Raw genomic sequence first — 57671 nt, forward strand, 5'->3', positions numbered from 1 at the left:
CAGTCCTTTGACGGAACTACCGTGATAAAAAATCACAACTTACCCACTCCTTTACACAAAGGGAGGCAACTTCCATACGAAGCGCCTCCCTTTGAAGCGTTCTTTTTTTGTGTGTTTAAAGATCATCCGCATCCTGTACCGGGATCTCACTGCGGCGCTGACATACACCTGTATAGCTTCCAAACGGATCGGTATTGCTTTTTTCCTGTCCGGCTTTCACAATGCGCATTGCCTTTTTCTGCGGACGCTTCATCTTTTGCTCTTTCAAAAGGGACACACTCCTTTCCCTTTTCAGCATGTGCATTCACTGCACCGCTATGCAAGGAAAAGAAAGGTCAGACCTCAACGCTCATCGTATCATATGAAACAAGCATGCCGTATTGTTTTGCATCCTGCTCGATCTCCTCGTGTGTCAGATAATTGCAGTTATGCGAAAAATGATTGACAACAAACACGGTCGATGCCGTTGCATGTCCTTCCCGAATCAGACGTTCTTTGATTTCTGCATCGGTTTGAAGTCCCATATGATTGCGCCGTGCCGGCTCTTTGCCATGTGTGCAGTCAAGGGAAACCAGATCAAACACAAATCCCTTTTCGGTGATAAAATCCCAGACACTGTCCACGAGATACCCTGTATCATGCGCATACAGCAGCGTTTTTCCGGTATCGTTTTCTTTGATCACATAAATCAGGCATTTCTCCGCCTGATTATGGTCGGCAAGCATCGGATACACCGTATACCGTCCGATGATGTATTCTTCATACGGCTGTACCTCCGTCATCGAAACCACATCCGGAAGTGCTGTATTATACTCAATCGACGCAACACGGTCATATGCCGCACAAACCGCGTCATTTCCGTACGCTTCTAACACATGTGGTGCACGCGGCGACGCATACGGCTCCTGACGATTTGCCAAATCCTCGGGATAAAAATGGTCCTCATGCGCATGTGTCACAAGCAGGTAACGCACTGCATCCAGATTGAGTCCGCCGTGCAGCATATGGTCGTACGTATCTGCCGGAAAATCAATGAGCAGATCATCGTTTACAAGTGACTGACTGCGTGTGCGGATATTTTTTCCGCCGAGTTTGCGCGCAGCTGCACATGCTTCGCAGCGGCAAAACAGCGCCGGCCATCCTTCGGCAGCCGCTGTTCCGAAATACGTAAGTTTCATAATCGATCAACCTCTTTTTCTTTATGGTACCTGATGCGTTTTGACATATTGGAGAATCACTTCATATCCGCTCTGACTGAAATGCAAACCATCTCCACTGTCATATTCTTTCTTCAGTGTGCCGTCTTCATCGAGCATCACCACATCGGTTGCCAAATAATAGCATCCCAGTTCTTCCGCCAGATCATAAAGCTTTTGATTCATATTGGTGATTGTCTGATTGCGGACATTTGTCTGCGATTCATACCAAGAAGAAACCGGGAGAATCGCCTCGATCACAAAAATCGTATCCGGCGAACATTCTCTGAGCGTTTCCATCATTTCCCGATAATCTTCTAAAAAGCTGTCTTCATCCATGTAACCGATGCCGTTGACGCCAAAATTCACAATCGCAATTTTGGGCGCCGTAATCCGTACCGCATCCGGAATGGTCACCATTGTTTTATCTTCCATCACAACGGTCCGCTTATCGAGTGCATGATCATGCGAAAGTCCCACTTCTGCAAACAGATGATCTTCATCGACACCGACGGTCGAAAGCGCGACAGTCCGCGAATCTCCGATAAAATAAACATTTTCCATGTATGCGTCGCTTGCCTCTGCCGTTTCGGCAAGCTGTGTCGATAAAACGCCGTCCGGTTTTTCATACTTCGAATCGTCTACCGATTCAACCTGCTGTGGTGTTTTCAAACAGCTTCCAAAGCAAAGCCTGTTTCCGCATGCACCGCACACCGGCATAAAAATCCACAAAACAAGTGTCAAAACAATACAAAACGAAATTGTGCTGGTCAGTGCAATCAGTTTCGCGCGTTTAGTCAAACCTCATTCACCCTTTATGCTGTTTTTTCTATCATTATATCATAAAAAGCGACGATGTAAACGCATGAATGCAACTGTTTTTTTCTGCCATCATTTTATTTTAAAGCATCATGCGTTCATACTGCTCTGCCGGTGCATCATTTTCTTCCATACACCGTTTCATCAGACAGCACATCCGCGCTTCTGTCTCCGGATCGGAAATCGGATGCGTCTGCTGCGGATCATTTTTCAAATCAAACAGTTCAGTCGGATACCGGTGCTGTCCGTTTGCGCAATGGCTCACCGTGCGCATGACCGGCAGTCCTTTTGTAAACGACAGCGGCGGATGCTTTTCCATGGTGACAAGCTCTTCCGGGTCGAAAAACGACCGCCGTCCGCCGTGACGCGTTGGCATGAGCGTGTATTGATACAACGGCGTATTATCCGGTTTCGGTGCGCGCAGATATACATATCTGCCGTCTGTACATCCGATCTGTCCACCGTGAATACCAAACAACGCCGCTTCTCTGACCGGTGTGTCGTCTTTCATCACACCGTCAAGCGGTTTTCCCTGCATATCAGGAGGCAACGGCAATCCAAAAAAGGAAAGCAGTGTTGCCGGAAAATCGATCGTCTGTACAAGGCTTGACCGTCTGACGCCTTTTTCACGAAGCCGCGGGTCCCAGATGAACAGCGGCGTGTTTGCCACTTCGTTGTAAAACGGAAAATAGCATTTTGCCCAGTGATCGTGTTCGCCGAGCATAAAGCCATGATCGGTACAGACGATGAGCATTGTATCATCCCACATCTTATACCGCTCCATCATGTCGAGTACTTTGCCCATTGATTCATCGCACATGGACAAAAGCGCCGCATATTCCATCCGCAGATGATGTATCGTTTCGTCGTCCTCGGTCACTTTTTGATACGGCGGCCAATCGAACAGCGCGCCGTGGTATTCGTGCGGATACAGATCTTTAAACCGCTGCTGCGAATAAAACGGCTCGTGCGGATCGAATGTTTCAATCTGCAAAAACCAGTTATCCTTGTCGTGATTCGTTTCCATAAACGAAAGACCTGCCGAAAACGTCAGCGACTGCGGCTGTTTTTCCTCTGTATCCTGATAGGAACGGTTCACCTGATCCTGCTCATTCCAATATTCCGCACCGCCCATTCGTCCGTTACGGTTTTCGGGCCATTCACTGCCGACGACACCTTTCCATGCATCGCCCTCCTGCCCGCGGAAATTCTCATAAGAACGATAGCGTGTGTGATATGTAGCACCGCCGTCTTCAAAATAGTGATAATGGTCGGTCACCAGATGAGAGTGAATGCCGTGATTTCTTAATATCTCCGGCATGGAATCGTCAAACGGCTCAAGCGGTCCCCAGCTTCTGTGCAGGAAATTATACCGTCCCGTGTGCAGTTCGCGTCTTGCCGGCATGCACGGCATACTGCCGACATAGCAGTTGTCAAACTGCACCGTATGCTCAGCGAGACGCGAAAAATTCGGTGTTTTCGTCCAGTCGCATCCATACGGATTGAGCATTCGTTTATTGAGTGAATCAAACATCACCATAATCGCACGCATTCAAAAATCCCCTTTGCATTTCATTTTGTTTTACCTTAGCACAGCTGTTTTGCAAAGTCAATAGAATGATAGCTTGTATCCATTCAAATTTCATGCTACACTGATAAAAAAGGAGAGGATATTATGCCAAAACTCGATCTCTATTCGTTCCACTGCGGAATTATCGACTGTTTTTGCGAAATGGTGGCTGCCGGATTAAAGCCGCTTGCATTGAGCGAACCGCTGCCAAGCAAAGAAGACTGTGAAGAATATCTTCCGTTTGTCGAAGAATGCGCCAAAAAGCACCGTATTTCTTTTTATTTGGAGCTGGACAGTCTGGTGACCGATTTATTCCCGTTTGAAAAGAACAAGAACAAATCGCATTTTCTGTTTTATCGTGATCCACAGGTCCTTGCACGCTACAAAGAAATCCGACAGGAAAAAGAACGTTACCTCACCGCAAACACCTATGACAAAGATGCGCGCTTTGCGATTGCTTCGGCATTCGGCGCACTGCTTGGCTACCCATCAGACGGAATCAACCGCCTGATTGCACAAAACGAACGACCGGAACCATAAACGGTTCCGGTCGTTTTATGTTTCGATATTCTCCACGAAATGAACATCCGACTGCTCCCAGTATTTTTGATAGACTTGCGCATCGTTTCCATCGAAATTGAGCTGATACATTCGAAAAATCACTGGGAAGTCTTTCGGCTGCCACTGCTCTTCATACGAATAACAGTATTTCATGTCAATCGCCTGCATCACAGCGCCGCTTCGAGGATTCTTTTGGTCATGCGTTGCCGTAATATACGGATATCCTGCCGCTTTGATCCGAGAAACGACCGCCTGTGCCGCCTCCCGGACAATTCCTTTATGCCAAAACGGCGCGCGGAGTCCATAGCCAAAATCATAGCTGTCTGCTTCGCCAAGGCCCATATATCCAATGGGACAGTCATCCTCTTTCAAACAAATCGCATAGCGGTATGCACTCGGCCGCCCATACCAGGAAAGATACCGCTCATAAAGCATTGTTTCGGCTTCCGCTATTGTCTGCGGACAAAACCACGGCAAAAACGTGTTAGTCTCTTTATCCCGCATGATCTCAAAAAAAGCCGGCAGATCTTCAGGCGTAAACCGGCGCAGAATCAAACGCTCAGTCAAAAGCGTCGGCGTATTCTCAAGAATGTGCATCATTCTTTCCTTCTTTCAGTCTTGCCTCCATCTGCTGTGCATGACGACGGATCGCAGCAAAGCTTTCCGCACTGATGACGTGCTCCATGCGGCATGCATCCTCCGAAGCTGTTTTTTCGTCCACGCCAAGTGCACACAGCCACGCCGACAGTAATCGGTGCTTTTCATAAACCGACTGCGCAATCTCCATTCCCTTTTCTGTGAGCGTTAAGTATCCGGCGCCGTCCATGTTGACATATCCGTTCTGCCGCAGGTTTTTCATTGCCACACTGACACTCGGCTTTGAAAACGAGAGTTCATTGACAATATCAATCGACCGCACCATTCCAAGCCGCCGCTGCAGCACGAGAATCGTCTCCAAATAATTTTCTGCCGATTCCTGGATTTTCATATTGAATCCCTCCCTTTTCCGTTTATTTTCTACTTATTATAACAGAAAGTCTGCCGTCAGGCAAATCCTCCCGATGATCGATCGTTTTACAGTAAAAACGCTGCCAGATAATATCCTGCCAGTGTTTCTTCCGGAAACAGAAGCGAAAATGCAAACAGATTGATCGTTTGTTTTTCCTGTGCACCGCGGTGCAGCAGATCCGCAATCACGCACACACGTACTTTTTTATCAAACAGCTTCATCGAATTTTGCAGCGCTGCCGCATCCATTCGTGCAAATACCGGCCGCTCCACTTTTTTCTGCGCATCTGCCAGCCGCTCGTTAAACCGATAAAACGAATAGATTTTCTCATCACAAAGCCCGAACACCTCGCCTGCACATTCTGCACAAGCCCGCAAAAAGTCAACATGCCGTACACTGGCTTCGCGGCGGTATTTTTTCGTCAAAAACGTCTGAATACGCACCCAGAACGCCTCTTCCCGTTTGGACGGATGCGGCGAAAAGGAAAGTCCGGCAGCGTGTTCCACTTTTTGAATCTGTGCCGTGCGCCGCCGCCACTGACGGGCAAACGTACCTTTTAAAAAGGTAAACGCAATCCCTTCGTACACACCGCAAACCTTCATCGTGTCCAGATATCCAAGCCGGATATTCCGTGCAGTTGTATCCGGATCAAATACAAGCATCGACCCAAGATCCCGGTACGGATGAATCCGGATCACCTGTTTTGCCTGCTTGACTGTCGGTTTTAATTCAAATGTGTTCCCAAGCTCCACCAGAATGAACCGATCGGCACCGCCGCGTTTTGCAAGCCCAACGGGCAGATTGTCGCTGTAACCGCCGTCAATCATCCATCGGCCATCGATCTCGTGCATTTTTACCGCGGGAAACACCGCAGAACTCGCCAGCAGGTAGTCAATGAGCTTCCCTTCCTCCATTTCGTCACAGAAAAGCTCCACCGATTTCACTGCAAACACATCATGACAGACGATTCCGCATCGAATTTGGCTGTTTCGCACCGCTTCCTCACTGCAATACTTCCGAATCAGCGCACAAAGCGGCGAAGCGCCCATCGCACCTTTCTGCGGATAATCCCGCAGTACACGGCGCACCATCTCCGCCTGCTGCTGTTTGGGCGTTTTTGACGTATCCATTTTAATATCAAACACCATATCGGTGCGCAGTGTGCGCCACAGATCCGCCACATCCGAAAAGCCGCCTGACGCAATCACAGCGGCATTGAGCGCACCGACAGACGTTCCCGTGACAATATCCACCGGTATATCAAGCTCACAAAGCGCCTGCCAGGCGCCAACCTGATAGGCGCCGCGGGCACCGCCGCCGCCTAATACAAGTGCTGTTTTTCCCAAATCGGATCACTCCTCTCTGCCTTACTGTTAGTGTATCATACCCGGATGCCACAAACAAGTATTTGACATTTTTCTTTTGATATGATACAGTAAAAATCACAAAATTATATTTTTAAGAAAAAAGCCGTAAAACCGCAACGAAACAGTTGACAACGGCTTATTTCTTATGTATAATAGTTAGGCATAGCGATTGAGGTGAAAGAATGGTTCTGGATTTAAAACAGATATTTGATATTACCGGTGAAAAGAAGTCATTTGACTATTCACTCGATCTTTCAGATTATCCGTTCTATGGTACAAAGCCGTTTGTCACCCCTGTACACATTGCAGGCGATGTGCAAAACCGTGCCGGTGTTGTGAATCTCTCCTACACCGTACAGTTTACACTGAAGCTTGCCTGCGACAGATGTCTTTGTGAATTCTTCCGCGACTACGAAAAATCGTTTTCGGCCGTTGTCGTCCGCGACGAAAACACCGATCATGATGAATACGCAGTTGCACCCGACAGTATGCTTGATATGGACGCGCTTGCCGTCTCAGACATTGTTCTGGATCTACCATCCAAGCAGCTTTGCAGTGAAGACTGCAAAGGTCTGTGTCCTGTATGCGGAAAGGACTTGAATCACGAAATCTGCCAGTGTCAACAACATGAAATCGATCCAAGACTTAAAGTTCTTGGCGATCTGCTCAAATAGTAGTGCATTGAAGGAGGTGCCAAAATGGCTGTTCCAAAGAGAAAGGTATCCAAAGCAAGACGCGACAAAAGACGTTCCAACGTATGGAAACTCGACGTTCCGGCATTTTCAAAATGTCCGCAGTGCGGCGAGCTGAAAGCACCGCACAAAGTTTGCACAAACTGCGGTTATTACAAAGGCGTTCAGGTGCTGAAAAAAGAAGCGTAATCGCTTCCCGCTTTTTGGCGGCCGGTTGGCCGTTTTATTGCTTTAATGTTTATTGAAAACTGCCGTCCGCGCAATGTGTGACGGCAGTTTTTCTTTCCACGGATTTTTCTATTAAAGGAGGCGTATGTCTGTGAGTGTTACGGTACATGCTGTCAGCGAAAAAAGCATTGCCGCAAAAAAGAAAATCGGATGCGGCGACATTCTGCACACCATCAACGGCAATCCCATCCGCGACGTACTCGACTATGATTTCTATGCGGCAGACAGCCGGGTTGTGCTCTGCATGACAACCAAAGCAGGAAAAGAGCGAACCATCAAAATCAAAAAAGACGAATACGAAGATCTCGGACTTTCGTTTGAAACCTATCTGATTGACCGCCAGCACACCTGCCGCAATGACTGCATTTTCTGCTTTGTCAATCAGATGCCGCCGGGAATGCGCGATTCATTATATGTAAAAGACGACGACGACCGGCTTTCGTTCTTGTTCGGCAACTATATCACGCTGACCAATCTCCCGGAAGAGGAAATTGACCGAATCATCAAAATGCACATCAGCCCGATCAACGTTTCGGTGCACACAACAAACCGCGAACTGCGGTGCAGCATGATGAAAAACCGGTTTGCGGGCACAAGCCTCGACTATCTTGATAAACTTGCCGCCGCAGGCATTACGATCAACGCACAGCTTGTGCTCTGCCCCGGCATCAACGACGGTGACGAACTCTCCCGCACACTCTCCGATCTCTCCAAACTGTATCCCGCGGTACAGACGATTGCCTGCGTACCGGTTGGCCTTACCAAATACCGCGACGGCCTGCCGCACATTGATCCGTACAACGAACAGACTGCCGGCGAAACGATCGACCGCATTGAATCGTTCGCCGCAGCATTTTTCGAAGAACACGGCACACGACTCGCCTTCCCTGCCGACGAATTTTTCATTCTGGCAAACCGTCCGATCCCGGAAGCTTCTTATTACGAAAACTTCGATCAGCTCGACAACGGTGTTGGTACGATTGCATTGCAGCGGGAGGAATTTTTCGCTGCACTCGAAACATCGCCGGAAACCATCCCGGATACAAATGTAACGATTGCCACAGGTGTAGCTGCACAGCCTTTTTTGCAGCAGCTTGTTGACGAAGCGAAAAAGAAATGGCATAATTTAGAGTGTAAGGTTGTCGCCATTCAAAACGACTTTTTTGGGCATACCATTACCGTGGCAGGACTTGTCACCGGCAGGGATTTGCTCTCTCAGCTTGAAAACGTTCCGCTCGGCGACCGGCTTTTGCTGCCAAACTGTATGCTCCGGCATGAACAGGATCGTTTTCTGGACGACGTGCTGCTTTCGGATGTCAAAGCGCGTGTCGGCGTGCCGGTACAGCTTGTGTCAAACGACGGCGAAGAACTATTATCCGCACTCATTCATCCATATACAGAAGAATAAAAGGAGAACATTATGGCAAAACCGATTGTTGCAGTCGTCGGCCGTCCGAATGTGGGCAAATCGACACTGTTTAATAAATTGATCGGCCAGCGCCTTTCGATTGTCGAAGATACACCGGGTGTCACGCGCGACCGCATCTTCGCCGACTGCGAATGGCTCGGCCACACATTTCTGCTCGTCGATACCGGCGGTATTGAGCCGAAATCCGACGATGTAATTTTGGCGCAGATGCGCCGTCAGGCGGAGCTCGCAATCCAGAGCGCAGACGTCATCATTCTGGTTGTCGATGTGCGCGAAGGCATGACCGCCACCGACAAAGACGTCGCTTCTATGCTCCGAAAAAGCGGCAAACCGATTGTGGTTGCTGTTAACAAATGTGACAGCATCGGTGAACCGCCGGCTGAATTTTATGAGTTTTACAACTTAGGTCTTGGCGATCTCTACCCGCTCTCTGCTGCACACGGTCACGGCACCGGTGACATTCTGGATGCGGTGCTTGAGCATCTGCCGGAGAACGAAGATCCGGATTACAGCGAGGAATACACAAAAGTTGCTGTCATCGGCAAGCCGAACGCCGGAAAATCGTCACTGATTAACCGCCTGGCAGGCGAAGAGCGCGTCATCGTATCCGATATTGCAGGCACTACGCGCGATGCGATTGATACGATTGTCGAAAACGAATTCGGCAAATATGTATTCATTGACACCGCCGGTATTCGCAGAAAATCGAAAGTGCTCGAAAAAATCGAACACTACAGCGTGCTGCGTGCTTACATGGCAGTCGACCGTGCCGATGTGTGCGTCATTATGATCGACGCACTCGAAGGCTTTACCGAACAGGACTCGAAGATTGCAGGTTATGCACACGAAGCCGGAAAGGCATGCGTCATCGCCGTCAACAAATGGGATGCCGTCGAAAAAGACGACAAGACGATGATGGAAATGCGCAAAAAGCTCGAAAAAGACTTCAGTTTCATGTCGTATGCACCGATCGTGTTCATCTCGGCACTCACCGGCCAGCGGTTAAACCGGATGTTTGAAACGATTAACGAAGTCAAACAGAGCAACGAAATGCGCATCACAACCGGCCGATTAAATGATTTGCTCGGCTATTGCACCGCGCGTGTACAGCCGCCGTCTGATAAAGGAAAACGTTTAAAAATTTACTATATGACACAGGCGTCCAACAAACCGCCGGTGTTTGTCTGCTTTGTAAACCAGGCAGAGCTGTTTCACTTCTCATACCAGCGTTATATTGAAAATCAGATCCGCGAAACATTCGGCCTGACCGGTACGCCGATTAAATTTATCATCAAAGAACGCGATACAAAAGATACAAAAGCATAAGGAGAAAAACGAATGGAATGGACAATCACAAGCACGCTCGTATTAGCAGCCGGAATGGTTGCTGCATATCTGCTCGGAAGCATCAACTTTGCAATCATCGTCACACGGTTGTTTAAAAAAGGTGATATCCGCGACTATGGCAGTGGAAACGCCGGCATGACAAACGTCCTGCGCACCGTTGGAAAAACAGCGGCGCTTCTTACGCTGCTCGGTGATTTTTCAAAAGGCATTTTGTCGGTGCTGTTTGTGCGTCTGCTTGTTCTGTTGTTCCATGTTCCCGGCGACATCGTCATTTTTGATTATCTGGTCGCATTTGCGGCATTGCTCGGTCACCTGTTCCCTGTTTTTTACGGATTTAAAGGCGGCAAAGGCATTCTTGTTTCCGCAGGTGCTATGCTCATTTTAAGTCCGTGGGCGCTTTTGTGCTGCTTTGTCGCATTTATGCTGTTTGCCGTCACAACGCGTTATATCTCGCTTGGCTCGATTGTTGCAGGTGTGATGTATCCGTTGGCAAACCTGTTTTTGACATGGCTTCAATACGGTTCTGTTCACTGGACGGAAGTGATTTTATCTGCACTGATCGGCGCGCTGGCAATCTTCATGCACCGTGCCAATATCAAGCGGCTGCTTTCGGGCACAGAGAGCAAGGTTTCGTTTAAAAAGAAATCTGCCGAGAAAGCAAAACAATGAAAATTGCAGTCATCGGCTACAGCGGCAGCGGAAAATCAACCCTTGCCGCCACACTCGGTAAACAGCTTTCCATCCCAGTGCTGCATCTTGATGCGATAAACTTTGAAGCGGGATGGGTCGAACGCAATCGAGAAGAAGCCAAAGCACTCGTTGCGGATTTTTTACAGCACGAAAGCTGGATTATCGACGGCAACTACGGCGAACTCTATTTCAACGAACGGCTCACAGATGCTGACCGGATCATTCTGTTCCAGTTTTCACGTGTGCGGTGCCTTATCCGCGTACTGCGACGGTATCAGATGTACAAAGGTCAAACGCGTCCTGATCTGGCAGAAAACTGCCCGGAAAAGATCGACGCGGAATTTCTTTTCTGGGTACTGTTCAAAGGACGCAGCAGGCGTCGCCGCAATCATTTTAAGCAGATCACACAGCAATATACAGATAAAATTGTCGTGCTCAAATCACCATGGGCAGTCAAGCAGTTTCTTTCACAAGATAAATTTTAAAATCGGTTGGAGGTTTTTGATATGGCACGTATTATGGTTCTCGGAAGCGGCGGCTTCGGTATTTCTCTTTCCGTCATGCTCCACAAATACGGACATGACGTCACCATGTGGTCCAAATTCCCACAGGAGATTGAATCCATTCGGAAGTTCGGTGAAAATAAAAAGCTGCTTCCCGGCGTAGCAATCGATGCTTCCATCAATCTGACAACAGATATCGCCGAAGCCGAAACGGCAGAGCTTGTCATTCTGGCAGTGCCTTCATTCGCAGTACGCGAAACAGCAAAGGCAGTCGCTTCACATCTTGCGCCCAATGCGATTGTTGCCAATGTCGCAAAAGGATTTGAGGAATCAACGCATCTGCGTTTAAGTGAGGTCATCGCACAGGAAATTCCTACGCACGATGTTGTTGTGCTGTCGGGTCCTTCCCACGCAGAAGAAATCGCACGCAATGTACCTACTACAATCGTAGCAGCATGCAAACACCGCGAAAGCGCTGAGTTTGTGCAGGATATTTTGATGAACACCAATCTGCGTGTTTATGTCAATGATGATATGACCGGTGTGGAACTCGGCGGTGCGCTCAAAAATATTATTGCCGTCTGTGCAGGCATTGCCGACGGCATGGAGCTTGGCGACAACACAAAAGCTGCGCTTATGACACGCGGCCTCGCTGAAATCGCACGTTTAGGACTCGCAATGGGTGCAGAATCGGAGACCTTCACAGGTCTTACCGGCATGGGTGATTTAATTGTGACTTGTACCAGTATGCACTCAAGAAATCGCCGCTGCGGCATTTTGATCGGCCAGGGGATTCCTGCCGATGAAGCGGTCAAGCGCGTCGGCATGACCGTCGAGGGATGCTCTGCCGCACGGGCTGCACTGGCATTAAGCCGCGAATATCAGGTGGAAATGCCCATCACTGAACAGCTTTGCGCAGTGCTCGACGGCAAACCGGTGGGAACTGCTTTGGCGGAACTGATGGGACGCCCCCGCCGCCACGAAAACGAAGAAATTTGGATGAAAGAACAGACCAAATAAATAGACAAATAAGCCGCCGGAGTTCCGGCGGCTTTGACTGCTTTGTGCAGAAAAACCAAGGAGGATTTTTCATGTTTGACGGATTTTTAAAAGTCGCCTGTGCCACACCGCAAATCTCTGTGGCAGACTGCGCACACAACTGCGACGAAATTCTTTCTTTGATGGAGCAGGCCGCAAAAGAAAACGTAAAACTGCTCGTTTTACCGGAACTTTGCATCACCGGTTACACCTGCGGCGACCTGTTTTTCCAAAAAACACTGCTGTCGGGTGCCGAATGTGCACTCATGGAGCTGATTGACGCAAGCGAATCACTCGATCTTGTCTGCGTAGTCGGACTGCCTGCCGCAGTAGAGGGAAAAATCTATAACTGTGCTGCTGTAATTTCACGCGGACGGCTGCTCGGTCTTGTCCCGAAAACCCATCTGCCAAACTATAACGAATTTTACGAACTGCGTCAGTTTACACCGGCACCGAGCGGTACTTCGATCGTATCATTCGCAGGCAGTGATGTTCCATTCGGCACAAAGCTTTTATTCTCCTGCATGGAACTGCCCGAATTTACGTTTGCAGCGGAAATCTGCGAAGATCTTTGGGCGCCGCTTCCGCCGTCCGTATTCCATACCGCAGCCGGTGCATCGGTTATCGTCAATCTGTCTGCCAGCGATGAGCTGGTCGGCAAAGCAGAATACAGACGCCAGCTTGTTTCAGGACAGTCTGCGCGGCTTGTCTGCGGCTATCTCTATGCCGATGCCGGTGAAGGAGAATCCACCACTGATCTGACGTTTGCTGCCCACAATCTGATTGCTGAAAACGGCATACTGCTGGCGGAAAACCGCTATCAGACCGGAACACTCACCATCACAGAGCTCGATGTTGACCGTATTGCGGCAGAACGCCGTAAAATGACCACCTATCCGGCCGTTTCCTCGGACGATTATTTAACCGTATCGTTCTCTCTGCAGAACGAATTGACTACCCTCACCCGTCCGATCGATACACTCCCGTTTATTCCGCAGGGTGCAAATGCAGACGAAACGTTTGAAGAAATTCTCACCATTCAGATGCAGGGACTCAAAAAACGCATCACCCACGCGCATGCACAAACGGCCGTTGTCGGTATTTCAGGCGGACTTGATTCTGCACTGGCGCTGCTTGTCGCCGTTCGTGCAATGGATGCACTCGACCGTCCGCGCAGTGACGTTCATGCAATTACAATGCCTTGCTTCGGTACAACCACACGCACCAAATCGAACGCCTCGGCACTGTGTGAAGCACTCGGTGTACCGGTGCAGACCATCGACATCAAACACGCAGTTGATGTTCATTTTGCAGATATCGGCCACGATCCTGATATTCACGACGTGACATTTGAAAACAGCCAGGCACGGGAACGCACCCAGATTCTCATGGACTATGCCAACCGGCAAAACGGCTTGGTGATCGGTACAGGCGATCTTTCGGAACTGGCACTCGGATGGGCAACTTACAACGGCGACCACATGTCGATGTATGGCGTGAATGCGTCCGTACCGAAAACATTGGTGCGTCATCTGGCAGCTTATGAAGCACGTCGTCTCTCGGGAACAGCAGGATCAATCCTGCTTGACATTCTCGACACACCGGTCAGCCCGGAATTATTGCCGCCAAGCGACGAAACCATCGCACAAAAAACAGAAGATCTGGTCGGTCCTTATGAACTGCACGACTTCTTTTTGTACTACATCATCCGGTTCGGGTTCTCTCCGAAAAAGATTTACCGGCTGTGCACCTATGCATTTGGCGACACATATGATAAACGCACCATCTTAAAATGGCTCAAAACATTCTATCGCCGCTTCTTTGTCCAGCAGTTCAAACGCTCTTGTCTGCCGGACGGTCCCAAAGTCGGTTCCGTTGCGCTTTCTCCGCGCGGTGACTGGCGGATGCCGAGTGATGCAAGCGCAGCACTTTGGCAAAATGAATTAGAACTGATTGAAGAAACACTTTAAAAAAGCAAGGCACCGAAACGAAATCGCTTCGGTGCCTTATTTATCGGGTACACCAGTCATTTCTTCATATAAAAAGGTCATATTCAAGGCAGAATACGCATTGAATATGACCTTTTTTCTTTCAGCTGAAAATCATTCTCTCTGTGCTGAATCGAATCTTACGCATGCTCAAACTGACTGTTATACAGATTTGCATAGAAACCGTTTTTCTCCATCAGCATTGCATGATTGCCCTGTTCCACAATATCGCCATCTTTCATGCAGAGAATCCAATCGGCATCTTTGATTGTCGAAAGACGATGCGCAATGATAAATGACGTACGGTTCTTCATCAAATTGTCCATTGCACGCTGAATGAGCACTTCTGTACGCGTATCAACTGAACTGGTTGCCTCGTCCAAAATCAGAATTTTCGGATCGGACAAAATCGCACGTGCAATCGTCAAGAGCTGTTTTTGTCCCTGCGAAACGTTGCTTGCCTCTTCGTTGAGCATCATCTGATAGCCGTCTGGCAATGTGCGCACAAAGTGATCCACCTGCGCCGCCTTTGCCGCTGCATAGACCTCTTCGTCGGTTGCATCCGGACGGCCGTATCGAATATTCTCCATAATGGTTCCGTTATACAGCCAGGTATCCTGCAGCACCATTCCGAACAATCCGCGCAGCTCGGTACGGGAGAAGTTTTTGATATCATAGCCGTCAATCAGGATTGCGCCTTCGTTGACATCGTAAAAGCGCATCAGCAATTTAACCATTGTCGTTTTTCCGGCACCGGTCGGACCAACGATCGCGATTTTCTGTCCCGCTTTGATGGATACCGAGAAATCATTGATGATGATTTTCTCCGGATTGTATCCAAAGTGAACGTGTGCAAACTGTACGTCACCTGTGATATGCACGCTTGTATCGGTATCCGGCTCATCCGTATCGTTGACCGTGATGATCTGTGTTTCCGGCGTTTCCTCTTCCTCACCTAAAAATTCAAACACGCGCTCGCTGGCTGCAGCCGCCTGCTGCAAGACGTTCAAAATGTTTGCAAGCTGTGTGATCGGCTGTGTAAACTGACGCACATACTGAATGAATGCCTGAATATCACCCACGCTGATCAGGCTCTGTGTTGCCAGGAAGCCGCCGAGCAGACAGATAACCACATAGCCGAGGTTTGCCACGAAATTCATAACAGGCATCATCATGCCCGAGAAAAACTGGCTCTTCCAAGCCGAACGGTACAGCTCGTCGTTGTATTCTTTAAACTGTGCAATCGAACGTTCCTCGCCGCAGAATGCTTTCATGACAACGTGACCGCCGTACATCTCTTCGACATGACCGTTTACATGACCTAAATACTCCTGCTGTGCGGCAAAGTATTTTTGCGACCGTTTCACGATCAATACCACAAAGATGAGCGACACCGGCACGATGCACAGCGCCACCAGCGTGAGCTGCCAGCTGATTGTGAGCATCATAATCAGAATGCCGACAATGCTCGTCACCGAAGTGATAATCTGCGTGACACTCTGGTTTAACGTCTGCGAAAGCGTATCGATATCGTTTGTCACACGGGAAAGCACCTCACCGTGATTGGTGGTGTCAAAATACCCAAGCGGCATACGATTGATTTTTTTGATGATATCGTTGCGCAGTCCGTATGTCACACGCATCGACACACCGGTCATAATAAATCCCTGTAAATACGAGAACAGAGCGCTTACAAGATACAATCCGAGCAGCCAAAGCATGATCTGTGCGATATAAGTAAAATCGATGCCCTGTTCACTGCCGGAAATTTTTCGCATAATGCCGTTAAACAGCTCTGTCGTCACATTACCGAGAATTTTCGGTCCGAGAATCATAAAAATCGTCGACGCCACTGCAAACAGCAGCACCACAAAAATCCGGAATTTATATTTGCCCAAATAGAGGAGCAGTTTTTTCATACTGCCTTTAAAATCTTTTGCTTTTTCGCCGCCCATACCGCCATGACCCATACCGGGTCCGCCCATACGCGGTCCATTCATTCTGCCCTGCGCACCGGAGGGCCGTTTCACATTCTGATTCATGCCAACTCCTCCTCTGAAAGCTGCGACTGTGCAATCTCCAAATAGGTTTTGCATGTGCGCAGCAATTCTTTGTGCGTACCTTTTCCGACGATTTTACCTTCATCCAGCACGATAATCTGCTCTGCATTCATAATCGTACTCACGCGCTGTGCAACGATCAGCACTGCCGATTCTTTTGTATATGCAGACAATGCACGGCGAAGTGCTGCATCGGTTTTAAAGTCAAGTGCGGAAAAGCTGTCGTCAAACACATACACCGGCGCCTTCGTTGCAAGTGCACGTGCAATCGAAAGGCGCTGTTTCTGTCCGCCGGACACGTTTGTGCCGCCCTGTGCAATCGATGTTGCCATCTGATCGGGGAATGCATCAATAAACTCCTTCGCCTGTGCAATCTGTGCAGCTTCTGCGAGTTCCTCGTCTGTTGCGCTCTCCCGTCCATAGCGGATATTGGATGCAATATCACCGGAGAACAGCAGTCCTTTCTGCGGAACAAAGCCGATCTGACGGCGCAGATCATGCTGACGCAGTGTACGGATATCAATGCCGTCCAATAAAATTTCGCCTTCTGTTACATCGTAAAACCGCGGAATCAGCTGTACAAGCGTCGATTTGCCGGAACCGGTACTGCCGATGAATGCAGTTGTTTCGCCTGGTTTTGCCGTAAACGAAATATGTTCAAGTGCATTTTCCTCTGCATTCGGATAGCGGAAGCTGACGTCACGAAATGTGAGTTCACCATGTACTGATGCCGGAAGCGAAACGGGAGATTCCGGATCGCGGATGACCGGTTTTGTAGCAAGAACTTCAGCGATACGTTCTGCTGCAACCGATGCGCGCGGTACCATAATAAACATGACTGCAATCATCAGAAAGGACATGATGATCTGCATTGCATACTGCATAAACGCCATCATATCGCCCACCTGCATTGCAGATGCTTCAATCTGTTTGCCGCCGACCCAAACGATCAGCAACGTGACACCGTTCATCAGCAGCATCATAAACGGCATCATAAATACCATCACGCGGTTGATAAACAGGTTATTCTGTGTTAAATCGCGGTTTGCCTTTTCAAAGCGTGCTTCCTCGCGTTTCTGATTGCCGAATGCACGTACAACCATCATACCGCTCAAGCTTTCGCGCGTGACCAGATTGAGCCGGTCAATGAGCGACTGAACAATCTTGAATTTCGGCATTGCAACCGAAAAAATCACAAAAATCAAGCCAAGCAGCACAATCACTGCAACCGCAATAATCCACGAAAGCGAAACGCTTTTGTTGAGCGCCATGATGACACCGCCGATACCCATAATCGGCGCATAACAAATCATACGCACACCCATGATAATGAGCATCTGCACCTGTGTTGCGTCGTTGGTTGTTCTGGTAATGAGCGAAGCCGTCGAGAATTTGTCAAACTCACTTGCCGAAAAGCTCTCAACACGGGCAAAGACATCGTGACGGAGTGCTCTTGTAATACCCGCTGCGGTGCGCGATGCAAAAAAGCCCACCAAAATCGCACATGCCGCACTGACCAATGTAATAAGGAGCATCAAAAGACCTGTACGGAAAATGTATGCGTTTTGCATGGCGTCCGTATCGGCGCCTAATTCCTCATAAAAGCCTTTTGTCATGACCGTGCCGATCTGCCCACTCAGCGAAGGGTCCATCTGTGCGCCTTTTTCCACAGCATCTTCGATCACCTGCGGCGGCATTTTTGAAAGTGCAGGCAGCATCCCGTAAATCGCTTCAAAATCCATCTCGGACGAAGCGTTCGATTCGGAAAGATCGAGCTCGCTTCCCTGCTCTTTTGCCGCAGTCTGGAAGAACTGCAGAATCGCACCCGCCGCGTGACTGTATACCTCCGCTGCATCTTCATGCAGCTGTTTGTCTTCTGTCAAAACAAAGACGGTTTGATCACCCGCTTGTTTGAATGTTTGTTCGATTGAATCGGGTAAATCTGCACCCGGTTGTTTTTCTTCATATGCTTTCTCAAGAACCGATTGATCTTGCTCTGAGACAAAGGATGTCAAAAGCATCATTCCGTTTTCGCTGATCACACGAGGCACTTCATCTTCGATGCCGCTTTGCTGCAGTCCGACATTGACAATATCAGACATCAGATTCGGCAAGCTTAACTCACACATCGCCTGACCGAACAGCAGCGCAAGACATACAAGCAGCACCAAAAGATATGGCTTTGCATAACGCGCCAGCTTTCTCATACGCATTCCTTCCCCCTGCTCACATACAGGAATTCATTTATTTCCGGTTTTGGCCGAATGAGGCTATTATAACGCGATATTATAACGAATTCATGAACAAACCGCAACGAAAATAAAACGTACGCTTCCGTACGTTTTACTCAATTCCTTCATAATAGCACACAATTTTTTCCATAATATCGGGCGGCAGATCGAAATATTCCGCAAGCTGCCAAATTTCCACATTGCCCTGCATAACCGCGTGATGAAGCGCATCCTCTGACACCAGATGCTCATACGCCCACACATTTGCACGCCGTTCATGCCGGCTTTTTAAATCAAACGGACTGTACCGGTTATAAAACGCGCCGCGCATACAGTGCCCAAGCTCATGAGCAAGACAAACCCGCTCCTGCTGCACAGACTCCATATGCGTATCGAGTGCAATAAAGCAGTCGCCATCCTCATCCATCAGCGAAATCGCCTTTGTATTCGGCAGTGGAATCTGATCCACCATAATCTGCTCATCCTGCGCCAGTTTATACAGTGCCTTTAAATCCATTCTGTTTGCGTTCCTTTACAAATTGGGCATACGCCTTTACTTCTTCAAACATCTCGTCTGTAATATTTTCCGACTCGCCGAACAGCGCAAATTTAATTTCATCATCGCTTGCCGTATGACTTTGCTTATCACTGCTTTCTCCTAGCAAATATGCAACCGAAACATGAAAATATCCGGCAATCTTGCTTGTTGTCGTTGCGGAAAGTGTCTGTGTCCGCCCCTGTTTTAATTCTGTCAGTGTGCTCCGTCCAATATCCAGATCCCGGCACATTGCCGTCACGTTTGTGTGATGTGCACGACACAATGATTCAATAATTTCATACATACCCGCCATCGTTCATAACTCCTCTTGCTCATGATAAAAAAACGTCTTGACAAATACTGTTTTCTGTAATACCATAATATAAAAATACAGAATTCAGCTATATCTATATTTCCTGCTATAATAGTAACCTGTTTTTTCTCTTCTGTCAACAATTTTCTACAAATCCCGTTATAAAGGCGACGAAAATGACGAATTTAATTGTTTATTACTATAATAGCAGGAGGGAACACGAACTTTCTCATCGAAAATACTACAATATTCTGTATACAGAATATTACTGAAAGGACGCTTACTATGACAAAAGAATCATTAAGCCAGCTTCTCTGGCTCAAAAAAGAAATTGCGCTCGAGCAGCGCCGAATGCATGAGCTGGACGCACTGATTGCAGGAAGCGCATCCGGTGCTGCGGGATTCCCATCGCTCGACGAAGAAGAACGCGCCTATTTCGCAAACGAACTGCAAACATGCCGGAATCAGGTACGTGCAAAATTGTTAACCGCCATGCACGAATATCAGCGTCTGAATGAATACATCGCATCGATTGATGACAGCCTGATCCGACAGATTTTATCACTGCGCTATATCAATGGTTTTTCCTGGCAGCAGATTGCATTTTGCATCGGTGAACACGATGAACAATATCCGCGCCGAAAACATCAGTCATTCCTTGCACACTCCAATCAATCAGCGGCAGGTGTACCCGTCCATGCGCATTACACCAGAAGCTGACCGCCGTTTTATCGACGCACTGTTTGCGCAGTACCAGCGAATAAAAGTGAAGCACGCGGAACACATACCGTTTTCTCCTGATATGCGCTGGCTCGATCAGCTGCTGTGCGACGAGGAATCATACGTGCGCCGACAGTTGTACGAACGCGGCTATGATCCCGATGAATGTTAAAAAAGGAGGCGATTTTTATGATTCGTGCATCTTGTGTGGGATGCATTTACCACAGGCAGCTCGGCGATGCCGAAACATGGGGCTGCCACTACTTACTCGACACCGGTGAGCTGCGCGGATGTCCTGCACACGCCTGCACCAAAAAGCAATATCCCGACACGCAAAAAGTACGCACCCAAACAATGCTGCGTGCTGTCCGCTATTTTTCCGAATGCCGCGGCCGCGCCGTTTTGGATGAAAAAGGAACAGCCATGCGCGCCAAAGACGGTACACCGCTGCGCGAAGGTGTTCACCCGCCGACCGTCGCAGGTCTTGCGCTGGCACTCGGCTTTTGCTCCAGGCAGGATTTAAAAGATGCCGCACAGACGAAGGAACTCGGCGACATCATTCGCTGGTCGCTCGGAAAATGCGAAGAATACCTGGAAGAGAAGCTGTGCGAAAGCGCCGCCGGCGTCAAACTCTCGCTCATGAACAATTTCCCCGGTTGGAGCGAGTCATCCCCGGATGAAGCACACACCGAAATTCACGTCACACTCGAGGGGGAATCACATGGCCAAACACCACAGCAAAACATTTGACATTCACATCCAGAAAGAAGCATTCAACGACGTATATCTGCCATTGCTCCACTGCCAGAAACGTTATATTGTACTGTGCGGCGGTGCCGGATCGGGCAAGTCGGTCTTTACTGTTCAGCGATACTTATATCGCCTGCTGACAGAGCCGGGCAGAAACCTGCTCGTCGTACGCGCCGTACAAGCCACACACCGAAACTCTACATTCGCACTGTTTCACCAGATGATCGGCAAATGGAATCTCACACCGCTGTTTGAAATCGCCGAGGGACTTGAACGCATTCGCTGCAAAAACGGCAACGAAATTATCTTCAAAGGACTCGACAACAGCGAAAAGCTCAAATCGGTGACCTTTTCAAGCGGTGAGCTGACGGATATCTGGGTGGAGGAAGCAAGCGAAATCGAAGAACATGACTTCAATCAGCTTGCCATCCGCTTGCGCGGCGGTACCGTTTCCAAACAGATTGTTCTGTCATTTAACCCCGTAAGCGTGCACCATTGGCTCAAGCGCCGCTTTTTCGATCATCCGCCAAAGGACGCCGTCACGCTGCGCACCACCTACAAGGACAACCGCTTTTTATCACCGGAAGACGGCGCGGTGCTCGAATCGTTCCGCGAAACAGACCCATATTACTATCAGGTCTACTGCCTCGGTGAATGGGGTGTTTTGGGCAAAAGTGTATTCGACGCACAGGCCGTCAACCGCCGCTTGAACGAAATTCGTTCGCTGCCGGTGCGGTGCGGCTCATTTGTCTGCTGTGAGCAGGACGGCACACTCCACGAGATTCAGTTCATCGACGAACCGGACGGCGCCATCCGCATCTACTCTCCGCCCAAGCCGGGTGTGCAGTATGTGATCGGCGGTGACACTGCCGGCGACGGATCGGATGCATTCGTCGGGCAGGTGATCGAAAGCCGCACCGGCAGACAGGTGGCAACGCTGCACCGCTCGTTCGACGAAGATGTGTATGCCAAGCAGATGTTCTGTCTTGGTACGTATTATAACAATGCGCTGATTGCGTGCGAGGTTAATTTCTCGACATATCCTGTGCGTGAGTTACAGCGTCTGCGCTATCCCAGACAGTACTACCGCGAAATTTACGACTCGATCACCCGTGATATGGAATACCGTTATGGATTTTTGACGAACCGAATTACACGTCCGGTCATTTTGGCAGAGCTGATTCGCATTGTCCGCGAACAGCCTGAGCTGTTTTGCGACGAACGTACACTCAACGAAATGCTCACGTTTGTCCGCAGCAAAGACGGACGCGCAGAGGCGGCAAGCGGTGCGCACGACGACTGTGTGATGGCGCTTGCGATCGCGTTTGCGGCACGTCATCAGGCTGCGGGTCCAATCGAAGAAGAATAACGGCATATAAAAAAACGCACCTTTATAAAAAGGTGCGTTTTTTATTGTATTATTTCGGGTCCAGAACACCACGGGACGCCATTTCCTGCGCCGCCAGCAGAATGCCGAGCTTACCGGTGTTATAGGTAAGGCCGCCCTGCAGCCAAACCGCATACGGTTCACGCAGCGGTGCATCGGCGGAAAGCTCGATCGAAGCGCCAAGCGTAAACGCACCTGCCGCCATGATGACTTCGCTTTCATAGCCGGGCATGTCCCACGGTTCGGGTGCGACAAAGCTGTCCACCGGAGAACCTTTCTGGATGCCCTGGCAGAACGCCACGAGCCGCTCCCGGTCACCGAGCGCAATCGCCGCAATGATATCGGTTCTGTGTGCATCGAATGATGGATAGACTTCATATCCAAGCTTTGAAAACAGCGACAGTGCAAAAATCGATGTTTTGACTGCCGAGCATACAACCGACGGCGCAAAATACAGTCCTAAGAACATCCCGCGGCTTTCTCCAAGCGTACAGCCGACTTCTTTGCCCATACCGACACAGGTCAGCCGATACGAACAAAGCTCCACCAAATCGTGACGGCCCGCAATATAGCCGCCGGTTTTTGCAATGCCGCCGCCCGGATTTTTAATAAGCGAACCGACAATCAAATCGGCGCCCACAGCGGTCGGCTCCGTTTTTTCCACGAATTCACCATAGCAGTTATCCACCACGGCAATGACATCGGGATTTGCCTCTTTTGCCGCACGGATCATCTTTCCGATCGTTTCGACGGAGAACGATTCCCGCAGGGAATAGCCGCGCGAACGCTGGATATACACAATTTTCGCGCCGACTGCCTGCTGTTTGATCGCTTCATAATCAGGTGTGCCGTCAGCGAGCAGATCCACCTGACGATACGTCACACCGAAGTCACGCAGAGAGCCGTTTCCTTCGCCGCGGATGCCGATAACTTCCTCCATTGTATCATACGGTGCGCCGGTTAATGACACCATCACATCACCCATACGCAAAACGCCGAACAGCGCAACGGTCAGCGCATGTGTACCGGACACAAAGTTGTGCCGCACAAGCGCATCCTCCGCACCGAACACCTTTGCATACACTTCGTCGAGCACCTCACGGCCGCGGTCACCGTAGCCATAGCCGGTGCTTCCGACAAAATGCGATTCACTCACTCTGCACTCCGAAAATGCATGCAGAACCTTTGCTTCATTATATGCACAAACCTCGTCCATCGCCGCAAACGCTTCTGCCGCCTGTGATTCCGCTTCCGCAGCCAGACGGGTGAGCCGTTCGTCAAACGAATAAAATGGATTCATTCAATTCTCTCCCTTTAAAAACCGGCAGTACACCCACTCGCCTGCCGGTTTTGCATGATATTTTTGATAAAACCGATCGCTTTGCTCGTCGCGGCTGAAAAACACCGCCGAAACCGCCGGGTAATCGTTTAATATGGCATGAATCAGCCGAATTGCCAATCCGTTTCGCCGTCTTTGAGGCAGCACGCAGAGTTGATCGATGAGCACTTGTCCCATCTCATGTGCGACACAGAGCGCCGCCGCACCCTCTGCTTCGTACACCTGATAGCACCCGTGGCGAATCCGATGTGACAAATCGGCATAGCGCCGCATTCGTTCATCCGCCGATTCCTGCGCAAAAAACACCGCCTCCATAACCGCAAACGATTCCCGCAGAGAATGGTTCACCGCAAGCGGCGTAAACGGTGCAAGCTCCTGCGCACAAAGCCGGTACACCTGTCCGCGCTTCTGCACTTTCCCCATTCCCGGGAGCAAACGGTTTGCATACACCTCATGTGCCATCATTCGCACAGTCAGCACAGCATCTTCGCATTCCTCTGCCGGCGCATCCGGCGCGGCATACAAAAACGCACACCCGCCGTCAATACACAGCACAATCGACCGGCTGTCGCTCGCAAAAAAGCGGACGTCCTCCGTCTGCTCACGTAAGTAAAGCCGGGCAAGCCCAAGAATCCGCAGAAACACTGCGTCATCCGCTTGTCCGAGCGATTCGATTGTTACAATACGGTTCACTGTTCTGCCAGCGTGTCCGCCAATGCGCAGAGCAGGTCATATACCGCCTGAATGTCATCTTTGTGCGACACGTTGTATGCGGAATGGATGTACTTGCCCGGCACGGAAACAGCCGCCACACGAACACCGCCGCGTACCGAATCAATCACATGTGCATTATTGCCGCCGGCGATCATCGTTTTCGTCTGGCACGGAATGCCGCGCTCTGCCGCAATCGCAAACGCATGGTCATACAGCGGTTTGTCATAGATCGTGCCGCGGTCCATAAACGACACAACCGCACCGCCGCCGTAAACGCACACGCGCGCGTTGCCTTTTGCGTCCGCAACATCGCCGCACGCAGTCGATTCTGCGACGACTGCGATATCCGGTGCCACCGAGTAAGCCGCTGTTTTGCCGCCGTTGCCGCCGACCTCCTCCTGCACGGAGAACGAGAACCATGTGTCATATTTAAGCGGCTTTCGCATCATGCAAATAAGCGCCGCACAGCCTGCACGGTCGTCGATTGCCTTTGCGGCGATCGAACCGTCGCCAAACTCCACATAATCGCTTTTAAAGTACGCGCTGTCACCGAGCGACACGACTGCTTCGGCCTCTTCTTTTGTCATCGCACCGATATCGATATACATTTTATCGGTTTCCGGCAGTTTCTCGCGCTCCTCTGCCGAAAGCATATGAATCGCCTTTGCACCGATCACACCGTCAACCGGATGTTCGTCGCCGACCACAACGGCACGGCCCAGAATCACAGACGGATTGATGCCGCCGACTGTCGAAAACGACAGCAGACCGTCGTCGGTAATTCCTGTGATAATAAAGCCGATTTCATCGGTATGTGCGTCAAACAGCACCTTTTTCGGCGCACGATTTTCGCCTTTTTTCATGGCAATCAGGTTGCCGAGCGCATCGACATACATCTCGTCCGCATACGGACGGATTTCTTCTTCAATCATCTTACGCACGCTGTCTTCACGGCCGGAAACGCCGTTTGCCAGACAGAGTTTTTTGAGTAATGCAAAATCAAACATGATCGTTTCCCACCTCTCTTACAAACTGTGCAAGCAATTTTGCCACGCTCTCAATGTCCGCAAGGTCTAAGACTTCAACCGGCGTGTGCATGTACCGCTCCGGAATCGACACAACCGCTGTGCGCACACCGCCGCGTGTTGTAAAGATTTCGTCCGCATTGGTACCGGTTCTTCTGCCGCCCATCGCTTCGATCTGATACGGGATTTCCTGTTCTTTTGCCATCTTCACAAGTGCATCCGAGCACCGTTTATCGAGCACCGGCGAATATGCGATTGCCGCACCCTTGCCCATCGGCACACTTTTGCCGGTCGTGCTGTCCGGTGTTTTTGCGTGACAGACGTCCACCGCTACAGCGAAATCAGGCGCTAAGCGGTATGCGGATGTGGTCGCGCCCTGACCGCCGGTTTCCTCGCGGGATGTAAACGAAACCGCCACATTGACGCCGCAGTCCTCACCGTTTAAGAGCGAAAGTGCCAAAAGGATTGCCGCAACGCCTGCACGGTCATCGAGCGCTTTCGAAGAAACTCTGCCGCCCAAAAGTACGGAAAACGGCGTACGAACCGTCACGCGGTCACCAAGCGACACGCGCTGTTTTGCACCATCCTCGCTGTATCCGATGTCCAAAAACAAATCCTCGATTTTCGGCACTTTTTTTGCCTCCTCATCGCTTAACAGATGCGGCGGCTTTGTACCGACGATACCGAACAGATCACCGTCTTTTGTGTGAACGGTAACCGGCTGTGCGGCAAACAGACGGCGGTCAAGTCCGCCGCAGTTCGACACACGCAGAAATCCTTTTTCATCAATGCCGGTCACGATCATGCCAATCTCGTCAATATGTGCGTCTAATAATACGGTTTTCGCATTTTCTTTGCTGCTCTTTTTCACGGCTGTCACGCTGCCGAATGCGTCGATGGACACATCGTCCATCCATTCGGACAAAAACTGTGCAGCCTGTTCGGAAGCGTTTTTCTCGCATCCGACAACGCCGTCCGCTTCACACAGCGCACGGAGCATAGAAGTCAAGTCGTTCATGTTGTCATTCTCCTGTTTATTCAGAAAGTCCCCGGACGATCGATTTGAAATGACGTCCGCGCTCTTCAAAGTTTTTGTATAAATCAAAGCTTGCGCTTGCCGGCGAAAGGCTCACAATGTCGCCCGATTCGCCGATTTCCTGCGAAAGCGCCACCGCTTCTTCGAGTGTGTTCACACGGTAAATCGCCGGTGCACCTTCTTTATAATTTTCTGCACCGCGAATTGCCTCTTCAATTTTCGGCGCTGTTGCACCGAGCAGGATGACTGCTTTCGAATAGGTACAAAGCTCCGGTCCAAGCGGTGCATACGGGATGTGTTTGTCGTAGCCGCCGGCAATTACGATGATTTTCGATGCAAACGCGCGAAGTCCTGCAATGGTGCGGGTCGGGCTCGAAGCGATCGAGTCGTTATAATACCGGATGCCGTGAACGGTGCGCACATATTCGATGCGGTGCTCGACACCGCCGAATTCCCGCGCCACCTTGCGGATTGCATCATCACTTACTTCTGTGCCGACTGCAGCGATTGCCGTTAAGAAGTTATCGACGTTGTGCATGCCCGGAATTTTGATCTCATCTTTGTGCACAACCGGTGTGACCTCGCCGTGAACCACGCGGCAGAGCATCCCGTCCTCACGCAGAAAGCTGCCGTGTGAAACAGGACGGTTTTTCGAAAACCAGCGGAGTTCTCCGCGCACGAGCGGTGCCATTTCTTCGCGAGTAATATCGTTTTCGTAGTTTAACACCGTGCAGGACAGACCGTTCTGGTGCAGTAAAAGCTGTTTTTTCGCGTCAATATATTCCTGCATATCGTGGTGCACATCCAAATGATTCGGCGCCACGTTGGTGACAACCGCCACATCAGGCGACTGCCGCATGGAGATGAGTTGGAAGCTTGAAAGCTCCACCACACACACATCCTGCGGTTTGATGTTCTCAATCTGCGGCAACAATGCTTTGCCGATGTTTCCGCCGAGCCAAACGGTGTGTCCATCCGCTTTCAAAAATTCGCTGATGAGCGTCGATGTCGTCGTTTTTCCGTCCGAGCCGGTCAGTGCGAACACGCGGCAAGGGCACAAGTCGAAAAACACTTCCATCTCACTGACGATTTTCACACCGGCTTCACGCGCTTTGGTGAGTGCTTCCGAGAGAAAATACATGCCCGGTGTGCGGAACACGACATCAAAATCTGTCAGATGGGAGAGATATTCGTCTCCCAAGCAAAAGCTTGCACCCGCTTCTTTTAATGTATCATAATCGGCGCCGATCTGCTCCTTTGTGCGGCGGTCCAGCACGGTAACCGGAATGCCTTTTTTGCACATCATGCAAATCAGATCAAAATGGCTGACACCCAGCCCGATCACACCGACTTTTTTCGTTTTAAGCGATTCAAAAAATAAGTTCGGATCTCGAATCATTCGAACAGCCTCCTTTTTTGTCTGGCAAACACTTGCCTAACCTTATTTATTATACTGTCTGCACACGCATTTATCAACCCGGCACACGAAAAAACCGCACGGAATCATCCGTGCGGTTTTCTTATTTCACTTGCAAACGGTGAACCAGTTCTTCATCAGGTGTAACAAACGCTGTCTGATAATCGGTAAAAATCACCATGCCCGGTTTTGCACCGGCCGGCTTCTTGACAAATTTAATTCGCGTATAATCTACAGCAACCTGCGCACTCTCTCTGGCTTTCGAGTGATATGCCGCAATAATCGCCGCCTCGGTGATTGCCTGGTCGGAAATTTCCTTGCCGTCCGCCTCGATAATCACATGCGAACCGGCAACCCCCTGTGTATGCAGCCACATATCATAGTTCTTCGCTGTTTTCATCGTCAACTGATCGTTTTGCTTGTTGTTCCGGCCGCACAGAATCGAAAATCCGTCCGATGACATAAATTTCATCGGCGGCTGTGCTTTGAGCATCCGATTACGCTTTTTCGGCAGGCGAATATATCCCTGCTCCGCAAGTTCCTCGCGGATTTCGAGCAATTCACTCTCGCCCTCGGTTCGCGTCACCGCGTCGAACACACTGTCCAAATATATGAGCTCCTGTCTGGATTTCGCCATCAGATCCTTGAGCATATCCTCGGCCGTCGCCGCTTTTCGATATTCGGCATAATATTTCTGTGCATTCTGAGACGGTGAAAGCCGAGGATCGAGCCGAATCGTTACAGGCGGACAGCTTTCCTCGTAGAAATTCTCTACCGTGACTTCGCGGCCGCCTTTTTCCATGCGATAGAGGTTCGCATTCAATAAGTCACCGTACATCCGCAGTGTCTCGCGATCGGCACACGCGCGCAATTCTTCCTCCTGCACCGCAAGTTTGCGCGTAATGCGTTCTGTCGCATTGATGAGCAGGCGCAAAAGATCGTGTGAACGCTGTTTCATCCGTGCAACACGGTCACGTTCCGCATAAAAATTGTCAAGCAATGCACTCGGTGAATCAAACGATTCTTTTTTCTCCACATTGCCGTACTGCGTTAAATCCATCAATGTAAATTCACGCAGTTTTTTCGCCTCATCCTGCACGGCGATATATTCACACGTTCCATCGAGCAAACGCGCACGCAATGCGGAAATTTCCTCGCGAATCCGGTTTTTATAATAGGAAGAAAGCCGGTCTTTTTCGATATCGCCGCCTTTTAATGCCCGATAAATCAATTCTCTCGACAGCACCGGCGAAATGCCCTCGAGCGTCTGCATCAGCGATTTTGCGCAGTCAATCGACGGAAGCGACAAAAACCGCTCCATGATCTCCTCATCCGACGTACACAATAAATCCAGTTTATCCTGTGCCGGCGGCAAAGTATATGTTCCGCCCGGCAGTACGGTACGCACGCTTGACACTTCATCGGAAACGCGCTTGACTGCATCAATGATACGGCCCTCCGGTCCAATCAGAATCAAGTTCGAATGCCGTCCCATAATCTCCGCCGCCAGCGTGACAATCACCACATCGCCAAGCTCGTTGACTGTTTCAAAGTCAAACGCAATCACACGGTCAAGTCCATTTTGCCGAATCGCAACAAGCTTACCGGAGCCGATATGCTTACGCAGGAGCATGCAGAACATCGGCGGCGTTTTCGGATTTTCGAGCGCGATATCCGTAAAATGAACACGCGGACTCGATGCATTCGCAGAAAACAGTACCTTCCGGCTTCCGCCGCGTAAACGGAACGTAATGGTCAGTTCCTCTTTTGACGGCTGTGCAATTTTTTCGACGCGCGAACCAACCAAAATTTCGCGCATTTCTTTGGCTGCTACATATAAAAAAGCACCATCCAGTGCCATACAATAACCCCTTTCTCTCGGTATGCCCGATATGCATATCATACATGGTTTTTTTAAAAATTGCAACCGGCTTTCCGCTTTTGCCAAAACCAAGAACCCCTGCACCAAGGTGCAGGGGTTCTATCCGATTTTTGTTATTCAATTGTTATTCAGTTGTTGCCATTATGACGATTTTTCTTTCCGCGATGCTTTCACCATCGCGGCCGCGTCAAGGAGAAACCTGAGAGGTGGACTGTCTCCCTTCTGCTTTTTTATTCAGTATAACATTTGTCACCTTATACATCATCGTCATCTTCCTTTCGCAGATGTCATACACTACGTTTGCGAAAGCACTTTAAATCATTGGACTCACCTTTTCAATGTTATGATTCAGGAGCCGCCTGACTTATTTCATTGGTAACACCTATTTCTGTTTAAATTTTTATTTGTATCTGTTGTGTGAATTACACAAATTGGATTGTTAGCACTTCTGATCGTTTCTTTACTTAAAAAGTATCGAATCTCGTATCGATTCAACTGATTCCCTGATACAAAATCGGTATTGTTTTGAATACTGATTTACGTGTACATTGGACTCACCTTTTCAATTATTATGATTCAGGAGCCGCCTAACTTATTTCATTGGTAACACCTATTTCATTCATATTTCGGACAACCTGCGTCATTCAACCCGCTTACTGGCGAACCGGATATCTGTCAGGATTTCCGTCCTTTGATTTTTTGGTGTTTATTTTACCTGTACATTGGACTCACCTTTTATTGAAGTTTCATCACAAGGTCGGATTCTACCAATGGGTATATCCAAAGTATCCTTTTTTAGCGCGGTGGATACGCCGCTGTCATTATCGGTATGGTAAAAGCGGACCGGCAACGTGTATTTGCCGTTTTGAGCAACCGCTAAATTCTCTTAATCGATTTGATTGGTCTGCATGAAGCCTATTCAAATATTTAAAGGCGATCAATTTCATATTTACCGCCGGCTTATCATCTGCTCAGACATTTTACTTTTTAGCGGATGCTGCCCTGTGCTCTTACCATACGGATCTGGCCGATTGGTTCATCTAAGCACATTCTGCAATCCTCCTTATTCAATTTAATTGGATCTTCGAGTTCTTTTTCTTATCTCTTATCCTGACTATAATATACCACACAGATTCTGTTTTGTCAACAGTTTTTATTGTGAACTTTATATTTTTTTATTGAAAATAAATAATGAATCTTTGCCTATTGACATTTACTTCTTTATCGTTTACACTTAAAATAGAAGAAAACGGGCATGAAAGGAGATTCTTTTTATGGCGCAGGACCAAGAATTCAATCCCGATATTTACACGCTTGTGGACGAAGAAGGCGTTGAGCAGGCATTTGAGCTGCTGGATGTGATGGAGGTTGGCAACGACCGTTATTTCGCACTCATTCCGTATTTTGAAAATCCGGAAGAGATGCTCGACGACACTGCGGATCTGATCGTTTTGAAAAGCCAAATGGACGAAAACGACGAGGAACTGATGGTTTCGATCGATGACGACGACGAATATCAGCGCATCGGCGAAATGTTTTTGGAAAAACTGAGCGCTTATTTCGAGGGCGACGGTGAAGAATAACATTTTCCTGTTGTTTTTTCGCAAAAATATGGTATAATGTAATTGTTCTGCTTTGTGCGTGTGTGTGGATAATATAAATCCAACACTTAGTTAATTAGGAGACCGGACTCTCGCTTTGGGGATGCAGACCTCCCGCCCTTGTGCGGACGTTGGGAGCGCAAACACTGCGAGGAGGTATCCACCTGCTTTTACCGCGGGTTTTTAGCTTACCATGCATTACGGCAAAGCGGATCATAAAAGCGCTGCGGAATTCCGCAGCGCTTTTATGATGTTTTCTTTACAAGAAAGGATACAAACCCATGAACTTTTCCTCTGTTTTTGCGCGCACTGCTGCACTCATCGGCCAAGAAGCGCTTCATACCCTGCAAAATAAAACGGTCGCCGTCTTAGGGCTCGGCGGTGTGGGCGGCATGTGTGCCGAAATGGTCGCACGCAGCGGTGTCGGCACCGTGATTCTGATGGATCACGACACGGTTTCCCTCTCGAATTTAAACCGCCAGAATTTTGCACTCACCTCCACTCTTGGCATGAGCAAAACAGACGCCGCTGTCTTACGGCTAAAAGATGCCGCGCCGTTTTGCAGGCTTGTTCCCGTAGAATCGTTTTATTCCGCCGAAACTCGCGATGTCTTATTTGACCTTCATCCCGATTTCGTCATCGACGCGATTGACACCGTTTCCGCAAAGCTTGACCTGCTCGCCGCCTGCCGGGAGCGACGCATTCCGTCTATCATGTGCTTAGGAACCGGCAACCGGCTTGATCCGAGTGCATTTCGCATCGGCACGATCGAGGAAACCGCCGGATGCGGATGCGGATTGGCACGCGTCATGCGCCGGGAATGCAAAAAACGCGGATTCTCGGATGTGCCGGTCGTATATTCAACCGAGATGCCGCGCGTTGTCGTCACGGATACAGAACACGGGCGTCACAGTCCCGCAAGCATCAGCTTTTGTCCGCCTGTCGCCGGATGCCTGCTGGCGTCATTTGCAGTACAAACGTTATGCAAAACTGAATAGAAACAAAGAAAGTGTGTCATGATAATCTCATAACACACTTTTTTCTGTTTTAAGGGGGATTGTCTGTGAAACGTCCGCTTCTTCCGTTTTTGGCAGGCGCTGCAACCGGTCTTGCAAACGGGCTGTTCGGCGCAGGCGGCGGATTGCTTGCTGTTGTTCTGCTCAATCGCTGCGGCATCGACAAAAAATCATCTCATGCCACTGCATTAGCACTCACCCTGCCGCTTTCGCTCATCAGCGCAATCATTCTATTCTGTTTTGGGACCTCGCTCTCGCTTGGTGCGCTGTGTATTACGATTCTCTGCGGGCTTCCGGGCGCATGGCTCGGCACAGTTTTGCTCAAAAAGATCTCACCGACACTGCTCTCACGCATATTCGGCATCGTGATGGTCGTGTCTGCCGTACGGATGTTTCTGCGATGAATCTGATTTTTCTTGGAATCGCCGGATTTTTTTCGGGTATCTGTGCCTCTATGGGCATCGGCGGCGGATTCGTGCTGATGCTCTATTTAACCCTGCTCACGGAAACGCCGCAAAAGGAAGCGCAGCTGTTTAACCTGTGTTTTTTCCTGCCGATTGCCGCGTTTTCACTCTGGCGTCACCGAAAAAACGGGCTGCTCTGCACTTCTCCCATCAAGCCGGCACTCTTCGGCGGTATCCCTGCGGCACTCGCAGGTGCGCTTCTGGCTGCCTGTTTGCCCAATGCGCAAATCGCCAAGCTGTTCGCTGTCTTTTTGGCAATTATCGGCGTAAAAACTGTGTTCACCAAACGCGAGCCGAACGGATCAAAGGAAGAATGTGTTGTCCGCCCGCCGCAGAAACAGTGATTCGAGCCGCTCTTTGATCGCACTCATATCGAGTGCGCGTGCATGTTCCGGACACTGCCGCACGCATCGCATGCACTGAATACAGCGTGTGGGATCTGCCGCAAACGTCACTTTGTCAATTGCGCGGACAGGACAAACTACCGCACAAGCGCCGCACGATGTGCACGATTCGTCATGCTGCGGTGCGCGCTCCGGCTTATTCCACTCTTTATACGGACGATTTCCCGGAATATGGGGCAATGTATGATCGTTTGCAGATAATTTTGCGCGCACCTGCTCTGCAAATGCGGTAATTTCGGCTTGGTCTGCTTCATCCGGACGGAAAGCGCCCAGCCGATCGCTGTACACATGCGGAATGACAAGCGCACATCCGGCAATCACTTCAAAGCCGCGTGCTATCATTTCGTCAGACAATTCGAGCAGCGCATCATCAAAATCGCGGTTGCCAAAACAGGAACAGACGATGCACGGCGTGTGATCGCCCGCAAAGCAATCGAGCAGATCATCCACCGCAGGCAGCCGTCCGCCATAGACCGGAACACCCACAATCAGCAAATCCGATGGCGTGAGCGATATAGGCTGCTGTCTGACTTCGTAATTCGTCAGATCGACGTTTGTAAATGCACCGCCCATCGCTTCGGCAAACATCGAAACGGCGCGTTTGGTGCCGCCGGTCGGACTGAAATAGGATAACACATTCATCTTGCTTTCTCCTCACATGAGTCCTTTTTCTTCGAGCACACTTCGCACTTCTTTGAGCCGTTCGATATCGGCAGGCTCCTGCACACCGTTTGTGTTCGGCGCAACGTTTACTACCAGGCAGTTCTGCTGTCCGATGAGCTGCTCATATTTTTCGACAATAAACGAGGTGTCAACCAGCGGATCATCGCAGTAGTGCGGGTCCCAGAACCAGTTGCGCATATCGCGGATGCAGATGGTCGCCTCAAACGGCAGATAGTACGTCTTGGACGCATGACGATAAAGCTTCGGATCGTCTTTCGGCGGGAACATCGGGTCAAGCAGGCGGAAATCGCTCGGGAAATAGCGCATCGGCATGCCCTCTTTATAATTTTCTGGCCAATAGACCGAATTGTTCGTATTTTTCGAAAGATACCGGCCGATCGTGCAGTTGACGCCGACTGCGATGTGCGGCTGAAGCTTCTTTGCCAGTGCATACAGCCGTTCAAGTCCCCAGTCGCTCGCTTTTTTATCCCAGCCGCCGTCAAACCACAGCTCGACCACTTTGCCGTAGCGACCACCGAGCAGTTCGGTCAGATGTGTTTCCATATAGCGGATATACGCTTCGTGATCGGAATAACACAGCTCGTGCCGATCCCACAGCGAATAGTAAAGACCGAGCTGAACACCGTATTTTTCACACGCTTTCGCAGCCTCTGCGACCACGTCGGTCGGATTTTTGGAATACTTCACACCATAATCGGTCGTATCGGTGTCCCACATGCAAAATCCATCGTGATGCTTCGTGATCAAGATGATATACTTCATACCGCAGTCGCGTGCATTTTTCACCCAGCTGTCCACATCGACTGCCGGCGGTGCATAGCTCTCGACCGGCAGTGTACCGTCCGACCACTCCGTGTCGTTAAACGTGTTGATGCCGAAATGAATGAACATGCCGTAGCCGCGGGCAATCATGCGCTGCTGCGTTTCGTTTGGCGTTGTTGAAGGAATTAACATCAATATCCTCTCCTTTTTTTATTGATCCGAGAGTGTGAGCACACAAATCTCGGGTATATTCAAAAATCGCGCAGGAAGCTTGGTGGTACCGATCCCGCAGCTTACCACAAGCGGTACCCCGTCGATATCATACTGTCCTTTTACATAATGCCGGCCGCCGGGCGGCAAAAATTTTTGACCGAAAAACGGCACAAAGATCTGACCGCCGTGTGTATGTCCGGCTAAAATAAGATCCGCGCCGTTTTCTGCAAATAACGGCGCATCATCCGGCTCATGTGTGAGAAAAATGTTTGTGTAATTGTCATCGGAGACACGAAGTACATTGTCCGGTTCCCCGAGCATCCAGTCGTCCATTCCCACAACCCGTACAGAAAGTTCCCCAATCTCCGCCGTTTCGTTTTTGAGCAGCGTAAAACCACCCGCTTCCATCAGCTGTTCATACACACGCACAGCACCGCCTCCGATATCGTGGTTGCCCCAAACGGCATATTTATATGGTGCTTCGATTGCACGGAGTTTCTCTGCTATCAGATTCACATCAATCTGCGATGCATCCCGCCAATAGCTGTCGAAGAAATCACCGCCAAACAGAACCATATTCGGTTTCTGCGCATTGATTTCCTCCACAATCCGTGCAAGCCGATCCGGCGTATCATCCTTTCCGAAATGTGTATCCGTAAAAAACGCAATTTTCACCGGTACTGCATGAGATGTCTTTACCTCATACTGCACCGTGTGAAGCAAAGACGGCTCGATCTGCCATGCGTAAAAAAAGACCCCGAAAATGACAAGCAAGACCCCAGCTAGTCCCCATAATACCCGCAGTAACCTGCGTTTCATGGATGTTTCTCCTGTTTATCCAAGCGCCACGTCGAGAATCATCATCACCATGAATCCCGCCATCACGCCGATCGTTCCGGTATGCGAATGCTCGCCCAAGTGTGCTTCGGGAATGAGTTCCTCCACCACGACATACATCATGGCACCCGCCGCAAACGCGAGCATCCACGGCATCAGCGGTGCAACACTTCCCGCAATCAGCACAACGAGTACGCCGAAGATAAGTTCCACAAGTCCTGACAAGCTGCCATACAGAAACGAGCGGAACACGCCGAATCCCTCTTTGCGCAGCGGGAGCGAAACGGCTGCACCCTCCGGGAAATTCTGAATGCCCATGCCAAGCGCCAGCGCAGCAGCTGCCGAAAGCGCAGCGGGACTGCCCTCCTGTGCCGCCGCAGCAAACGCCAGTCCGACCGCCATACCTTCCGGAATATTGTGAAGTGTCACAGAGAGCACCAAAAGTGTTGTCCGTTTTAAATTGGATGAAAGGCCCTCCGGATGATCGGCACCCAAATGCAGGTGCGGCAAAAGCGCATCCATCAGCATCAAAAACGCAATACCGAGCATAAATCCGCCTGCCGCCGGAATCCAGCCGATCCCGCCGGCTTCCTCTGCCCGCTCAATCGCAGGAATCAAAAGACTCCAGACAGAAGCGGCAATCATCACACCTGCCGCAAATCCTAAAAATACCCGCTGAATCGATTCTCTCGGCGATTTTTTAAAGAAAAACACCATAGCAGCGCCGCACATTGTCATAAAAAACGTAAAGCCTGTGCCGCCTGCCGTATAAGCGATTGCATTCATATTCATTCCTCCTCTTTGTTTCAAGCAGATAGTAACATACTTTTTATTCCCCGTCAACGAAAAAGGAGCCGGAAAACTCCGGCTCCTTTTTTCAAAACATATTCATTTGCGAATCGCAAGCAGACGATTGACGCTCGTGCCGATCAGTGCACCGCCGATCGCTTTGAGCACATCCCCGAACAAGAACGGAAGAATCGCGCCGGAAAGCGCTGCCAGCGGACTATAGTGATGAATCAGACACATAAACAACGCACCGAACAGATCGACCGCAGGAATCCCCACGAAAATGCATATCAGACAATGTCTGAGCGGGTTATTTTTCTTTCCTTTGAGCAAACTGATCAATACAGCGGCAACAAAAAATCCGATCAAAAAGCCGCCTGTCGGTGAAAGAAGCTGTGAAAATCCGGCTGTGCCGCCCGAAAACACCGGGATTCCGCAAAAACCAAGCAGCAGATAAACACCGAGTGCAGCTGCTGTCTGCGCAGGTGTCAGCAAAATGGCAGTAATATTGATTGCAATGGTTTGTGCCGTCACGGGAATCGGTGTCAGCGGAAGCGGAAAGGAAAGATATGCACTGATACAAATCAGTGCGGTGCAAAGTGCAGTTTTCGTAATGGATGAAACAGAAATTCGATTCATAAGTACCTCCGGTATAAAATCGTTTTGCAGTTGTAGCATATCATAAACAAGAAATATTGTCAACCTAAAATAGAACAAGGTTTACAATACTCGATTTCTGTTTGCTTGCTTTTGCGCACCTGTTTTGGTATAATGAATAAAATAATATGATTGGACGTTTCAATCTTCTTTTTGGAACAAAGCGTTTCTTTGGGTTTCGTTTTTCACGCTTTCTTTTGGAGGGGTTTGAATGAAGGAAAAAAAAAGCCGCAATGACCATCCCCGCCGCGGAGCGGTGTTTTGTATTAAAGTGTTGTTGTTTTTTACGTTGTTTTTATTGTTTTTCGGACTGTTTGCGCCCGGATTTCCGCAGGTATTCGGATTCACACGCACCGCAGCCATTACAATGACAACATTTATCGTTCTCGGCATCAGCATGACTGCTGTTTACGGCGGATTTGCTGTCGGCAAAAAAAAGAGCAAGGAAATCATTCCTTCTTTAAGTATTGCCGTGTTTATCACAGATGCCGTAACGTTTTTTCAGCTTTATATTATGAGTGCAAGCCGATGGCCGCACGCAGAAATGATTTGGCTCAACCTGATGATTTTGCTGTGTGTCTTTATTCTTCAAGTTGCCTCTGTCATCGGATTTGTGTACTTTGGAAACTATGTCTACTTTAAGCTGAATCCGCCGCAGCGATGCATCATTGTGTGCGACGCTTCTTCCGATCCGCAGCAGCTGATTCAATGCGTATCACGCTACCGCAAGCAATATAAAATCGACAAAGTGCTTACATGGAATGATCCGAATTTAAAAAAACAGATCCGTAAAACGGATGTTGTCTTTTTGTACGATCTTCCCGCAGCAGAACGTCCGACAATCATTGAGTACGCATATAAGCATTATACCAATCTGTTTGTGCAGTCGGATATTTCGGAAATTCTTTTGAATACAGCAAAGTTTGAAATGTTCGACGATATGGCAATGCTGCATTTGCCGATCACGAATCTATCGATGGAACAGCGCTTTTTCAAGCGAATGCTGGACTTACTGGTATCGGGAATTGGCACCATTGTATTAAGTCCTGTGATGCTGCTGATCGCACTGGCAATCAAGCTCGACGATCACGGTCCCGTGTTTTTCACACAGCCGCGTGCCACACGAAACGGCGAAGTCTTTAAGGTACTCAAATTCCGCACGATGAAAGTGCATGACCCAAGTGTGGAATACTCCGCAACAACGGATGACGACCGGATTACACGCGTGGGAAAATATTTAAGAAAATTCCGCTTGGATGAAATTCCTCAGATTTTAAATATTCTGCACGGCGAAATGAGCTTGGTCGGGCCGCGTCCTGAAATGCTTCAAAACATTGAAAAATACACAGAGGATCTGCCGGAGTTCCGGTATCGTCTGCGTGTAAAAGCAGGACTTACCGGCTTGGCACAGGTCAACGGCCGGTACAACACCTCAGCAAAAGACAAGCTTGTTCTTGACCTGATGTATATTGAACGATACAGCTTCTGGCAGGATATCGTGCTGCTTTTGCGCACAGTAATCGTATTCTTTAAATCCGAAGAAAGCACGCAGGGATTTGACGCGCCGAAAAAGAAACCTGACATGACGATCGTTAAGCACAAAGAGCAGACCTCTGAAACACAAGTAAATCATTGAGAGAAAAGGCAGACTGAGATTCAGTCTGCCTTTTATTGCAGGGGTTGACCATATAACAGAATTATGATATGATCTGAAGTAGAAATTACGGAATTTAGAAAGGAGAGCACACAGTGCATACAAATCCAACAGAAAAACGATTTTGGTACTATGTTCTGCCCTCGATGCTCACAATGGTACTGAGTGGATTTTATGTCATTGTTGACGGCTTTTTCATCGGACAGGCAACCGGCGATATCGGACTGGGTGCAATCAATCTTGCATGGCCGATCACAGCGGTGATGCAGGCCACGGGAATCGGTGTTGGAATCGGCGGATCAGTTCTGTTTTCCATGTATCAGGGCGCACAAGACGCCGAAGAAGCACGTGCTGCCAGAGGAAACACGCTCGTTTTGCTGGTACTTCTTGCGGCTTTTATGATCGTGTTTTTCTCGTTTACAAGTGACTTTATTCTCCGGTTATTCGGTGCACGCGGCGCATTATTTGATGCTGCACATTCGTATATTCGTGTGGTAATTTTCGGCACACTGTTTCAGACACTTGGTTGCGGGCTTACGCCGATTATCAAAAACAGTGGCCGCACCATCAGCGCCATGCTCATCATGATCAGCGGACTCTTCACGAATATTGTGCTGGACGCACTGTTTATCATAGTGTTTCCATGGGGACTTGCCGGCGCTGCGGCTGCAACTGCAACCGCACAAGGTGTCGTTGCAGTGCTGAGCTTGGTGCTTATTCTGCGAGATCGAAAAATCCCGTTTTCCTTTTCGGAGCTTCAGCCGCAGGCACGCAAAATGATTCGTATTTTAAAAATCGGCTTTTCCCCGTTTGGTGTTTCTCTCGCACCGTCGATTGTCATTATCTTCGCAAACTGGCAGTGCCTTGCCTATGGACAGGAAATCGCTGTTGCCGCATATTCGGTTCTCTCGTACGTTTCCGCAACCTTTCTGGCACTTCTGCAAGGCATCGGTGACGGTGTGCAGCCAATCATCAGCTATCTGCACGGCGCCGGCGAAGCAAAGAAGGTGGAACATGTTCGTTTTCGTGCGGTTCGTCTTGCTGTGCTGCTCGGTACTGCGTTTTTCCTGATCTCTATCCCTACAACTTCGTTTTTCTCAGGATTGTTCGGCGTATCAGACGCAGCGGCTGTGATGGCAAAGAGCGGACTGATTTTGACCGCTGTCGCCTATCCGTTCGCAGGACTCGTACGCTGCAGCATTTCTTATTTTTATGCAACAGGAGACACCAAACTCTCTACCTGCTTTACGTATCTCGACCCGCTCGTCTTCACACCGGTTTTCTTATTTTTGCTTCCGATCTTTTTTGATGTGGAAGGTATCTGGAGCGTTTTGGCGGCTGTCCAAATCACGATGAGCCTGCTTATTTTGGGGGTATTTTTCGGTCGTCGAAAAAAATCAAAAAAAATTTAAAAAAACGCTTGACTTTCAGAAAAAACGTGATATAATAAATATCGTTGTCGACGAGGCGTGGCTCAGTTTGGTAGAGCGCTGCGTTCGGGACGCAGAGGCCGCAGGTTCGAATCCTGTCGCCTCGACCACATGAAAACCGCTAAGAATATCTTAGCGGTTTTTTCATTTTCATATTGTTATTAATAAAAAAGTATCTCCCGTTTTTAAAAACGGGAGATGCTTTTTTAGTCGAATGAAACAATCATCTTGATATCCTGGTCATAGTCACCGAATCCTTTTCCGAAGAGATTTACTCCGCCGATATGCTGGCTGGCATCCTTAATGCCAATCCGCAGCATCACATCGTTTCGCTCTTCCAGGTGAAGATCTGCCAAGCAGACCGATGACATTTTTTCGTCATTTACATAAGAACCGGATGAATCAATCGTAAACCGTGTCAAAAGACCATATTGTGTGCTTCCCAATTCCCAGAACGCAGGTGTAAATTTTCCCTTTCGGTCACCAAAGTCTGCCGGAGACAAAAACGTTCCGATTTCCGCACCGTTTACCCAAACTGTAATATCCGATTTCCATTTCTGATTATACCCCGGCGCTTCCGAACAAAGCTCCGCTTCAAAACAGATCGATGAAATACGCCGTGCAGTTTGATTCGGCCATTCAAGAGGAATACGATATTCCACAAATCCTTTGCGAAACCATAAAAGCTGCGCTTTTAACCGATTCGGATGCAAAAACGCATTCGGATTGTCAAGCACCGTATCCGTAATTCCCTCTCCCACATATCCGCAAGACGGAAACACCTCAAAATTCATATAATTCCCAATCGGCACTTCTGTTTCGATCGTTTTGCAAGGCTGTACCGACGCAGATTTTGTATACAGCTGGATTCCAATCTCCAGATAAATTAACGAACAAAGCTTCTTTGAACCGTTTTTCGCCGGAAGAAGTTCTGTCATAATCAGTCCCGCTTCTTCGAGCACTTTCACGTTGACCGAGATCGTCGAAAGCGGATATCCAAGCTGTTTTGAGAGTTCCAAACAGCTCATCGTTCCATTTTCAAGCAGCTTTAAAATATTTACCCGAAGCGGCGTGGAAAGCGCATGACATATTTTCGATACGGCAAGCGGATCTTGAATCGAGAGCGTTAACATAATCATTTCCTTTCTGATCGGGTCTTATGAAACAGTATATCAAATGAATCCAAAGAACGCAATAACAAGCGCAGATGCTGCCGTTTGCTTCGTTTTTATCCGATTGGGCAGATTCTTTTTCGTTTTGCATTGACAACTCAAACTTTTTTATTTATAATTCAAAACATAAAAAAATTATTTTATATCGTAAGGGGATTTTGAATGATGGTAAAATGTTATCAAAAGGATTATCCGCGTCCGCAGTTTGTGCGCAGTGCGTGGGAAAACTTAAACGGAACCTGGACATTTGCATTTGACGACGAACATGTCGGCAGCACAAACGGCTGGAGCGGCGGATTTGCGTCCGACCTCACCATCAATGTGCCGTTTTCCTATGAGACAAAACAAAGCGGCATCGGTGACGAAACGGTACACGATACGGTCTGGTATCAAAGAACGCTGATGGTATCAAAAGAATCGCTCGGGACAGACCGTTTGATGCTCCATTTTGAAGGATCGGACTACCGCACAAACGTATGGCTCAACGGCGTTCATATCGGAATGCACGAAGGCGGCTACGCACGCTTTTCGTTCGATGTTACAGATGCTGTACGCGACGGAAACAACCTGCTCGTCGTCAAGGTGGAAGACTCTCTCGATGACGGACAGCCGCGCGGCAAACAGCGCTGGATTCACGAAAATTTCGCCTGCTGGTATGTGCAGACGACCGGTATCTGGAAAACTGTCTGGATGGAGCAGGTTCCGGCACAGCACATTACTTCAGTGAAAATGACACCGAACACTGCTACACGCAATGTTTCCATTGAAGCACAGATTGACACGAACGGCGCACAGGATTTGTGGCTCGAAGCCGTTGTCACATTCGGAGAACTGCTCATCAACAAAGTACGGATTCCTGTTCTGCAAAACCGTGTACACACCACCATCGATTTGTACAATACCGCCACAACCGAGAGCTGGGGTGCGTTTTTATGGGACCCATATCATCCGAATTTGTATGATATCTCGTTTTGTCTGCTGTCGGACAACACTGCGGTCGACCGTGTTGGTTCCTATTTTGGTCTGCGTGACGTCCGCATTGAAGACGGCAATGTACTTTTAAACGGCGGACCGCTGTATCAGCGGCTGATTCTCGACCAGGGATACTGGAAAGATTCGCACCTGACGCCGCCTGACGAAGAAGCACTCATCGAAGACATCGACAAAATCATGGCACTCGGCTACAACGGTGTGCGCAAGCATCAGAAAATCGAGGATGAGCGGTTTTTGTACTGGTGCGACGTCAAAGGCCTGCTCGTTTGGAGTGAGATGGCGGCAGCATACCGGTTCCACGATGACGCGGTGCAATCATTCACTGCACAGTGGATGGAAATTGTGCGCCAGAACTATAACCACCCCTCTATCATCACATGGACCCCGTTCAACGAGTCCTGGGGCATTCAGGCGGTGGAAACCGACCGTACACAGCAGCATTTCACCGAGGCAATTTATCATCTGACCAAGAGCTTTGATCCGATGCGTCCTGTGATTGTAAACGACGGCTGGGAGCACACGATCTCCGATATCATCACGCTTCACGACTACGAAGCAGAGGGAGAAGTCTTTTTTGACCGGTACGGCAATCACAAAGACGAAATTCTGTCGGGCAATGTATTCTTGGGCGCATTTAAATCGGCGATTGCAAACGGTTTTTCCTATCAGGGACAGCCGATTATCATCAGTGAGTTCGGCGGCATCGCATTTAAAAACGGACAGCAGGGCTGGGGATACGGCGAAAAAGTTGAAAACGAAGAGGCGTTTATCGACCGGTTTGACCGGATTACCACCGCAATCAAAAAACTGCCGTACGTCTGCGGCTACTGCTATACGCAGGTCAGCGACGTTCAGCAGGAGATTAACGGTTTGATGGATGAGGAGCGAAACTTTAAAGTCGATCCCGAACGCATCAAAGAGATCAACATGCGCCGCGTCATCAGCACACGATAATCGAAAAACACAAAACAAAAAGAGTCACCGACTGGTGACTCTTTTTTATGATGATTTATTTTTTAAAGCGCATTTTTTCTCAACAAAGCGCTTTGCCAAATACAAGCTGCAAACAGAAACAGCCGCGCCGAACAGCACATCGGATGCATAGTGCGCACCGATCATCACGCGTGAAACTGCCATGACAATCGTCCATACCGCCGGCAATATATAACACGCCCATTTGGCTGCACGGTGTTTTACATATGGCACAAACAGCGTCACGATGAATAAAAGCGCCGCATTTGCCGTATGTCCCGACGGGAACGAAACAAACCCCGTCACCCCCTGCGGCAGAAACCACGGTGAAAAATCATCCGGTGTGCAAAGCTGCCGAAACCGTATGCGTCCCCAGCACAGCTTCAACACACATACACTCACAAGCGTGAAAACGACTGCCAGCAGATAAATCAACGAAATGTGAAACAGCCGCTCACAAATATGTGCAGGCGCGTGCAGCAGATATTTTATAAGCAACAAAACAAGCACCGCTGTGACGTCCAAAAAAACGATTGCAGCAGCGGCAGAAGCTTTTGCAGCGATAAACAAACAATATCCCGCCGAAGCCGCCGCACAGCCGATCCCCGCGACAATATGCCGTTTGCGGTGAAGCAAATGCTGCTGTTTTACCGCACACACCGCGACACAAACCCCTGCAAAGAGCAAAAGAAAGGGTGCCGCCAGCAGCCCAAACGATTCAAGCAGCTGCAGCATACGCCACGACGGATGAACAACAGCGAATGAAATCTCAAAATCATAGATTCCGAATATAATACAAAGCGTCAAAAATCCGGTCACTGCGCACACGATTCGGATGTTTCTGCGTGTCATCTGTTCATCTCCTGCCAAACCATTCATCGTTCTTTTTTAAGATTCTTTCCGAAACGAAACAAAATATCTCTTTATTTTTCACAGGAAGGATGATACAATAAAGCATGCTATTTATCCATTTGCGACTCTGCGTTTTTAATCAAGTTAAACAGCGAAGAAGCAAACAGCGGATAATCTTTTGCAAGCGACTCGGTCGAAATCGAAAGCTTCTGTGCCGTCTGCGAAACGGACGAAAGCGACTGCGCCGCTTCTTTTGCGCGCGATTCGCAAAGCACCATCGCCGCAAGCGCTTTTGCCTGTGCACATGACGGCGAGACGGTAAACAGATTCTGTTCGTTTTTCTGATTGATCTGATAGATCACGCGGAACGAGCGATACACTGACAAGTTCAAGAACGCGGAAACTGCCGTGGTGAGTTCCTTGTCGTTCGCTGTTTGCAGCAGATCAAAAATAATGTTGAGCGCATTGGCAATCAGCTTTTTGTTGAGCGTTGGCAAAATGCTGCCGCGCATGATATTTTCTTTGCCGAGCACATCCGGTTCGGGAATATCCTCTACTGTGAGCTGCGCACCAGTCCGTTCGGGAGAACGTCCGAGCAAATAGTCACAGGAAACACCGTAAAAATCAGCAGTACGAACAACAAAATCAAGTCCGCACTCACGAATTCCTTTTTCATAATGGGATAAAAGCGCCTGCGAAATTCCAAGCTCTGCCGCTGCCTGTTTCTGGCTGATGCCACGCTCTTTTCGAAGCAGCGTCAAAATTCGGGGAAAATCGGTGTTCATTCTGTCACCCCTTGTCAATTTGTTAACGTAACGTAAATTATATTATAAAAGCTACTGATTGTAAAGCGGTTTTGGGCGAAAAATTGCCGTTTTTTTCGCTTTTTGCGGCAAATGATGTCGTTTGAGGCGAAAAAACACTGATATACCGCAGAAACAATCGCTTTTATTTGTTTTTATCAAGCAGAAAGGATGTTTTTTCACTATGTCAGCATATCGTATTTATTTGATCCGTCACGGCTTAACCGAGGCGAACTTTTCGGGAAAATATATCGGTGCAACCGATGTGGATCTGTGCGAACAGGGCGTTGCTTCCCTTTTGTCGCTCAAAGAGCAGTACGAATATCCGAATGTGGGACGTGTATATTCCAGTCCGCTCAAGCGCAGCATTCAGACCGCGCGGCTGATTTATCCGCATATGACGCCTGTCACTGTCGATGATCTGCGGGAATATTCTTTCGGCGAATTCGAAAACAAGACCGCTGAAGAATTAAAAGAACTCCCCTCCTACCGCGCGTGGCTTGACAGCGCACAGCAAACCGTTCCGCCTCATGCAGAAGCACCTGCCGATTTCAGCCAGCGTGTACTCGACGGATTGGATGCTGTCATCCGCGATATGATGAAAGACAAAATCAGCGACGCCGCAGTGTTTACCCATGCAGGTGTCATCACCGCACTGCTTTGTGCGTGCGGTCTGCCCAAACGTCCGTACTCGGAATGGGCTGTCGAGGGCGGATGCGGCTTTACACTTTCGATCAATGCATGGCTTTGGGGCAACGAGCGTTTGTTTGAGGTATTCACACCGCTGCCCTACGGAAAAGACGTAGATTCCGTCATGCTTGACTATCAAAAAGAATTGGATACCGAAGAGGAATAACTTTACTTTATTCTGTTCATATCACAACTGCGCACAGACAGCGTTTTAAAATTTTTTGCGCAAATGACCATTGAAAAGAAAAAAGAATGCGCAGACAGTCATGTTTTGTGTTATAATATAAAGAAAAGTACTGCTTGCATCCGATCCATCAAGAACGTTGGCAAGCAGCAATGATCGAACGTGAACGGAGGGATTTTGTGACGACTAACGAAATTGCAGCCGCTTCCGGACGGCGGATGCGGGGTGTTATGACACCAGCGGCTTCGCTTGTTATGATTTCTCTGCTTGTTTTATTCGGCAGTTTACTATCGGTCAGTGTGTGCCGGTCGTTTTTCCAAACACTGCTGTTTGAGTCAGAACAGCACACAGGCATTCCGGTTCCGATTTCTGCACTGTTCGGCACATTGGCGCTCTTGCTGCTGTGTCTGCCGCTTTATTTAAACTTAAAACGCTGGATCGTGCTTTTGGATGACGGATTTGTTCCGCTGCGCTGTGCATTCTCTTATTTTTCTTCCTTTGCACAGTACAAAAAAGCCCTCTGCTTTTCTGCACTGCGCGCATGCGTTTCATTCCTGTTTATATTTGTCTGCTTTTTGCCGAGCAGCCTGCTGTTATCCATCGTGTCAAATGCATCGCCGGAATCGGGACTGTTCGTCATGATCTGTCTGGTGCTTTGCGCTGTTTTATTCCTGCTCGGCTGCTTTTTTTGCTACTACACCTTGGCAGGGCTGTTTTTATCCGACTACCTGTTTATTTTAAACGAGGAGATCTCGCCGGCTGCGGCGATCCGTCGTTCATTTCGTCTGATGCGGGGACACCGTCTTTCACTGCTGCGCGTGATCGCGTATCGTATCCCCTATCTGCTGCTCAGTATTTTTATTGTCACACTGCCGCTGACAGTTCCCATCATTGAAAGTACGTTTGCCGTCTTTGCAAACAGCCTTCTTTCAAGTGAGCCGTCTGACAGTGATGCTTCAATGCAATAAATGGAGGTCTGTATGTCTGCAATCTGTGATTCCACCCGTATTGTCGTAAAAGTCGGTACATCGACGCTCACCTATCCTACGGGTCATCTGAATATCCGCCGGATCGAACGGCTTGTCACCGTATTATCCGATTTAAAAAATGCCGGAAAAGAAGTAATTCTTGTCACATCCGGTGCAATCGGCGTAGGCGCCGGCAAGCTCATGATGCATCAAAAGCCGTCGGATATGCCGACAAAGCAGGCGTGCGCCGCACTCGGTCAAAGCGAGCTGATGTACATTTATGACAAATACTTCTCCGAATACAATCACAATGCAGCACAGGTATTGCTGACACGCGATATCATCGAGGATTCTGTGCGGAAAGAAAACGTCACCAACACGATTGAACGGCTGCTGTCGCTGTCCGTCATCCCGATCATCAATGAAAACGATACCGTTTCCACCGAGGAAATCGAGTTCGGCGACAACGATACCCTGTCTGCAATCGTGGCTTCGATTGCTTCCGCTGACCTGCTCATCATTTTAAGTGACATCGACGGATTTTACACAAGCGACCCGCGTAAAAACAAAGACGCAACGCTCATTCCGCTCGTGACACATCTGGATGCAGATACCTTTGCCGCAGCCGGAACAAAAGGCACCGAATTCGGCACAGGCGGTATGACCACAAAGCTTCACGCTGCACAAATTTGTATGGAACAAAACATCGCCATGGTGTTATTAAACGGCAGCCGCCCCGATCAGCTGTATGATCTGTTCGACGGCAAATCTGTCGGTACATTGTTTCAAAAAACAGAACAGGAGGAATGCATATGTCAAAACTGAGTTCCCTTGCACAGCGGATTAAAGATGCCCAACCGCAAATTGCGCATGCTTCCACACCGCTCAAAAATCAAATTCTGCTTCGGATTGCAAATCGTCTGATCGAATCGACTGACGAAATCCTCGAAGCAAACCGCGCGGATCTCTCGCGCGCTTCTCAAAACGGGATTCCGAATGTGATGCTTGACCGTCTTTCGCTCTCTGAAGAGCGCATTCATGCAATGGCAAACGGTGTGCGGAAAGTTGCGGCGCTTGCCGATCCGATCGGTGAGGTGCTGTTTGGAAAAACGCTGCCCAACGGCTTGGTTCTGCGCAAGCAGCGCGTTCCGCTCGGTGTTGTCGGCATGATTTATGAATCGCGTCCGAATGTCACAGTGGATGCGGCAGCGCTTTGCCTGAAAACGTCAAATGCTGTGATGCTGCGCGGCGGAAAAGAAGCAATCAACACAAACGTTGCACTTGTACGCATCATGCAGGATGCCATTGAAACCGAAGGACTTGCCCCCAATATTATCGGATTGGTTGAGGATACCTCCCGCGAAAGTGCAACGCGTATGATGCAGCTCAACGGCTATCTGGATGTACTGATCCCGCGCGGCGGCGCAGGACTGATTCAAAGCGTTGTCAAAAACGCAACCGTTCCGGTGATCGAAACAGGCGCCGGAAACTGCCACATTTACATTGATAAAAGCGCCGATTTGCATATGGGCGCAGAGATTGTCTTCAACGCCAAAACAAGCCGGCCGTCAGTATGCAATGCATGCGAAAGTCTTTTGGTGCATGAACGTGTTGCCGAATCGTTTTTGCCGCTTGTCAAAAGCTTGCTTGATACCAAAAACGTCATTATGCTCGGCTGTGAAAAAACACGCGCCATTTTAAAAGACATCCCCCCGGCTACAGAAAGCGACTATGCAGCTGAATTTTTAGGCTACGTCATTTCTGTCAAGGTGGTTTCTTCGATTGATGAAGCGATCAGCCATATCAACCGTTACTCGACCCATCATTCCGAGGCGATTATTACAAATGATATCGAAAGCGCTTCAAAATTTACCGAGCGCGTCGATTCTGCCGCAGTATACGTCAATGCATCCACTCGTTTTACAGACGGTGAGGAATTTGGCTTCGGTGCAGAAATCGGCATTTCCACACAAAAACTCCATGCGCGCGGCCCAATGGGCTTAAACGAGATGACAAGCGCAAAATATATTATTTACGGCACCGGACAAGTGCGGTAACAAAAGGAGGACATTATGAGCGACAGCCCAAAAAACAACGCACAGGACAGCGGTCTTTCCGATGTGCTGACAAAATTGAATCAAACGGAATCGGAAGCAGCTCAAGCACAAGAAACACTCGATTCTGCAAGCGAACAGGCTGCAGAAACCGAAGTGTCGGCGTCCAATTCCCCCGAACAAACGGATACGACTGCAGTACATAATCATCGTGCGCCGCGCAAAAAGCGCAAATTATCGAAGAAAGAGTTTTTCACAGCGCTGCTTGGCATCGTTGTCTGCTTTTTTGTCATCATCGGTATCATTTCCACCACAACATTTGCCGTGAACGTGGCAAACGAATGGGTCAATTCAACAGAGCTCAAACAAGAAATGGCGTATGTTGTATTCCCGCTCGTCATTCTTGATGCACCGGAATTTGAAAGCCCGGAAAAACTCGACAGCTCCGTTATCATCGCATCGTCTATCTGGAAACTGATTCTTGAGGACAGTGCAAAAGGAAAATACATCAAAGATGATGTAGGCGGCATGACGGTTCCTGATACGGATGTCGAATACTATGTGCGCATGCTCTACGGAAACGATGTATCGATTGTTCATCAGACAATCACAGATTCCGCTGTTGAAATGAGCTACGATCCGGAAACCAAGAGCTACCGCGTGGAATCGACCCCGGTGCTTCTGCCGTATTCCCCGCGCGTGGATGAAATCCAGCGTGAAGGCGACATTTATACACTCAAAGTCAGCTATGTGCTCCCCGATGTTACATGGAGTCTTTCGACAAACCACAAAGAGATTGTAGAAAAAGTGATGGAGTATAAAGTGAAAAAGGTAGACGATCATTACCAGCTTCTCTCGCTCTCTATGCTTGAAGTGGTTGACGCTGAGTCATCCGAAGGCACAACGGAACAAGAGCCTGTTTCCGGCGATACCAAAAACGAATTTTTAGAAGAGACTGCTGAATCCTCGCAGGAAAGCACTGTTTCTGCTTCAGAGTCCTCTTCTGCTGAATAAAAAGGAGATCTATCTATGAAAAACCCTATTGTTACAATTGAAATGACAAACGGCGCAACCATGAAAGCCGAGCTTTATCCGGAAATTGCACCGAATACAGTCAAAAACTTTATTTCACTGTGCCAAAAAGGCTTTTATGACGGTGTTATTTTCCATCGTGTCATCCCGGGATTTATGATTCAGGGCGGCGATCCGGACGGCCGCGGAACAGGCGGTCCCGGCTATGCGATTCGCGGCGAATTCACCGCAAACGGCTTTAAAAATGATCTGCGCCACACCCGCGGCGTTCTCTCCATGGCACGCACATCCTATCCGGACAGCGCAGGTTCGCAGTTCTTCATCATGGTGGAAGACGCACCGCATCTTGATGGCCAGTATGCGGCATTCGGCAAAGTGATCGAAGGTATGGAAACTGCTGATCAGATCGTCGGCGTTATCACCGATTTTGCAGACCGTCCGGTACAGGATCAGAAAATGAAAAAAGTAACCGTCCAGACATTCGGCGAAACATACGACGCACCCGAAACGATCGACTAAGATTTTACGCGATGGATTTTTAAAAAATCCATCGCGTTTTTTCAAAAAAATTTGCACTTTCTTGCGCTTTTGGTCGTTTCATGTTACAATAAAATCAGAAAGGAGTGATACGGAATCATGCGAAAATTATTTGTTATTTTTTCTATTATTTTCTCACTTTTGCTTCCATATTCTGTGGCAGCAGACAGCGGCAGCACGGATTCTTCTGTAATTTTTGCCGTATATGACGCAACCGCAGACTCCTATTTATTAAAGCCGACACCTGTTTCTGTATCGTCTTCCTTTTCGTATCTATCGCTTCTTGACCAGTTGTCGGACGATGGGGTTTTATCTGTAAAAATTGAAAACGGCAGTCCGGTTTCCATCCAAAACACTGAATCAGGATATATACTCCAAAAAACGCAAACTTCCGCTTTTTATCTGAAAACGGATAATACCGTTCTTGACGATACCGTTTGGATGTCTGCGATTGGAAACGCAGGAATTGTTGAAATTGTGTTTTCAAGTGAAGCACTTGATCTTCCCAAAGAAGCAATTCTCTCTAAAAACTCCATTACTGCACAGGGAGAAGCAACCGTCACCGCACTGACAGAAGCCGGCCATTGGCTTTCGATGAATCAAGACAGCACAACGCTTTATTTTATGGCGATGACAGCGTCAAACCAATCGTTATCCCCAAGCGATGTGGCCACCCTTCCGGCTGCGCTCCAAGCGCATCCCCCTGAAGACGCACAAACAGCTGCAGAAGAGCTTTTGATGCTATCTGCCTGCGGATATTCCCAAACCAATCAAGCCGTTTCCGAGCGTGTTGCATTTCTTGCATCCTGTCAAATTGACACAGACAACGGTGATCTGCTGGTTCAAGTCTTGCGGGCACTTGACAGCCAGAATTACACATTGCCGGATAACGCAGAAAACACACGATTTTCGCTTTGCTCCCGATTGCTTTTGATGCAGAATGAAGACGGCGGTTTTTCCACCAACAAAGGATTTGCATCAAGCCCTTGGACGACGCTTGATGCCATGCTGGTTCTTTCAAACTATTCAAAAGAAGATGAAACCGTTGCAAATGCCATTCGCAATGCTGCATCGTACATCAGCAACTTAAATCAAACAAGCAGTCTCGCGCATGCAACCACATATTCTTCCACGAGAATCCTTGCAAAAATGATTTCCGCGCTGATCTGCAACCAGATTGATCCGTCCGAAGATCGTTTTGCAATCGACGGCGTTTCGCCGATTGACTATTTGCTTGCACGCCAAAATGAGGACGGCGGTTTTTGTGCGGAACCCGGTGAAGCATCTTCACTGGAAGCTACCGAAACAGCAGCATTGGCACTTTCAGCGCTGAACAAAGGACGAAACCCTTACTTATTCTCTTCGGCGGCGCAGGAAGAAACCAGTCTTTCCTCGTTGAATGAGGCAACACCTTCAGCTTTGGCAAACAGCACACAACCACCTTGGCTGATGATCGGAATTGTGGCTGGCTGTGTAGTCTTGTTTGTTGTCATTATCATAGCCATTCTTTATCGTCGGAAAAAGAAGTCTTGACTTTTTGTTTTTTTCACGTTATAATAGTAAAAATCTTTCAGGCATACACTGCCGGGCCGAAAGGCAGCAGATCAAAACTGCGGGACAGCATCAAAATACTGTTTCGCAGTTTTATTTTTTGAGTAAAGGAGACTGTATATGCGACAAAAAAACATGGAACCAAAGGCAATCGCTATGCGTGTTTCTGTCAACACCATCATCGTTAATGCCGTATTATCCGCATTCAAGCTTCTGGCCGGTATTTTTGCCGGTTCAGCTGCAATGATCTCTGATGCGGTTCATTCAGCTTCCGACGTATTCAGCACAATCATCGTCATGGTGGGCGTACATATTTCGGCAAAAGCACCGGATGACGAACATCCATATGGTCATGAACGCATGGAATGTGTGGCAGCAATTCTTCTATCCTGTGTTTTGGCGCTCACAGGACTCGGAATCGGATATTCCGGTATCCAAAGCCTCATGAACAGCGCACAGACCCCGCTTGCCGCACCGGGTATGCTTGCACTGGTTGCCGCTGTCCTTTCAATCGTGATCAAAGAGGGCATGTATTGGTACACCCGAAATGCCGCAAAAAAAATTCGTTCCGACGCTTTGATGGCGGATGCATGGCATCATCGGTCGGATGCATTTTCATCGGTCGGCAGTTTGATTGGTATTGCAGGCGCACGGCTGGGACTGCCGATTCTTGACCCGATTGCAGCAATCGTCATTTCCATCTTTATTTTGAAAGCTTCCTATGATATCTTCAAAGACGGCATTGACAAAATGGTCGATAAAGCTTGTCCGGAAGAAGTGATTGCCCCGATTCGCGAGATGGTTCTTGGTGTCAAAGGCGTTGCCGGAATCGATCTGTTTAAAACGAGAATGTTCGGTGCACGTTATTACGTCGATTTGGAAATCACCGCAGACGGATCGCTCACATTATCGGAAGCACATCATATCGCTGAAACCGTTCATGCGGAAATTGAACATCACTTCCCGGATGTAAAGCACTGTATGGTGCATGTTAATCCGGTACACAGTTAAATACAGAAAGCCGTTTGTACTGAAATACAAGCGGCTTTTTATTTTGTGTGCGCTTGACGGGAAAACAGGAAACGAGTAAAATAAAAATAAACTTTTAAATCCCAGTTTATGATATAAGGAGCGTGTCAAAACAATGACACTTGATACATTAAAGCCCGGAGAATCGGGAATTATCGTTTCAGTCGGCGGTGTGGGAGCACTTCGCCGCCATCTGCTCGACATGGGACTGACCCCAAAAACAGCCGTACGCGTCCGCAAAGTCGCACCGATGGGCGATCCGATCGAATTATTTCTGCGCGGCTATGTGCTGACACTCCGAAAAGAAGATGCTGCCAATATTGTTGTTGAAAAGGAGAATGCAAAATGAAACAAGTCCTTCTCGCATTGGCAGGAAACCAAAACAGTGGCAAAACGACGCTGTTTAACTGTTTGACCGGAAGCAATCAGCATGTCGGCAACTTTCCCGGCGTCACCGTCGAGAAAAAAGAAGGCCATGTGCTCCATCACAAAGAAATGACGCTTGTCGATTTGCCCGGTATTTATTCGCTCTCGCCATATACTGCCGAAGAAGTCGTCACCCGCGACTTTTTGCTGGATGAACACCCAGAAGCAATCATCAATATTGTGGATGCAACCAACATTGAGCGAAATTTGTATCTTACACTGCAGCTGATGGAACTTGAAATTCCGATGGTGATTGCGCTCAACATGATGGACGAAGTGCGTGCAAGCGGAAACACCATTCATGTGGAAACACTGGCGAAAAAGCTCGGTGTTCCGGTCGTTCCGATTTCAGCCGGAAAAAACGAGGGCATTCATGACTTGGTCGAAGCCGTGTCCAATGTTGTGGAGAACAATCTCCGCCCGATGCATTTTGATTTCTGTACCGGTGAGGTACACCGTGCAATCCACGCAATCGGACATATCATCGAAGATCATGCCCACCACGCAGGTTATCCGGTGCGGTTTGCAGCAACCAAACTGGTGGAAGGTGATGAACCGACCAAAAAAGTACTCAACATCCATGAAAACGATCTGCATTTGATCGATCATCTGGTTGAGGATATGGAAAAAGCACTCGACACAGACCGCGAAGCCGCATTGGCCGATATGCGTTATCAGTATATTGAATCGCTGTGTGCCGCATGTGTCGTTAAACGCGGCGAATCGCGTGAACAGCTTCGTTCTGAAAAAATCGACCGCGTGCTCACGCATAAATTCTTCGGTATTCCGATTTTTATCGGCGTGATGTTCCTTGTGTTCTTTTTGACGTTTGAAGTGCTCGGTGCACCGCTGCAGTCACTGCTCGAAATGGGAATCGACGCCTTATCACGTCAAACAGAACAGCTGCTTACGTCGCTTTCGGTCACACCGTGGCTCTCTTCGCTTATTTTGGACGGCGTATTCACCGGTGTTGGCAGCGTACTTTCCTTTTTGCCGATCATCGTCATTCTGTTTTTCTTTTTGTCACTGCTTGAGGACAGCGGCTATATGGCGCGCGTTGCATTCGTCATGGATAAACTGCTGCGAAAAATCGGTCTTTCCGGCCGCTCGTTCGTTCCGATGCTGATTGGCTTCGGATGCAGTGTTCCGGCAATCATGTCTGCCCGTACGCTGTCGAGTGAACGTGACCGTAAAATGACCATCTTGCTCACACCGTTTATGTCGTGCAGTGCAAAGCTCCCGATTTACGGCATGATTACTGCTGCATTTTTCCCGCATCACGGCGGACTTGTGATGATCTCGCTGTACCTGCTCGGCATTCTTGTCGCAATTTTGTCGGGACTGCTTTTAAAAAATACCGTCTTCCGTGGAAATCCGGTTCCGTTTGTCATGGAACTTCCTGCCTACCGTCTGCCCGCTGCAAAAAGTGTACTGTTACATATGTGGGAAAAGGCAAAAGACTTTTTGAAAAAAGCATTCACCATCATTTTCTTGGCTTCCATCGTCATCTGGTTTGCACAGAAATTCAGTTTTGATCTGCAAATGGTCGAAAACAGCGCCGACAGCATCTTGGCAAAAATCGGATCGTTTATTGCACCGATTTTTGAGCCGCTCGGATTTAACGACTGGCGTGCATCCACTGCGCTAATTACTGGTTTCACCGCAAAAGAATCGGTTGTCAGCACACTCTCCATCCTGACCGGCGCAGGAACAGACGCACAGCTTTCGCTTGCACTGTCTTCGATTTTCACGCCGCTTTCATCGCTTTCGTTCCTTGCATTCACGATTTTGTATATGCCGTGCGTCGCAGCATTTGCGGCAGCAAAACGAGAGCTTGGCTCTATGCGCCGCGCACTGGCAGGCGCTGCATATCAGACAGCCGCAGCATATATTGCCGCACTCTTGATCTTCCAGATCGGACGGCTGTTCGTTTAAACGTAAAATACGGAGGTTTTTGATGAACCCGTTTGATATTCTTTTGATTGTCCTGCTTGCAGGCGGATGTTTGGCAGCCGTTTTCTCGGTTCGCCGCCAAAAAAAGCACGGAAAATGTTCAGGCGGATGCGCGGGATGCAGCCGCCAATGTCAGTCACATCTTAAAGAGGACTGATCGATTTTATCAATTCATTCAGCAAAGGAGAATGTATTATGGAAACCAGCACCTTTTATGTATCATTGTCGATGCAGGACGCTGCCGCTGCCATCGACAATGAAATCATTCGCGGCAGTGTAAGCGGTACGCTGACTGACCGTTTTGTCGTCAACCATCCGGACGGCAAACATTGTCTTTTGAGCGTTTATGAAAAACATTTTGTCCGTGCCGGAAACCGACTGACACTGACTGTCACACTCGATAATTTCTTCGGTTATACGCGTGTACATACAACGGGAAGCGGCGGCGGCGGAATGCTGCGTATTGATTTTGGTGCAGCATCTTCCTTTACACAAAGTGTTGTCCGTATCCTTTCGCCGTACATGATTCAGGTATGAGCCACGTGATTCGCGGGCGGTTTGCCCCAACGCCGAGCGGCCGAATGCATCTTGGAAATCTGTTTTCCGCACTGATGGCATGGCTCTCTGTTCGTGCACAAGATGGTGTGATGCTTCTGCGCATTGAGGATCTCGACCGCGCACGATGCCGCAGTGAATACACCGAGCAGCTGATTCGCGACCTTTTGCTGTTTGGGCTTGATTTTGATGAAGGCGGACTCTCAAAGCCGGACAGAATGGGCGAAACATGCATCCAAAGTGAACGAAGCGCTTATTACAACGAAGTGATTCAAACACTGTCCAAAAAAGCGCACGTCTACCCTTGTTTCTGTACACGCGCACAGCTGCACGACGTCAATGCGCCGCATCTTTCCGATCACACACCGATTTATCCCGGTACCTGCCGGCATCTTTCCTCAGAGGAAATTGAACTGCGGCAAACGGCACGTACGCCTTCTTTACGCATTGAAGTGCCGGACAAAACGATTGTATTTGATGATTTGTGCCAAGGCCACACGGAAGAATCGCTTGCATCGTCCTGCGGTGATTTTGTCCTGCGCCGTGCAGATGGGATTGTATCCTATCAGCTGGCTGTGGTCTCCGATGATGCCCGTATGGGCGTTTCAGAAGTGGTACGAGGACGCGATCTTCTGTCCTCCGCCGCACGGCAGATCTTTTTATATGAACTGTTGGATGAAACGCCTCCCCGGTTTGCACATATTCCGCTTCTGCTTGCACCGGACGGACGGCGGCTCTCAAAACGTGACCAGTCTTTGAGTTTAGAATCACTGCTGATTCGTTTTTCACCGGAAGAAATCATTGGCTATCTTGCCGCATTCAGCGGTCTTATTCAAAAGCCGGAACCGATGAAGGCGACCGAGCTTATTCCGCTTTTTTCATTTGACCGGATCAAAAAAGATGATATTGTACTCTCCCCGTCCTTTTATCACGCATAACGGACGGGGTTTTGTGCGTTTTTACGTTTACTTTCGTTTCAAAAAATAGTATAATAAATTGATGCTGTATATTTGCATGAACAATCAAAAAGGGGGGATGCTGTGATGGAATACCGTATCATAACCGATACCGTTTTGCCGCCCAAGCACAGCACTGCCCTTTTTGAGAGAATGATTCCCGTTTTTCCGCGTACCGCAGCCATGCGTGCCGCTTGTCCCGGAAAAGCAGAATTTTCTTCGGTATGCGCATATGATACGCCTACCTTTGTCCTGACAGCACCTGCGCAGCTTTCCGGAACATACGCAAGTGCGCGTGATGCACTTTCACGCGTCCAAAATGCAATTGTCATTGATTCCAAAACGTTTGGCGCAGGTCAGCTCCTGCTTGCCGACCTAACCGCCAAAACGGCAGACTGCGAATCATTTTCAATTAAGGTTTCAAAGCAGGTACGCGCGCTTCGAACACGCATCTTTTGTCTGTTCACTGCGCCTTACGGACAGGCACATGCGCTGTGCGGACAATCCCGTCACCGACCACTGATTCCTGCACTGCGGCATATTTACACCATCGGCGAAGAAGGCGACATTCAGTTATTTTACCG

59 protein-coding genes, 1 tRNA gene and 1 other RNA gene (1 of these 61 running past the window's edge) are annotated in these 57671 nt (G+C 48.9%); 36 read left to right on the forward strand and 25 right to left on the reverse strand.

Translation table 11 applies throughout. The features are described 5' to 3' along the window. Positions 1-115: 115 nt before the first annotated feature. The 4 genes from H6A12_RS09520 to H6A12_RS09535 form a co-directional block, all read right to left on the reverse strand. Positions 116-268 (reverse strand): hypothetical protein, encoded by a 153-nt coding sequence (locus H6A12_RS09520; protein WP_204447306.1) that lies wholly within the window; start codon positions 266-268, stop codon positions 116-118. A 67-nt stretch (positions 269-335) separates the two neighbouring features. Beyond that, the gene (locus H6A12_RS09525; RefSeq protein ID WP_204447308.1) at positions 336-1178 is read right to left on the reverse strand and encodes an MBL fold metallo-hydrolase; all 843 of its coding nucleotides are present in this window, start codon (positions 1176-1178) and stop codon (positions 336-338) included. Positions 1179-1199: 21 nt separating this feature from the next. Then, a complete protein-coding gene (locus H6A12_RS09530; protein WP_204447309.1) occupies positions 1200-1997 on the reverse strand; it encodes a GDSL-type esterase/lipase family protein in 798 nt (265 codons plus the stop codon). A gap of 100 nt (positions 1998-2097) precedes the next feature. Continuing rightward, the gene (locus tag H6A12_RS09535; protein WP_204447310.1) at positions 2098-3567 is read right to left on the reverse strand and encodes a sulfatase; all 1470 of its coding nucleotides are present in this window, start codon (positions 3565-3567) and stop codon (positions 2098-2100) included. Positions 3568-3690: 123 nt separating this feature from the next. Between H6A12_RS09535 and H6A12_RS09540 the strand changes: the two genes are divergently transcribed. Then, a complete protein-coding gene (locus H6A12_RS09540; protein ID WP_204447311.1) occupies positions 3691-4125 on the forward strand; it encodes a hypothetical protein in 435 nt (144 codons plus the stop codon). 15 nt (positions 4126-4140) lie between these two features. Here the strand turns inward: H6A12_RS09540 and H6A12_RS09545 are convergent, their stop codons facing one another. The 3 genes from H6A12_RS09545 to H6A12_RS09555 all read right to left on the reverse strand — a co-directional run bounded on the left by H6A12_RS09545 (position 4141) and on the right by H6A12_RS09555 (position 6501). Beyond that, entirely contained in the window at positions 4141-4746 is a 606-nt protein-coding gene (locus H6A12_RS09545) for a GNAT family N-acetyltransferase (protein ID WP_345941242.1), read from the reverse strand. After that, a complete protein-coding gene (locus tag H6A12_RS09550) occupies positions 4730-5134 on the reverse strand; it encodes a metal-dependent transcriptional regulator (protein WP_204447312.1) in 405 nt (134 codons plus the stop codon). Before H6A12_RS09550 ends, H6A12_RS09545 begins: the two co-directional genes overlap by 17 nt. 86 nt (positions 5135-5220) lie before the next feature. Next, complete coding sequence (locus H6A12_RS09555; protein WP_204447313.1) at positions 5221-6501, reverse strand: patatin-like phospholipase family protein; 1281 nt, start codon at positions 6499-6501, stop codon at positions 5221-5223. Positions 6502-6704: 203 nt separating this feature from the next. Here H6A12_RS09555 and H6A12_RS09560 point away from each other — a divergent pair, with 203 nt between their 5' ends. The 8 genes from H6A12_RS09560 to H6A12_RS09595 all read left to right on the forward strand — a co-directional run bounded on the left by H6A12_RS09560 (position 6705) and on the right by H6A12_RS09595 (position 14419). Further along, positions 6705-7196 (forward strand): YceD family protein, encoded by a 492-nt coding sequence (locus H6A12_RS09560; protein WP_204447315.1) that lies wholly within the window; start codon positions 6705-6707, stop codon positions 7194-7196. Positions 7197-7220: 24 nt separating this feature from the next. After that, positions 7221-7403, forward strand: a complete 183-nt coding sequence (gene rpmF / locus H6A12_RS09565) for a 50S ribosomal protein L32 (RefSeq protein ID WP_204447317.1) — start codon at positions 7221-7223, stop codon at positions 7401-7403. 124 nt (positions 7404-7527) lie between these two features. Further along, positions 7528-8850, forward strand: coding sequence for a DUF512 domain-containing protein (locus H6A12_RS09570; protein ID WP_207753213.1), 1323 nt, complete (start codon positions 7528-7530; stop codon positions 8848-8850). 12 nt (positions 8851-8862) lie between these two features. Continuing rightward, entirely contained in the window at positions 8863-10197 is a 1335-nt protein-coding gene (gene der / locus H6A12_RS09575) for a ribosome biogenesis GTPase Der (protein WP_204447321.1), read from the forward strand. A gap of 12 nt (positions 10198-10209) precedes the next feature. Continuing rightward, entirely contained in the window at positions 10210-10887 is a 678-nt protein-coding gene (gene plsY / locus H6A12_RS09580) for a glycerol-3-phosphate 1-O-acyltransferase PlsY (RefSeq protein ID WP_204447323.1), read from the forward strand. Next, entirely contained in the window at positions 10884-11393 is a 510-nt protein-coding gene (locus H6A12_RS09585) for a DNA topology modulation protein FlaR (protein ID WP_204447325.1), read from the forward strand. The genes plsY and H6A12_RS09585 overlap by 4 nt, the downstream gene beginning before the upstream one ends. Before the next feature lie 21 nt (positions 11394-11414). Beyond that, positions 11415-12431 (forward strand): NAD(P)H-dependent glycerol-3-phosphate dehydrogenase, encoded by a 1017-nt coding sequence (locus tag H6A12_RS09590; RefSeq protein WP_204447328.1) that lies wholly within the window; start codon positions 11415-11417, stop codon positions 12429-12431. A 71-nt stretch (positions 12432-12502) separates the two neighbouring features. Further along, complete coding sequence (locus tag H6A12_RS09595) at positions 12503-14419, forward strand: NAD(+) synthase (protein ID WP_204447330.1); 1917 nt, start codon at positions 12503-12505, stop codon at positions 14417-14419. 158 nt (positions 14420-14577) lie between these two features. Here the strand turns inward: H6A12_RS09595 and H6A12_RS09600 are convergent, their stop codons facing one another. The 4 genes from H6A12_RS09600 to H6A12_RS09615 form a co-directional block, all read right to left on the reverse strand. Beyond that, positions 14578-16479: an ABC transporter ATP-binding protein gene (locus H6A12_RS09600; RefSeq protein ID WP_204447332.1), complete on the reverse strand. Its 1902-nt coding sequence runs from the start codon at positions 16477-16479 to the stop codon at positions 14578-14580. Continuing rightward, complete coding sequence (locus H6A12_RS09605; RefSeq protein ID WP_204447334.1) at positions 16476-18704, reverse strand: ABC transporter ATP-binding protein; 2229 nt, start codon at positions 18702-18704, stop codon at positions 16476-16478. The genes H6A12_RS09600 and H6A12_RS09605 overlap by 4 nt, the downstream gene beginning before the upstream one ends. 136 nt (positions 18705-18840) lie before the next feature. Next, positions 18841-19245, reverse strand: coding sequence for an ImmA/IrrE family metallo-endopeptidase (locus tag H6A12_RS09610; protein ID WP_204447337.1), 405 nt, complete (start codon positions 19243-19245; stop codon positions 18841-18843). Next, positions 19223-19579 carry a helix-turn-helix domain-containing protein gene (locus H6A12_RS09615; RefSeq protein WP_204447339.1) on the reverse strand — a complete coding sequence of 119 codons (357 nt, stop codon included), beginning with the start codon at positions 19577-19579 and terminating at the stop codon, positions 19223-19225. The genes H6A12_RS09610 and H6A12_RS09615 overlap by 23 nt, the downstream gene beginning before the upstream one ends. 285 nt (positions 19580-19864) lie before the next feature. Here H6A12_RS09615 and H6A12_RS09620 point away from each other — a divergent pair, with 285 nt between their 5' ends. Genes H6A12_RS09620 through H6A12_RS09635 form a run of 4 tightly spaced genes read left to right on the forward strand, consistent with a single transcriptional unit; the run spans position 19865 to position 22418 of the window. After that, positions 19865-20299, forward strand: coding sequence for a hypothetical protein (locus H6A12_RS09620; protein ID WP_204447341.1), 435 nt, complete (start codon positions 19865-19867; stop codon positions 20297-20299). After that, on the forward strand, positions 20277-20471 hold the full coding sequence (locus H6A12_RS09625) for a hypothetical protein (RefSeq protein WP_204447343.1): 195 nt from the start codon (positions 20277-20279) through the stop codon (positions 20469-20471). Before H6A12_RS09620 ends, H6A12_RS09625 begins: the two co-directional genes overlap by 23 nt. A gap of 17 nt (positions 20472-20488) precedes the next feature. After that, positions 20489-21049 carry a terminase small subunit gene (locus tag H6A12_RS09630; protein ID WP_204447345.1) on the forward strand — a complete coding sequence of 187 codons (561 nt, stop codon included), beginning with the start codon at positions 20489-20491 and terminating at the stop codon, positions 21047-21049. After that, the gene (locus H6A12_RS09635) at positions 21021-22418 is read left to right on the forward strand and encodes a PBSX family phage terminase large subunit (RefSeq protein ID WP_204447347.1); all 1398 of its coding nucleotides are present in this window, start codon (positions 21021-21023) and stop codon (positions 22416-22418) included. Before H6A12_RS09630 ends, H6A12_RS09635 begins: the two co-directional genes overlap by 29 nt. A gap of 49 nt (positions 22419-22467) precedes the next feature. On the opposite strand, the gene H6A12_RS09640 is transcribed toward H6A12_RS09635, so the two are convergent. The 6 genes from H6A12_RS09640 to H6A12_RS09665 all read right to left on the reverse strand — a co-directional run bounded on the left by H6A12_RS09640 (position 22468) and on the right by H6A12_RS09665 (position 29828). Next, positions 22468-23736, reverse strand: coding sequence for an aminotransferase class I/II-fold pyridoxal phosphate-dependent enzyme (locus H6A12_RS09640; RefSeq protein WP_204447349.1), 1269 nt, complete (start codon positions 23734-23736; stop codon positions 22468-22470). Next, on the reverse strand, positions 23737-24468 hold the full coding sequence (locus H6A12_RS09645) for a hypothetical protein (protein ID WP_204447351.1): 732 nt from the start codon (positions 24466-24468) through the stop codon (positions 23737-23739). Beyond that, positions 24465-25496 carry a M42 family metallopeptidase gene (locus tag H6A12_RS09650; RefSeq protein ID WP_204447353.1) on the reverse strand — a complete coding sequence of 344 codons (1032 nt, stop codon included), beginning with the start codon at positions 25494-25496 and terminating at the stop codon, positions 24465-24467. The genes H6A12_RS09645 and H6A12_RS09650 overlap by 4 nt, the downstream gene beginning before the upstream one ends. Continuing rightward, the gene (locus tag H6A12_RS09655; RefSeq protein WP_204447355.1) at positions 25489-26532 is read right to left on the reverse strand and encodes a M20/M25/M40 family metallo-hydrolase; all 1044 of its coding nucleotides are present in this window, start codon (positions 26530-26532) and stop codon (positions 25489-25491) included. Before H6A12_RS09655 ends, H6A12_RS09650 begins: the two co-directional genes overlap by 8 nt. A gap of 16 nt (positions 26533-26548) precedes the next feature. Further along, complete coding sequence (murD, locus tag H6A12_RS09660) at positions 26549-27949, reverse strand: UDP-N-acetylmuramoyl-L-alanine--D-glutamate ligase (protein ID WP_204447358.1); 1401 nt, start codon at positions 27947-27949, stop codon at positions 26549-26551. 121 nt (positions 27950-28070) lie between these two features. Next, positions 28071-29828: an Rqc2 family fibronectin-binding protein gene (locus H6A12_RS09665; RefSeq protein ID WP_204447360.1), complete on the reverse strand. Its 1758-nt coding sequence runs from the start codon at positions 29826-29828 to the stop codon at positions 28071-28073. Positions 29829-31123: 1295 nt separating this feature from the next. Between H6A12_RS09665 and H6A12_RS09670 the strand changes: the two genes are divergently transcribed. From H6A12_RS09670 to H6A12_RS09690, 5 genes are all read left to right on the forward strand, one after another. Continuing rightward, the gene (locus tag H6A12_RS09670; protein WP_204447362.1) at positions 31124-31432 is read left to right on the forward strand and encodes a DUF1292 domain-containing protein; all 309 of its coding nucleotides are present in this window, start codon (positions 31124-31126) and stop codon (positions 31430-31432) included. A 41-nt stretch (positions 31433-31473) separates the two neighbouring features. After that, positions 31474-31669, forward strand: a non-coding RNA gene (gene ssrS / locus H6A12_RS09675) — 6S RNA. 62 nt (positions 31670-31731) lie between these two features. Next, on the forward strand, positions 31732-32448 hold the full coding sequence (locus H6A12_RS09680; RefSeq protein WP_204447364.1) for a tRNA threonylcarbamoyladenosine dehydratase: 717 nt from the start codon (positions 31732-31734) through the stop codon (positions 32446-32448). Between the two features lie 65 nt (positions 32449-32513). Then, entirely contained in the window at positions 32514-32870 is a 357-nt protein-coding gene (locus H6A12_RS09685) for a TSUP family transporter (protein ID WP_204447366.1), read from the forward strand. Then, complete coding sequence (locus tag H6A12_RS09690) at positions 32867-33274, forward strand: sulfite exporter TauE/SafE family protein (protein WP_204447369.1); 408 nt, start codon at positions 32867-32869, stop codon at positions 33272-33274. The genes H6A12_RS09685 and H6A12_RS09690 overlap by 4 nt, the downstream gene beginning before the upstream one ends. Here H6A12_RS09690 and H6A12_RS09695 read toward each other — a convergent pair. The 5 genes from H6A12_RS09695 to H6A12_RS09715 all read right to left on the reverse strand — a co-directional run bounded on the left by H6A12_RS09695 (position 33233) and on the right by H6A12_RS09715 (position 37258). Continuing rightward, complete coding sequence (locus tag H6A12_RS09695) at positions 33233-33976, reverse strand: 4Fe-4S binding protein (protein WP_204447371.1); 744 nt, start codon at positions 33974-33976, stop codon at positions 33233-33235. The genes H6A12_RS09690 and H6A12_RS09695 overlap by 42 nt on opposite strands. Positions 33977-33988: 12 nt before the next feature. Then, positions 33989-34972, reverse strand: coding sequence for an alpha-L-fucosidase (locus H6A12_RS09700; protein WP_204447373.1), 984 nt, complete (start codon positions 34970-34972; stop codon positions 33989-33991). A gap of 18 nt (positions 34973-34990) precedes the next feature. Next, entirely contained in the window at positions 34991-35812 is an 822-nt protein-coding gene (locus H6A12_RS09705) for a metallophosphoesterase (protein ID WP_204447375.1), read from the reverse strand. 15 nt (positions 35813-35827) lie between these two features. Continuing rightward, positions 35828-36616, reverse strand: coding sequence for a ZIP family metal transporter (locus tag H6A12_RS09710; protein WP_204447377.1), 789 nt, complete (start codon positions 36614-36616; stop codon positions 35828-35830). Positions 36617-36718: 102 nt separating this feature from the next. Next, positions 36719-37258: a biotin transporter BioY gene (locus tag H6A12_RS09715; RefSeq protein ID WP_207753214.1), complete on the reverse strand. Its 540-nt coding sequence runs from the start codon at positions 37256-37258 to the stop codon at positions 36719-36721. A 229-nt stretch (positions 37259-37487) separates the two neighbouring features. On the opposite strand from H6A12_RS09715, the gene H6A12_RS09720 reads away from it, so the two are divergent. The 3 genes from H6A12_RS09720 to H6A12_RS09730 all read left to right on the forward strand — a co-directional run bounded on the left by H6A12_RS09720 (position 37488) and on the right by H6A12_RS09730 (position 40470). Next, complete coding sequence (locus H6A12_RS09720) at positions 37488-38912, forward strand: sugar transferase (RefSeq protein WP_204447378.1); 1425 nt, start codon at positions 37488-37490, stop codon at positions 38910-38912. Between the two features lie 113 nt (positions 38913-39025). Further along, positions 39026-40342, forward strand: coding sequence for an MATE family efflux transporter (locus H6A12_RS09725; protein WP_204447379.1), 1317 nt, complete (start codon positions 39026-39028; stop codon positions 40340-40342). Between the two features lie 51 nt (positions 40343-40393). Continuing rightward, positions 40394-40470: transfer RNA gene (locus H6A12_RS09730), tRNA-Pro, on the forward strand. 96 nt (positions 40471-40566) lie between these two features. Here H6A12_RS09730 and H6A12_RS09735 read toward each other — a convergent pair. Continuing rightward, positions 40567-41493, reverse strand: a complete 927-nt coding sequence (locus tag H6A12_RS09735; protein WP_204447380.1) for an ArsR/SmtB family transcription factor — start codon at positions 41491-41493, stop codon at positions 40567-40569. Between the two features lie 201 nt (positions 41494-41694). Between H6A12_RS09735 and H6A12_RS09740 the strand changes: the two genes are divergently transcribed. Continuing rightward, positions 41695-43479 (forward strand): glycoside hydrolase family 2 protein, encoded by a 1785-nt coding sequence (locus H6A12_RS09740; protein WP_243415465.1) that lies wholly within the window; start codon positions 41695-41697, stop codon positions 43477-43479. Between the two features lie 45 nt (positions 43480-43524). On the opposite strand, the gene H6A12_RS09745 is transcribed toward H6A12_RS09740, so the two are convergent. Further along, complete coding sequence (locus H6A12_RS09745) at positions 43525-44349, reverse strand: phosphatase PAP2 family protein (RefSeq protein WP_204447381.1); 825 nt, start codon at positions 44347-44349, stop codon at positions 43525-43527. Between the two features lie 107 nt (positions 44350-44456). After that, positions 44457-45134, reverse strand: coding sequence for a helix-turn-helix domain-containing protein (locus tag H6A12_RS09750; RefSeq protein WP_204447383.1), 678 nt, complete (start codon positions 45132-45134; stop codon positions 44457-44459). A 202-nt stretch (positions 45135-45336) separates the two neighbouring features. On the opposite strand from H6A12_RS09750, the gene H6A12_RS09755 reads away from it, so the two are divergent. From H6A12_RS09755 to H6A12_RS09820, 14 genes are all read left to right on the forward strand, one after another. Then, positions 45337-46008 (forward strand): histidine phosphatase family protein, encoded by a 672-nt coding sequence (locus H6A12_RS09755; protein ID WP_204447386.1) that lies wholly within the window; start codon positions 45337-45339, stop codon positions 46006-46008. Between the two features lie 197 nt (positions 46009-46205). After that, positions 46206-46994, forward strand: coding sequence for a hypothetical protein (locus H6A12_RS09760; protein WP_204447388.1), 789 nt, complete (start codon positions 46206-46208; stop codon positions 46992-46994). Between the two features lie 12 nt (positions 46995-47006). After that, positions 47007-47819 carry a glutamate 5-kinase gene (proB, locus tag H6A12_RS09765; RefSeq protein WP_204447390.1) on the forward strand — a complete coding sequence of 271 codons (813 nt, stop codon included), beginning with the start codon at positions 47007-47009 and terminating at the stop codon, positions 47817-47819. Next, positions 47807-49051: a glutamate-5-semialdehyde dehydrogenase gene (locus H6A12_RS09770; RefSeq protein ID WP_204447392.1), complete on the forward strand. Its 1245-nt coding sequence runs from the start codon at positions 47807-47809 to the stop codon at positions 49049-49051. Before proB ends, H6A12_RS09770 begins: the two co-directional genes overlap by 13 nt. A gap of 15 nt (positions 49052-49066) precedes the next feature. Further along, positions 49067-50062, forward strand: a complete 996-nt coding sequence (locus H6A12_RS09775) for a hypothetical protein (RefSeq protein WP_204447394.1) — start codon at positions 49067-49069, stop codon at positions 50060-50062. Positions 50063-50077: 15 nt separating this feature from the next. Next, a complete protein-coding gene (locus H6A12_RS09780; RefSeq protein WP_204447396.1) occupies positions 50078-50599 on the forward strand; it encodes a peptidylprolyl isomerase in 522 nt (173 codons plus the stop codon). A 117-nt stretch (positions 50600-50716) separates the two neighbouring features. Beyond that, positions 50717-52150, forward strand: a complete 1434-nt coding sequence (locus tag H6A12_RS09785) for a prenyltransferase/squalene oxidase repeat-containing protein (protein ID WP_204447398.1) — start codon at positions 50717-50719, stop codon at positions 52148-52150. 138 nt (positions 52151-52288) lie between these two features. Further along, positions 52289-53179, forward strand: coding sequence for a cation diffusion facilitator family transporter (locus H6A12_RS09790; RefSeq protein ID WP_243415466.1), 891 nt, complete (start codon positions 52289-52291; stop codon positions 53177-53179). A gap of 133 nt (positions 53180-53312) precedes the next feature. After that, positions 53313-53546, forward strand: coding sequence for a FeoA family protein (locus H6A12_RS09795; protein ID WP_204447400.1), 234 nt, complete (start codon positions 53313-53315; stop codon positions 53544-53546). Continuing rightward, entirely contained in the window at positions 53543-55558 is a 2016-nt protein-coding gene (feoB, locus tag H6A12_RS09800) for a ferrous iron transport protein B (RefSeq protein ID WP_204447402.1), read from the forward strand. The genes H6A12_RS09795 and feoB overlap by 4 nt, the downstream gene beginning before the upstream one ends. A 22-nt stretch (positions 55559-55580) precedes the next feature. Beyond that, positions 55581-55733 (forward strand): FeoB-associated Cys-rich membrane protein, encoded by a 153-nt coding sequence (locus H6A12_RS09805; RefSeq protein ID WP_204447403.1) that lies wholly within the window; start codon positions 55581-55583, stop codon positions 55731-55733. Between the two features lie 38 nt (positions 55734-55771). After that, a complete protein-coding gene (locus H6A12_RS09810) occupies positions 55772-56113 on the forward strand; it encodes a DUF6054 family protein (RefSeq protein WP_204447404.1) in 342 nt (113 codons plus the stop codon). Next, positions 56110-57069: a tRNA glutamyl-Q(34) synthetase GluQRS gene (gene gluQRS, locus H6A12_RS09815; RefSeq protein WP_204447405.1), complete on the forward strand. Its 960-nt coding sequence runs from the start codon at positions 56110-56112 to the stop codon at positions 57067-57069. Before H6A12_RS09810 ends, gluQRS begins: the two co-directional genes overlap by 4 nt. Positions 57070-57171: 102 nt before the next feature. Next, positions 57172-57671: the 5' portion of a DegV family protein gene (locus H6A12_RS09820; RefSeq protein WP_204447407.1), read on the forward strand. It continues 226 nt past the right edge of the window; the window shows 500 of its 726 coding nt (coding positions 1-500); its start codon is at positions 57172-57174; its stop codon lies off the right edge, out of view.

This window comes from Merdimmobilis hominis (genome assembly GCF_016901855.1).
Taxonomy (GTDB): Bacteria; Bacillota; Clostridia; order Oscillospirales; family Ruminococcaceae; genus Paludihabitans.

Bases quoted from the DNA above. Each gene is read 5' to 3' on its own strand.
- H6A12_RS09525 (WP_204447308.1), bottom strand. From the start codon at position 1,178: ATGAAACTTACGTATTTCGGAACAGCGGCTGCCGAAGGATGGCCGGCG.
- H6A12_RS09535 (WP_204447310.1), bottom strand. From the start codon at position 3,567: ATGCGTGCGATTATGGTGATGTTTGATTCACTCAATAAACGAATGCTC.
- H6A12_RS09540 (WP_204447311.1), top strand. From the start codon at position 3,691: ATGCCAAAACTCGATCTCTATTCGTTCCACTGCGGAATTATCGACTGT.
- H6A12_RS09545 (WP_345941242.1), bottom strand. From the start codon at position 4,746: ATGATGCACATTCTTGAGAATACGCCGACGCTTTTGACTGAGCGTTTG.
- H6A12_RS09550 (WP_204447312.1), bottom strand. From the start codon at position 5,134: ATGAAAATCCAGGAATCGGCAGAAAATTATTTGGAGACGATTCTCGTG.
- H6A12_RS09560 (WP_204447315.1), top strand. From the start codon at position 6,705: ATGGTTCTGGATTTAAAACAGATATTTGATATTACCGGTGAAAAGAAG.
- rpmF (WP_204447317.1), top strand. From the start codon at position 7,221: ATGGCTGTTCCAAAGAGAAAGGTATCCAAAGCAAGACGCGACAAAAGA.
- H6A12_RS09570 (WP_207753213.1), top strand. From the start codon at position 7,528: ATGTCTGTGAGTGTTACGGTACATGCTGTCAGCGAAAAAAGCATTGCC.
- der (WP_204447321.1), top strand. From the start codon at position 8,863: ATGGCAAAACCGATTGTTGCAGTCGTCGGCCGTCCGAATGTGGGCAAA.
- plsY (WP_204447323.1), top strand. From the start codon at position 10,210: ATGGAATGGACAATCACAAGCACGCTCGTATTAGCAGCCGGAATGGTT.
- H6A12_RS09585 (WP_204447325.1), top strand. From the start codon at position 10,884: ATGAAAATTGCAGTCATCGGCTACAGCGGCAGCGGAAAATCAACCCTT.
- H6A12_RS09590 (WP_204447328.1), top strand. From the start codon at position 11,415: ATGGCACGTATTATGGTTCTCGGAAGCGGCGGCTTCGGTATTTCTCTT.
- H6A12_RS09595 (WP_204447330.1), top strand. From the start codon at position 12,503: ATGTTTGACGGATTTTTAAAAGTCGCCTGTGCCACACCGCAAATCTCT.
- H6A12_RS09600 (WP_204447332.1), bottom strand. From the start codon at position 16,479: ATGAATCAGAATGTGAAACGGCCCTCCGGTGCGCAGGGCAGAATGAAT.
- H6A12_RS09605 (WP_204447334.1), bottom strand. From the start codon at position 18,704: ATGAGAAAGCTGGCGCGTTATGCAAAGCCATATCTTTTGGTGCTGCTT.
- H6A12_RS09610 (WP_204447337.1), bottom strand. From the start codon at position 19,245: ATGGATTTAAAGGCACTGTATAAACTGGCGCAGGATGAGCAGATTATG.
- H6A12_RS09615 (WP_204447339.1), bottom strand. From the start codon at position 19,579: ATGGCGGGTATGTATGAAATTATTGAATCATTGTGTCGTGCACATCAC.
- H6A12_RS09620 (WP_204447341.1), top strand. From the start codon at position 19,865: ATGACAAAAGAATCATTAAGCCAGCTTCTCTGGCTCAAAAAAGAAATT.
- H6A12_RS09625 (WP_204447343.1), top strand. From the start codon at position 20,277: ATGCGCATTACACCAGAAGCTGACCGCCGTTTTATCGACGCACTGTTT.
- H6A12_RS09630 (WP_204447345.1), top strand. From the start codon at position 20,489: ATGATTCGTGCATCTTGTGTGGGATGCATTTACCACAGGCAGCTCGGC.
- H6A12_RS09635 (WP_204447347.1), top strand. From the start codon at position 21,021: ATGGCCAAACACCACAGCAAAACATTTGACATTCACATCCAGAAAGAA.
- H6A12_RS09640 (WP_204447349.1), bottom strand. From the start codon at position 23,736: ATGAATCCATTTTATTCGTTTGACGAACGGCTCACCCGTCTGGCTGCG.
- H6A12_RS09650 (WP_204447353.1), bottom strand. From the start codon at position 25,496: ATGTTTGATTTTGCATTACTCAAAAAACTCTGTCTGGCAAACGGCGTT.
- H6A12_RS09655 (WP_204447355.1), bottom strand. From the start codon at position 26,532: ATGAACGACTTGACTTCTATGCTCCGTGCGCTGTGTGAAGCGGACGGC.
- murD (WP_204447358.1), bottom strand. From the start codon at position 27,949: ATGATTCGAGATCCGAACTTATTTTTTGAATCGCTTAAAACGAAAAAA.
- H6A12_RS09665 (WP_204447360.1), bottom strand. From the start codon at position 29,828: ATGGCACTGGATGGTGCTTTTTTATATGTAGCAGCCAAAGAAATGCGC.
- H6A12_RS09670 (WP_204447362.1), top strand. From the start codon at position 31,124: ATGGCGCAGGACCAAGAATTCAATCCCGATATTTACACGCTTGTGGAC.
- H6A12_RS09680 (WP_204447364.1), top strand. From the start codon at position 31,732: ATGAACTTTTCCTCTGTTTTTGCGCGCACTGCTGCACTCATCGGCCAA.
- H6A12_RS09690 (WP_204447369.1), top strand. From the start codon at position 32,867: ATGAATCTGATTTTTCTTGGAATCGCCGGATTTTTTTCGGGTATCTGT.
- H6A12_RS09695 (WP_204447371.1), bottom strand. From the start codon at position 33,976: ATGAATGTGTTATCCTATTTCAGTCCGACCGGCGGCACCAAACGCGCC.
- H6A12_RS09700 (WP_204447373.1), bottom strand. From the start codon at position 34,972: ATGTTAATTCCTTCAACAACGCCAAACGAAACGCAGCAGCGCATGATT.
- H6A12_RS09705 (WP_204447375.1), bottom strand. From the start codon at position 35,812: ATGAAACGCAGGTTACTGCGGGTATTATGGGGACTAGCTGGGGTCTTG.
- H6A12_RS09710 (WP_204447377.1), bottom strand. From the start codon at position 36,616: ATGAATGCAATCGCTTATACGGCAGGCGGCACAGGCTTTACGTTTTTT.
- H6A12_RS09715 (WP_207753214.1), bottom strand. From the start codon at position 37,258: ATGAATCGAATTTCTGTTTCATCCATTACGAAAACTGCACTTTGCACC.
- H6A12_RS09720 (WP_204447378.1), top strand. From the start codon at position 37,488: ATGAAGGAAAAAAAAAGCCGCAATGACCATCCCCGCCGCGGAGCGGTG.
- H6A12_RS09735 (WP_204447380.1), bottom strand. From the start codon at position 41,493: ATGTTAACGCTCTCGATTCAAGATCCGCTTGCCGTATCGAAAATATGT.
- H6A12_RS09740 (WP_243415465.1), top strand. From the start codon at position 41,695: ATGATGGTAAAATGTTATCAAAAGGATTATCCGCGTCCGCAGTTTGTG.
- H6A12_RS09745 (WP_204447381.1), bottom strand. From the start codon at position 44,349: ATGACACGCAGAAACATCCGAATCGTGTGCGCAGTGACCGGATTTTTG.
- H6A12_RS09750 (WP_204447383.1), bottom strand. From the start codon at position 45,134: ATGAACACCGATTTTCCCCGAATTTTGACGCTGCTTCGAAAAGAGCGT.
- H6A12_RS09755 (WP_204447386.1), top strand. From the start codon at position 45,337: ATGTCAGCATATCGTATTTATTTGATCCGTCACGGCTTAACCGAGGCG.
- proB (WP_204447390.1), top strand. From the start codon at position 47,007: ATGTCTGCAATCTGTGATTCCACCCGTATTGTCGTAAAAGTCGGTACA.
- H6A12_RS09770 (WP_204447392.1), top strand. From the start codon at position 47,807: ATGTCAAAACTGAGTTCCCTTGCACAGCGGATTAAAGATGCCCAACCG.
- H6A12_RS09775 (WP_204447394.1), top strand. From the start codon at position 49,067: ATGAGCGACAGCCCAAAAAACAACGCACAGGACAGCGGTCTTTCCGAT.
- H6A12_RS09780 (WP_204447396.1), top strand. From the start codon at position 50,078: ATGAAAAACCCTATTGTTACAATTGAAATGACAAACGGCGCAACCATG.
- H6A12_RS09785 (WP_204447398.1), top strand. From the start codon at position 50,717: ATGCGAAAATTATTTGTTATTTTTTCTATTATTTTCTCACTTTTGCTT.
- H6A12_RS09790 (WP_243415466.1), top strand. From the start codon at position 52,289: ATGCGACAAAAAAACATGGAACCAAAGGCAATCGCTATGCGTGTTTCT.
- H6A12_RS09795 (WP_204447400.1), top strand. From the start codon at position 53,313: ATGACACTTGATACATTAAAGCCCGGAGAATCGGGAATTATCGTTTCA.
- feoB (WP_204447402.1), top strand. From the start codon at position 53,543: ATGAAACAAGTCCTTCTCGCATTGGCAGGAAACCAAAACAGTGGCAAA.
- H6A12_RS09805 (WP_204447403.1), top strand. From the start codon at position 55,581: ATGAACCCGTTTGATATTCTTTTGATTGTCCTGCTTGCAGGCGGATGT.
- H6A12_RS09810 (WP_204447404.1), top strand. From the start codon at position 55,772: ATGGAAACCAGCACCTTTTATGTATCATTGTCGATGCAGGACGCTGCC.
- gluQRS (WP_204447405.1), top strand. From the start codon at position 56,110: ATGAGCCACGTGATTCGCGGGCGGTTTGCCCCAACGCCGAGCGGCCGA.